The sequence below is a fragment of the Rosenbergiella collisarenosi genome (assembly GCF_018494085.1).
Lineage (GTDB): Bacteria > Pseudomonadota > Gammaproteobacteria > Enterobacterales > Enterobacteriaceae > Rosenbergiella > Rosenbergiella collisarenosi.
The window spans coordinates 56,983-113,511 of record NZ_JABBFP010000009.1; the positions used below are offsets into that span (position 1 = coordinate 56,983).

Sequence of the window (56,529 nt, forward strand, 5' to 3'; positions counted from 1 at the left end):
CAGCATCACTGGTCTCAAGTATTTGGTCGTTAATCACCACATTACCTTTTACCACTTGGATCCAGACTTTACGATTCGCAGTAAAAGAGAGTTTCCCCTCTTCTCCCGCCGCGAATATCCAGCGGGAAAGCGTCATATCCTGATAAACTTTTAGTGATCCCTCTCTCTCATCAGGAGTAAGTATATAGTGACGCCCGGGCTGGTCAGCAAACTTACGTTGCTCATAACGGGGAGTCACATTCTGTTCATTAGGCATGATCCATATTTGGTACAGATGAAGCGCCTGTTGGTTATCAGGATTATATTCAGAATGGCGAACTCCTGTACCAGCACTCATGATCTGGAACTCCCCTGCAGGAATCTGTTCCTTATTACCCATACTATCCTGGTGCTCAACGACGCCAGAGAGCACGTAAGTCAGAATTTCCATGTTTTGATGAGGATGCGTACCAAATCCTTTGCCTGGTGCGATAGTGTCTTCATTGATGACACGCAATGCAGAAAACCCCATAAAATTAGGATCGTAATACTCGGCAAATGAAAATGTATGCCAGCTATCCAGCCAACCGTGATGTGCGTGGCCGCGTTCTTGTGCTTTACGGATATAAATCATGGAAACCTCCTCAATTTTTTCTATAGTTTGAAGAGTTCCTGGGGAAAAAAATAGCTGAAAAACTTCACCGCTCTGTTCAAATTATATGAACGATAGTAAAAAAAAAGCCAGCACGCGGCTGGCTAAATACTGGAAGCAATGTGAGCAATGTCGTGTTCCGGAAGATGTCAGTCTCACCGGAACAAGATGAATGTTAATCGCAATAATTATCATTTGCAATAGCGTTATTAAAAATAAATGAGGTTTCTAATGAAAAATCTGATCGCAATATTAATCGTCCTCAATTCCATTGCAGCTTTTGCCGCTTATCCCACGAGTAACCCGACTTTAGGCCAGTCATCAACACAACAGCGTTTACAAAATGAGATGTCGACACAGCAGCAGCTACATCAGCAACAGTTACACCTCGAACAACAGAATAGTGCTCAGCAGCTTCAGCAAAGTAATCAGCAACACCAGCAACAGATGCTACGTAGAGTAGAAAGAGCTCAACCTTAGCGAGCAAAATCTGCGCCGATAAGGTCTATACGGTCAGTGCACAACATATCGACACCTTGGCCTAGTAACTGACGAGCGGTAACCGGATCATTGACGGTGTAAGCTAAAATACGAAGCCCGGCCTGTTTAATCTGTTCGATACGTGCTTGGGTAAGTAAGCGATAATTAAGATGAAGTGCGACGCACCCAAGCTCGCGAGTGGCAGATAGCCAATCATCCTGCCACTCGTGCATGAGGTATCCACGGGGTAGCTGTGGTTGCTCTAACTGCGCAGCCTTCAGGGATATTCGAGAAAATGATGACAATAAGGGATTTGGTAGGCCTTGCCAATATTCTGCAGCCGCGCGCGCGACTAAGCGACCGGTAAGATCTTCAACGCCAGCCGTCGGCTTAATTTCAATGTTTGCCATCATTTTGTAGCGCCGACAACGTTCAGCAACTTCTGCAAGAAGTGGCAATTTTTCTCCGGAAAATGACTCCGCAAACCATGCTCCAGCATCCGCGCTCTGTAGCCCGGCCCATGGTATATCTCCTGCGATCCCCTCTACGTTGGTAGTACGTTCGAGTGTGTCATCGTGTAATAGAAACACTTGCTGGTCGGCGGAGAGTTTTGCATCCACTTCGATCATCTTATGGCCATAGCGATGTCCACAGTCGATTGCCGTTAACGTATTTTCCGGCGCTAGATTACCTCCTCCGCGATGAGCAATTATTTTTGGGTAAGGCCATATTTCATTAGTCATCTAAGCGCTGTCCTGAAAGTGAATCAAAATAATGAAGAAACTGGACGGGTAGCGTCATACTTAATAAATCGCCGACCTCCGGGCATAGCGACTGGGCGACGCGCACGACCAGTGATTGCGTCCCTATTTTACCATGGATGATGTTATCTGCTCCGAGCATTTCAATCGCTTCCACCTCCACGATCAAGCCATTACTTGATGGGGTCATGGGTTCAACGTGAATATGTTCAGGGCGTATACCCAGAGTCACCGTTGACGTCAGCTGTTTTGTGACCTCCGTCGCTACTGGAATAGCATAACGCTTTGCAACTACCCAATGTCGACCATTAGGGCTTAGCTCCGCTGGCAATAAATTCATTGCGGGCGCCCCTAAGAAGCTGGCGACAAAAGTGGACTGTGGGCGCTGGTAAATCTCTGTAGGCGACCCAAATTGTTCAACCACCCCTTTATTCATGACTAACACGCGGTCGGCTAAAGTCATTGCCTCGACTTGATCATGCGTGACGTATAGGCTGGTGATTTTCAAACGATGGTGGAGGCGCTGAAGCTCTAGCCTCATCTGTCCCCGCAAGCGCGCATCAAGGTTAGATAAGGGCTCATCAAAGAGAAAGACCGCAGGCTCACGAATTATCGCTCTCCCCATTGCCACACGTTGCCGTTGGCCTCCGGATAATTCACGAGGATAGCGGGAGAGCAAGAGATCGAGCTCTAGACTTTTTGCAACAGTTATTACCCGTTGCTGGATATCTGTTTTCGCAATCCCTGCAATTTTAAGCCCATATCCCATGTTCTGTTCCACAGTCATGTGAGGGTATAACGCGTAGTTTTGAAAAACCATCGCCACTTGCCGGTCTTTTGGTTCTTTATTCGTCACACACTGTTCATCGATCCAAATATCTCCACTCGTCGCAGCCTCTAGCCCAGCAACCATTCGTAATAGTGTCGATTTACCACATCCAGAAGGCCCCACTATCACCACGAATTCACCCTGATGGATCGTGATATTGAGCGGTTTAATAATTTGATTTTTTCCATCGTAACTCTTAGTTAATGCTTGAAGTTGTACACTTGCCATTAATTATTTCTCACTCTCGATTAATCCTTGAACAAATGCACGCTGCATCACTAAGACAACAATAAGAGGCGGTAGTAGAGTTAAAAACACTGCGGTCATGACCTGATTCCAATGTGAAATACCGTCCCCACTACTGATCATGCCGCGAATTGCTGCGACAGCGGTGGCAACGTGACTATCGCTCGTAATGACCAGCGGCCACAGATATTGATTCCAACCAAAAATAAAGATAATCACGAACAGCGCAGCTAATGGTGTTTTGGAAAGTGGTAGGACGATATGTATAAAGAATTGCCAAGGGCTGGCGCCATCAATACGCGCGGCCTCCATGAGTTCCTGAGGTAAAGACATAAAATACTGCCTTAATAAAAACGTCGCCGTAGCCGACGCCAACATCGGTAAGATAAGCCCTGCAAAATTATTATCCATGCCTAGCTGGCTCACGATACTCACAGTAGGAAAGATACGAACTTCAACCGGCAACATCAGAGTAATAAAAATTAACCAGAAACAGAGGTTGCGTAGCGGAAATCTAAACCAGACCAGTGCGAAAGCTGAAAGGGTCGAAATCGTGATTTTTCCGAGCGTAATCCCCAGTGCCATCAATAAGCTATTAAAGAGTAATTTGGAAAGCGGTATATTTTGCCCGCCGACACCGTGAATGAGGAGTAAATGAATATTTTCAATAAAGTGTCGGCTTGGAAGTAAAGGGAAGGGCATCTGTGCAGCCTGTTGATCATTAAGCGTGGCCGCAACAAATACGATGTAAAGAGGAAACAGAATGATAAAGCCAGCGCCCCAGAGAATAAGATGACTGAGCGCTGTCAATTTACGATGTTGTTCTATCATTGATAACGTACCTTGCGATCAATAAACCTAAATTGGACAATCGTCAGTAAAATAACGATCGCCATCAGAATGACTGATTGTGCTGCAGAGGATCCCAGGTCTAACCCAGTAAAACCTTCACGGTAAATTTTATAAATCAACGTCGTCGTCGCTTGAACTGGCCCACCTTGTGTAATGGCGTCAATAACCGGGAAGGTATCGAAGAAGGCGTAGATGATATTAACGACTAATAAAAAAAATGAGACTGGGGTCATTAAGGGTAAAGCGATATGTATAAAGCGACGAATCGGTCCTGCCCCATCTAAGGCAGCAGCCTCGATCAGAGAACGTGGAATAGATTGCAATGCAGCGTAGAAAAAAAGGAAGTTATAACTAATTTGCTGCCACACTGACGCAACGACGACAAGAAATAAAGCCTGATGGCTATTCTGAGCGCTATTCCAATGGTATCCATGCAGCACTAGCCAATGGCTTACGATACCGGGACCGGGGCTAAAGAGAAAAAGCCACATTACCCCCGCGATGGCTGGGGCAACGGCATAAGGTAGTAAAAAGAGTGTTTGGTAACATTTTTTCCCGCGGATAACGTGATTGACTAATGCGGCTAACACTAACGCAATAGTCAGCCCCCCTCCCGCGACTAATCCGCTAAAAATAAACGTAGTTTTAAACGATTCAAGATAATAACTATCTGTGAATAAATTTTGAAAATTCAGCCAACCACTAAACTGACTCGAAAATCCGAAGGGATCGCTTGTTTGAAGCGACGACCAGAGAGCTTGAGCGGCCGGCCATAGGAAAAAGATAAAAGTGATAAGCAACTGCGGTGCAATAAATAAGTAAGGAAGAAACGATGCTTTAAAGGTCGTAGCAGGGGATGTAGCCATGGCGTAATCTCTTAAATAGTCGGAGAGGTCACCCTCTCCAATCATTATTTAACTTGTTGATGAAAGCGTTGTAGTTGCTGGTTACCGCGCTCAACTGCACTATCAAGAGCCTCTTTAGCGGTCTTTTTACCCGTCCACACCGATTCCAGTTCCTCGTCGACGATGGTTCGAATTTGCGGCATATTGCCTAACCGTAGTCCTTTGGTGTAGGGCAAGGGGTCTTTATTAAGCATCTGCTTAATAGCCGTTTGCGCACCTGGATTTTTGCTATAAAAACCTGCGTCTTTCGTCTGCTGATAAGCCGCTGTAGTGATAGGGAGATAGCCGGTTTTCTGATGCCATTCGGCAGCAATGTCTGGCTGCGCGAGGAAACGGAGAAACTCAGCAACACCTTGATAAGCTTCTGGTGTCTGACCTTTCAATACCCACAAGCTAGCACCACCGATCATCGCATTTTGTGGCGCGTCTTTAGCTCCCTGTTGATAAGGCATCGGTGCAACCCCGTAGTCGAATTTAGCAGAATGTTTAATATCGGCTAACGAGCCTGAAGAGGCGGTGATCATTGCGCACTCTCCGGAGTAAAACGCCTTTGTCGGCTCATCCGTACGCCCTAAATAGCTAAAGGTTCCGGCGTTTTTCATACGTGCTAGTTGCTCAATATGTTGCACCTGCAAGGGACCGTTAAAAAGTAGCCGCGCATCTGTACTATCGAAACCATTGTTGGCCGTTGCGACCGGTAGGCCATTCCACGCACTGAATTCTTCCAACTGAATCCATCCCTGCCACCCGCTACTGTAGCTACAGGTTTGCCCTGCTTTTTTAAGCGCTATCGCGTCTGTCTCGAGTTCTTGCCAAGTAGTGGGTGCCTTATTTGGATCGAGTCCAGCATGCTTAAACGCATCTTTGTTGAAATATAAAACCGGGGTTGAGCTATTGAAGGGTTCTGCAATCATGTGGCCAGTTTTTGCATCCGAATAATAACTGAGGATAGCAGGAACGAATTGCTTCTCATCTACAGGTGTCTTCGTCTGTCCAAATAATTGCCATGCAGGAACGATAGCATGTGAGGCCATCATCGTTGCCGTGCCCACCTCGTAAACCTGCAACAGTGCGGGAGGATGCCCCGCACGAATAGCAGCAATACCGGAAGCAAGACTCTGCGAATAATCGCCTTTGTAGACCGGGGAAATATGGTACTGGCTGTGTGTCTGATTAAACCGCTGCGCTAAGCTATTCACCTCAGTGCCAAGTTCGCCTTCCATTGAGTGCCAGAAAGGAATGTCCACTGGATCTGATGCATAAGAGCTGAGCGTTACAAGACAAAGCCCCAGTAAGGAGCGGTGTAGAGAGGTGCGTAACATAGTAATATCCCAATAAGATGCATTAAATGATTACAAATATTGGTCATTACCATGACAGTAAAAAAAGACAGAAATAGAACAGATTAATGACAGTTTCGTGACAGGTATTATTGAGACATAAAAAAAGGAGATGACTTAGCATCTCCTTTTATCACTACAGGCTTAATTACGCCTCGATGGCGACACGTAATTTTTTCATCGCGTTCTTTTCAAGCTGACGAACGCGCTCGGCTGAGACACCATATTGGTCAGCCAGTTCCTGCAGGGTGATTTTGTTATCATCATCCAACCAGCGAGCACGAATGATGTTTTGGCTACGCTCGTCAAGGGTCATCATAGCATCAGTGAGTTTGTCCGCTGCGTGCGAGTCCCAGTTATCTTCTTCGATACCATCGGCAAAGTCTGACGTTTTATCTTGAAGATAAAGAGCCGGAACCAGGGATTTACCTTCTGCGTTATCGTCGTCAGACGTTAGATCAAAGGCCATATCCTGAGCAGACATGCGGGATTCCATCTCGCGTACATCTTTACTGCTCACGCCCAACTCGCGTGCGACCATTTCAACTTCGTCTTGATTAAACCATCCTAAGCGTTGCTTAGTTTTACGCAAATTGAAGAATAACTTACGCTGTGCCTTGGTTGTCGCAACCTTAACGATTCGCCAGTTACGTAGGACGTACTCATGTATTTCAGCCTTGATCCAGTGAACGGCAAAGGATACTAGCCTTACCCCGACTTCAGGATTAAAGCGGCGAACGGCTTTCATCAAGCCTATGTTACCTTCCTGAATAAGATCGGCCTGAGGTAAGCCATAACCTGAATAGTTACGAGCAACGTGAACCACAAACCGCAGATGTGACAGGATCAGCTTTTTCGCTGCATCCAGATCAGACTGGTAATGCAGCCGTTCTGCTAATGCTTTTTCCTCTTCGGCCGACAGCATCGGGCAGCCATTGGCAGCTCGGATGTAAGCATCGAGGTTACCTAAAGGAGCAATAGCTAAAGCTTGCATTTCGTTGGTCATTCAAACCCTCTCAATTAGTTGTGCTGTTCGTCCCTAAAACAGACTTATTACCTTACGCTAGCGTTGTAGTGTTATCACAAGCAACAAGTGCTATTGGATTAGAACACAAACTTATCCACAGGTTCAATTATTGTTGTGGGTAATTTATTCTAGCGCCTTTCCTTGGTATGCCGACAGAGTCGGCCAGATATCAAATAATACTATAGCAAAAAATATTGCGATGCATTAATCCGGTGTAAAACGACGTAAATGCTGAACTGTCGCTAACCAAGCAGCAACCCAACCGATCATCGCGGAGACTAATAACAACAATAATGCTTCGTCCCAAGAAAAACCTGACAGATCGAACGAGGCACTGAATACCGATGCCACATGTGAGACGACAGACTCTAGGCGAAATACCAATATCTCAGAGAAAATCAATGATAGAAATGCGCCAGCGAGTCCAAGCATGGCCCCTCCGTACACAAAGGGCCTCAGGATAAACCCATCCGTTGCACCAATTAATTTTTGGACATTGATTGTGTCGCGACGTGAGAAAATGCTCAATCGTACGCTATTGCCAATCACAAGGAATACGGCAACGACCATGAGCATACCTATCATCAGTGCGACATGCCCGGCCAACCCTGTTAACGCAGAGAGCCGAGCGAACCAGCTGTCATCCATGCGGACTTCGTCGATACCATTTATTTTGGTAATTCGGTCGCGCAAGGTATTCATCGTGTCAGTATTCTGGAAATCTAATTTTGGGGTGACAACCGCCACTGCCGGGAGCGGATTTTGCTCAAGCATATCCATCGCGCCACCGAAGCCGGACCAATTACGGAACTCGCTTAAGCTTTCTTCGCGAGAAAGGTAGTCAACGTGCTGCACGCCTTCCAGCTGTTTAAGCTGCTGCGTCACGTTTTCGGCAGCGTTGTCATCTAAAGTTTTAGAGAGATAAACCGTTAATTGTGGTGCCGGGTACCATTGTTTGGCGGCCTGGTCAACGTTCTTCCACACAATGTAGCACACGCTCGGTAATGTTAATGAAATAGCGATAACGGTCACCGTCAGAAGCGTAGCTAGGGGCTGGCGCAGCATATCCGACAGCATTCCTCGCCATGCATAGTGTAATTGTTCTTGCCATCCGCCACGTAATGCGCGTTGCTTAGAAACTTTCTTCTGTCTCGGTGCTCCCGGTTTTTTCAGGCGCTTATTCAATTTATTAACCGCTTTCATTCCTCGCCCCTGTATAACCGACCTTGGTTGAGATTCATTACGTTGTAGTTACGCCGTTCAATGAGGGAGATGTCGTGCGTCGCCATCAATACCGTCACACCGACCCGGTTAAATTCTTCAAATAAGCGAAGGATATCTTCTGAAAGCGCATGATCTAAGTTACCCGTAGGTTCATCCGCAAGCAGTAAGGCGGGTTTGTTAACCACTGCTCGCGCTATCCCTACACGCTGTTGCTCACCGCCTGAAAGTTGAATTGGGAAATTCCTCGCTTTATCAAGCAGCCCCACTTTATCCAGTGCTGCGGAGACACGCCGCCGAATATCTTCTTCACTGGCCCCAGAAATAATGAGGGGGATCGCGATGTTGTCATAGACGGTACGATCCATTAATAGATGGTGATCTTGAAAGATCATACCGATTTGACGACGTAAGAACGGAATTTCACTGTTTTTAAGGCGAGTGATGTTATGCCCGCTAAACCAGATTTGCCCGGCGCTCGGTCTTTCAATACCGCAAATTAGCTTTAGTAATGTACTTTTACCCGCACCAGAATGCCCGGTTAGAAATGCCATTTCTCCTTGGCGTAAATGAAAATCCACGCCCTGAAGGGCCTGACGCCCTCCTAAATAAGCTTTACTGACCTCTTCAAAGCGAATCATTCCGTTATTCCTCTCGGGCGAATAGCGCCTCTATAAAATCTTCAGCCTGGAATGGCCGTAAGTCATCAATCCCTTCGCCTACACCAATGTAGCGAATCGGAATACCAAATTGGTCAGCAATACTAAAAATCACGCCGCCTTTCGCCGTACCGTCCAGTTTAGTTAAGCTAATTCCCGTCAAGCCCACTGCTTCATTAAATAATTTAGCTTGGCTGATGGCATTCTGTCCGGTGCTGGCATCCAGTGTTAGCATCACCTCGTGTGGCGCATCTTCGTCTAGACGACTCATCACACGCGTAATTTTTTTCAACTCTTCCATTAAGTGTGATTTATTCTGCAAACGTCCAGCGGTGTCAGCAATCAGTATATCCACGCCACGGGATTTTGCCGCCTGAATGGCATCAAATATTACGGATGCAGAATCAGCGCCCGTATGCTGTGCAATCACGGGAATATTATTACGCTCGCCCCATACCTGTAATTGTTCAACCGCCGCTGCACGAAACGTATCCCCTGCCGCTAACATGACTGATTTCCCTTCAGACTGGTACTGCTTAGCCAACTTACCAATTGTTGTCGTTTTACCGACACCATTGACGCCAACCATTAGAATAACAAATGGATTTTTCCCTTCAACAGACAATGGTTGCTCAACCTTATGCAAGATAGCAGCCATCTCATCCTTCAGAATGCTATACAACGCTTCGGCATCTTTTAGCTGTTTGCGGTTGGCTTGTGCCGTTAAAGAGCGAATAATTTTCTGCGTGGTATCCATACCTACATCAGCGATAAGTAATTGTTCTTCAAGCTCTTCGAATAAATCGTCGTCAATTTTTTTGCCACGAAATAGCCCTACGAATCCGCTACCTAGGTTCTGGCGGGTTCTGACTAAACTCTGTTTAAGTCGAGCGAAGAAGCCTGCCTTAGTCGGTCTTTCCTGCTCTTTAGGTGGGGTGATAGCCGCTAATTCGCTAACATCTTCCAGATTATTCTGAGGCTCAGGCGTAGCAGTACCTAGCACGTCGCTCTTATCAATCTCTTCAATATCTTGCAGAGGTTGGGGGATGTTAGCGGTCAGCTCTGGCTCTGGCTCTGGCTCTGGCTCTGGCTCTGTAGGAAGAGAGGAAGCCTCGCTACGCTCACTGTCAACAATAGACTGCTCTTCGACATTTTCAGCAGATATTTCTGCTGCAGGAGATGTCTCAGGAGATGTCTGTTGCTGAGCTGCATATTCTTGGTCTAACTCGGTTTGTGGCGCGCGCTCCTCTTGCTGGTGCTGAGCCGCCTCCTCATGAGACGAGGCAACCTGTTCCGGCTCTACTGCTTGGATATCGTCCTCAGCAGGCTGTTTTTCTTCGTCTTTACCAAAACCTAACCAGGAAAAAAAGCCACGTTTTTTTTCTTTTGCCATTGTTAGACAATGCTCCTTGCCAAGGCCGCCCAGAACGCTTGTCTGGAACAGATGCCACTGAAAATTATTTGTATCACTCAGTAATAAACTACTGCCATACTGCGACACTAATGGGATAATGGTTTATTCTACCATTTAACACGTACTGCATCACAGTTCCGATTCTGCGTTTATTCGGCGGTAAGCAGTAAAATTTAGTAATAAACCAATGTAAGTATAAACTATGAGCAAATCGGCAGGAAAAATTGGGCAAATACGGATTATTGGCGGGCAATGGCGCGGCCGTAAATTGTCTGTGCTTAACAGCGAAGGACTAAGGCCTACTACCGATCGTGTCCGTGAGACCTTGTTTAATTGGTTGGCGCCATGGCTCCCCGAGGCCAATTGCTTGGATTGTTATGCAGGGAGTGGGGCTTTAGGTATCGAGGCGCTATCGCGCTACGCAGCAGAAGTTACTTTACTAGAGAAAGATGCACATGTTGCTCGGCAACTTGAGCAAAATATACAAGTGCTTAAAACAAAGAATTTAACCCTACATCGCACAGATACTCTGCAATTCCTTGCTCAATCGACACCTAGTGCTCCGTTCAATATCGTCTTTATTGATCCCCCTTTCCGACGGGGTCTTTTAGAACACACGATAGAATTATTGGAAACTCAACAGTGGTTAGCTGATGACGCAGTGATTTATACCGAGAATGAAGTCGAGCAAGGGACGCCGAAAGTCCCGAACAACTGGACCTTGTATCGAGAGAAAGCCGCTGGCCAAGTTTGCTACCGTCTTTACCATCGCCAGTAACCAAGGGAGATTGCTATGTTAATTAATGCTGGCCGAGCTGTAATGTTATTTATTTGGGCTGTTTTATTACTTAATTTAATTCATCCTGCAACCAAACCTTTAAAATACTTTATAGATGTCGCTCTTATTTTCATGGTCGTCATGCATGGATTACAATTAGTGTTATTAAAATCTACTCAAATGGGATCTGCGCCTAAGCTATCGAGAAAGGACCAGATAAGAATATTTATTTTTGGTGTTTTCGAATTACTCTCTTGGCAAAAGAAAAATTTCCCTAAACAGTAAAACTAAAAGAGAGGTCTCCCTCTCTTTTAGTTTTTTACTTACATTTCGCGATATGATGCAATATAAGGCATCGCTTTATCGTAGCCTAATATCCCTCCATACAGAAATCCTCCAATTCCAGCACCGACTGCCGAAGCAGTTAGGCCGACCAACTGCGCAATGCCTCCAACGAGCCAACCACCCGCGCCACCATACTTACCACCTACTGCGGCGCCGGTACCGAACCCATCAATAGCACCGACAATAGATCCCCAAAAGGCGCCAGTGAAGTCACCATCGATTAAACCACCTGCACCCGATACTTTAACCAAATCATTTTGTGAAATTTCTTTCATACATTAACTCCTTAATAAGCTACAATATTGGATAAAATTATAAACTTCAAAAAAAGAATCTATGCATAGAGGTCACAACGTTATTGACGTTGTACGCTAACTCTATACTGAATCAGGTACAATTCAATAAGTTAAAAACTCATTAATTAAATAATTATTTGACAAGTATTTTGACACTTCAAATAAAAGGGAATACTACTTAAAAACTAAAAAAAAAGAACAACACCTAAGAAAGGCGTTTGATTTACTAATGGTAAATTTCTGTCTAATTTATCTTTAATTGATTATCTCTGGAAGGAAAAGCGTAATTGTGGGATGTCATATTATTCTCAAATATGAATAAAAAATAATATTAGCTATAAAATAGCCATTATTGAAAATAGACAGAGTCAATTTTCAATAATTCATAGGGCTACCCTAGGCGCCTTTTCTTACAAAGAAAGTGTAAGGCGTCTCCGTAGTGTGTGCGGTAATTAAGGTATGTTCCATAAATTCACAAAATCCTGGAATATCACGCTTAGTCGCGGGATCGTCGGCAATAATTTTGACAACCTGCCCCTCATCCATACTACGTACCATTTTTCTTACCAGCATTACCGGTTCTGGACAACGTAAGCCTTGAGTATCTAACAAGTGATCGTAATCGTCGGTTTTAATGTTCATACAACGTCTCGTACTTTGAAAATAGATGCAGTGTACTCCGCCGTACGGATGCACACAATTTTAGCCGCCGTGGCAAATTCTAGGTCAATCACGATTTGCATAATTGTCCTATATCGGTAAGATGCAGCCCGTTACCTTGCTCTTGAATAAGAGTAAGCCGTTTGGGTTCCCTCACCCCATTACACTAAAAAGGCGCATAATGTATCACTTAAATGATAAGCAGCGGAAAAACCTGCTGTTACCCTTGGCTATTTTCCATCTTCTAATCATCACTTCCAGTAATTATCTGGTGCAGCTCCCAGTCAGTATCTTCGGGTTTACGACAACATGGGGAGCCTTCAGCTTTCCTTTTATATTTTTAGCCACCGATCTTACTGTGCGTATTTTTGGAGCGATGGTAGCGCGGAGGGTTATATTTTATGCGATGCTTCCAGCGCTTGTGCTCTCTTTCATCATATCAAGTCTGTTTTATCAAGCCACTTGGCAAGGGTTCCAGGCTTTGACGACGGCTAATACTGTAGTCATGCGGATCGCTCTAGCCAGTTTCTGTGCCTACATGTTAGGGCAGTTCCTGGATATCTTCGTTTTTAATCGCCTTCGACAGGCTAGACAATGGTGGCTTGCCCCGGTTGCTGCAATGTTCTTTGGTAACCTCAGCGACACTTTAGCGTTTTTCTCGATCGCCTTTTTTAATAGTAGCGACGCTTTTATGGCTACACATTGGCAAGAAATCGCTGTCGTTGACTATAGTTACAAGGTTTTGATCTGCCTCGTCTTTTTTATTCCTGTTTATGGTGTACTCTTAAACACTATTATCAAGCGTTTACTTAGCCCGCGGCAGGTTCACTCTTTTAACCCCTAAAATGTTAGGCTGTATAAAAGAGAAATGAAATACAATATAGTTTGCAGCAACGTACTCTTACCGCTTTGATTACGACACACATTGTAAGGAACGGACTACTATGCGATATATCACACAATACTTAGGGATATTCTTAGTTGTATTAGGTTTGACAGCCTGTGATCAGAAGAAAGAAGACCCTAAACAAGATCAGCAAAGCGCTGCTCAACGTCAGCAGCAGAACATCTCATTACTTGATGGAAAGTTAACCTTTAGCCTGCCACAAGACATGAGCGATCAAACCGGTAAACTCGGAACTGAGTCTAACAATATGCACGTCTATGCTAATGGCAATGGACAACAAGCAGTGATCGTGATTATTGGTGATGAAACGCAACTGTCACTGTCGCAGCTCTCGCAAAAGCTGCAAGATCAGCAACGAAATCGTGATCCTCAACTCCAAGTCGTTGCCGATAAGTCGATAATGCTAGGCCATACTCAAGGCCAGCAATTGGACAGCGTCGTATCGACGAATAATCATAGTAACTGGTCTACAGTAGTCCTTGCTAAGCTAAACAACCAGCTTATTACTCTACAGATTTCGCTTCCGGCTGATAATCAGTCGCAGTCGCAAAGTATTGCCTCTGAGATTGTTCAATCAATCGTTATTCATTAGTCCCCATAAGGCCGTATGCGCTGCAAACGGCCTTATATCTCCCCTATCACCGGAACACACTTTACGCCCTCCTTACCTCAGTAAGAACAGTAGACTTTGTTCAGAAAATGAACCGAATGTGACTTCTATCACATAGATACAGTATACTTAGCCGCTTAATCGTGTATTTGAGCTGATAATTGATAGTTACTGATAGATGAAAAACTAACAATATTTCGTATAATTTTAGTGCCCACCGGCACAAATTTTCAAAGACCACTTAGCAAATTTCCGTCACTGTATAGGTAAATTTATGAAATTACGTAGGAAGCGTATTAAACCCATCGGTATTAATGATGTCACCATCATAGACGATGCCCGTTTACGTAAAGCTATTACTGCTGCTTCATTGGGAAATGCAATGGAGTGGTTTGATTTCGGAGTTTATGGTTTTGTGGCTTATGCATTAGGTAAGATTTTCTTCCCTTCTGCTACGCCTGGTATTCAGATGATTGCTGCGCTAGCGACCTTCTCCGTTCCCTTCTTAATTCGTCCTTTAGGTGGGCTCTTTTTCGGTATGCTGGGCGACAAATATGGCCGCCAAAAAATTCTTTCTATTACTATCGTCATTATGTCGATCAGTACCTTCTGTATCGGCTTGATCCCTTCTTATGCTTCAATAGGTATCTGGGCGCCAATACTGCTCCTCATCGCTAAGATGGCACAAGGCTTCTCCGTCGGGGGTGAATATACTGGCGCATCTATTTTTGTTGCAGAGTATTCTCCTGACCGTAAACGTGGTTTCATGGGGAGCTGGTTAGATTTTGGTTCGATCGTTGGCTTCGTCTTCGGTGCGGGGGTTGTTGTACTGATCTCAGCTATTATTGGCGAAGCTCGCTTTATGGAATGGGGTTGGCGTTTACCGTTCTTCTTAGCGTTACCCCTCGGAATGATCGGTCTTTACCTACGCCACGCTCTCGAAGAGACTCCGGCATTCCAGCAACATGTCGATAAGTTAGAACAAGGTGACCGTGAAGGCCTACAAAACGGTCCAAAGGTCTCTTTTAAAGACATTGCCACCAAACATTGGAAAAGCTTGTTATCTTGTATAGGTCTAGTGATCGCCACTAACGTTACCTATTACATGCTGTTGACCTATATGCCAAGCTACCTCTCCCATAATCTTCATTATTCGGAAGATCACGGAGTATTGATTATTATCGCTATTATGATTGGTATGCTATTTATCCAACCAATCATGGGGATGCTTAGCGATAGATTCGGACGTCGCCCCTTTGTTATCGTAGGCAGTATCGCATTGTTCTTTACCGCTATCCCAGCCTTCATGTTAATTACCAGTAATATTCTGGGGCTGATTTTCGCCGGGCTGCTAATCTTGGCCGTCGTATTGAACTGCTTTACGGGTGTCATGGCATCATCGCTACCGGCAATGTTCCCGACCAATATTCGCTATAGTGCTTTAGCTAGTGCATTCAATATTTCTATATTAATTGCCGGCCTGACACCAACCATTATTGCTTGGTTGGTCGAAGCTTCAAACAATCTCTTTATGCCAGCGTATTACTTGATGGTCGTCGCAATTATTGGACTGATCACGGGTATCTTCATGAAAGAGACCGCTAATAAACCGCTGAGTGGTGCCACACCTGCAGCATCTGATTTAAATGAAGCGCGTGAGATTTTACAAGAGCATCACGATGGCATTGGCCAAAAAATCGAAGATATTGATGAAGAGATCCAACGTCTAGAACAAAAACGTAGCCGCTTGGTTGACCAACATCCCGATATTAAAGAGTAATAAAAAAATACCCCCTCCGGGGGGTATTTCGGCACGCAAGGTAATGTTCTCCCCTCCCTGAAAGCGTAAGCTTTCTCTTTCCACAATTTTTACGAGAGTGCCCATGTCTGAATTTATTCTGCCCAACCGTCCACGAAGACTTCGTAAAACTGCGTCGATGCGTGAACTCTTTCAAGAGCAATCATTAAGCTTAAATGATCTTATCCTGCCGATCTTCGTTGAAGAGGGCGCAGAAGACTATCAGCCGATTAATGCGATGCCTGGAGTTGTCCGCATTCCTGAAAAACGACTGGCCTTCGAAATAGAACGATTCGCTAAAGCAGGTATTCGATCTGTGATGACGTTCGGGATTTCCCATCATCTTGATGAGACAGGAAGTGATTCTTGGGCAGAGAATGGTTTGGTCTCAAGAATGTCTCGTATTTGTAAAGATGCTGTTCCTGAAATGATTGTGATGTCGGATACCTGTTTTTGCGAATATACCTCACATGGTCACTGCGGTATTCTCTGTGCAAATGGTGAAGTGCATAACGATAAAACGCTCGTTAATCTCGGTAAACAAGCCGTAGCAGCAGCGCGAGCTGGCGCAGACTTTATCGCACCATCTGCGGCGATGGATGGACAAATTAAAGCAATTCGTCACGCCCTCGACCAAGCGGGTTTTGAAAATACGCCGATCATGGCTTATTCAACAAAATTTGCCTCGTCCTACTACGGTCCTTTTCGCGAAGCTGCGGGGACGGCTTTGAAGGGTGATCGCAAGACTTATCAAATGAACCCTATGAACCGTCGCGAGGCGATTCGCGAATCGTTACTCGACGAAGCAGAAGGTGCAGACGTACTGATGGTTAAACCGGCAGGGGCTTACTTAGACATTATTCGCGATATCCGCGAACGCAGTGACTTGCCATTGGCAGCCTACCAAGTAAGCGGTGAATACGCGATGATTAAGTTTGCTGCACAGGCCGGGGCTATTGATGAAACCAATGTCGTACTCGAAAGCTTGGGCGCGATTAAGCGGGCGGGAGCAGACACCATCCTCTCCTACTTTGCCCTGGAACTTGCTGAGAAGAAGATCCTGACCCCTTAACGATTATTAGCCGTCAATCAATGACGGCTGCTAAAGTCAGCCAGAGGTGTCTTAGGTCACCTCTATTATTCTTTACTGTCTGCCTCGTAATATTGTACACCGATTTGAATACGTTCACGCCCCGTTGCGACACGGTGACGATTGGTATCGCGTAGCGAATAGATACAACCACAATATTCTTGCTGATAAAAACGTTCGCGTTTACTGATATCAATCATCCGCTTCGAGCCACCGCCCTTGCGCCAGTTAAATTCCCAGTACATCATATCGGGATAGCGTGAGGCTGCTCTAACGCCGCAATCGTTAATCTGCTCCATGTTTTTCCAACGCGAGATGCCAAGACACGAGGTTATCACCGGAAAGCCATTTTCATGCGCATACAGTGCCGTACGCTCAAAACGCATATCAAAACACATCGTGCAGCGTTCACCGCGCTCCGGCTCCCACTCCATTCCCTTAGCGCGTTCAAACCAGTTATCTCGGTCGTAGTCGGCGTCAATGAAAGGAATACCGAATTTCTCAGCGAAACGAATATTCTCTTCCTTACGTAACTCATACTCTTTTAAAGGATGGATGTTGGGATTATAGAAAAAAATCGTGTATTCAATACCCGAGGCTAACATTGCTTCCATCACTTCACCTGAACATGGCGCACAACAAGAGTGCAGTAGAACTTTATTGTGTCCCCCAGGTAAGGGTATTGCTTTACGCTCTAAAGAGTCAGACATACTCATCTTCCAAATAAATCTCATCACAATGACGCCTCAAGAACGAGGCGTAGATAGACGTCACCCATGGGGTGACTTGATACCGCGTTTTATCACCTGCGATATGCTGGGAAAAAAAGGCTACATCGAGTAACCCGGTTTTTTAATCAAGTACGCTTGTTGGCCGATGATTTCAGGCTCGTAAACCGCAGATCCCCACTGTTCGGGAGAGATATGCCGTAACGAAACGCTTACCGAATCTGTTTTCGAGCCGAATCGTCTCACAATGACTTCTGTAATTTCATCAGCTAACGCTTGTTTCTCTTCCTCTGTAAACTCGCGAGGAAAACTTTTTATATCAACGTGTGGCACAATTACTCCTCATTGATCAGGGGGAACTCTCGTTAATATTAGTACTCATTACCCATAACGCGATCGCGATAGCTTTCCCAATCAAATCTTACCCATAAGCTGTTGCCGAGGCGCATACGATCCATCACCCGCTCACCGAGTAAGGAATTCATCCCCTCATGGTTCAAATTGGATAACATTCCGGTAGGCCGTTTTGACGAAGACCGACGATCGACGATTTGATTAATAATAACTTTTTCATAGCGCGATTCAGTTTGCATTCCGATTTCATCGATGACCAGAAGATCAACGGTACTTAAATCGTGCAATAAACGCTCTTCCGTCATAGTGCTACCGCCGCTAAAGGTTCCTTTCATCGTCGACATGACATCAGCAACGGTCATAATCAGAACGCTTTTCCCCTGTAATATGAGGCAATTACCGATAGCTGCCGCAAGATGGTTTTTTCCAGTTCCTGGGCGCCCTGAAAAGACGAAGCTGGCGATACTTTGGCCGAACTGATCCGCATATTCTCGTGCCGCAACCAGCGCCTTACGCTGCCCTTCGCTTTCGACGCGGTAATTATCAAATGAACAATTCAAATGGAGTTCTCTAATCCCTGAACGTCCCATGATGCGTTGCATTTTCATCGCACGATTTTCACGTACAATCGCCTCAGACCTTAGCCGCCCTTGTTCTTGGTTCCACGCGAGCAGGTCCTTACCTTCGGTAAATTTTGGGGTGATGCCTTCTGGCATGAATTTTTTCAGCCTAACAAATAAATTTTCAGGTGTTTTCATTATTCACCTCTAAAACCATTCGGGATGTTGTGGTCCGGCACTGCTACTTGGGTGATATCACGTTTAGACGTCGATTGTGGGCTACCACGACTAAGCTGTAAATGACGAGCAAGCTTTTGTTGCCATTGCACTTGATGAAAAATACGACCTTCCGCTTGCCAATAAGCAATAAATGCCGCTAATTCTTCGTCTGTCACAGGTTCGCCGAGCGCTATTCCCCAAAGGGCCGCTTGACGTAAAAAATCGGTATCAGGTTGCCATCCAGCATATAGCGCAAATTTTCCCGCAGGAACCTTTATTTTCGCAACGGGCTCGTCGAAAAACTCGGCTTCTAATGAAATAGCGCTCTGGTTTTGCAGTTGTGCTTCAGCCGCCAATAATTGACTAAGGCGAGCCGACGATAAGGCATAGAAAATAGGTTGATTATTATCAAATACCGTAACAGTTTCAGACTCCGCTTGCGCTATAGCCGTAGCGGAGTCTTGAAAGAACTGCTCTAACCCTATGATTGATGATGACAAAATCTTTACCGACATGTGATGACTCGTACCTTAGTTTTTTACGGCTGATTTCACGAAGGACATTACCTGCGCTTAACCGCTATAGTGTATCAACTTTACTACGACTGATCGCGCAAACCTGTGCTTTTCCTGATGACTATTAATTAAACAGGAGTAAACGATGACGAAATCTCGCTGTGGATGGGTCACCAACGATCCCGATTACCTCGCTTACCACGATGAAGAATGGGGTGTACCTTGTTTCGATCGCCAGCGGCTTTTCGAGATGCTCTGCTTAGAGGGACAACAAGCTGGCCTATCCTGGATCACTGTTTTGAAAAAGCGTGACGCCTACCGCCGCGCCTTCTATCAGTTCATACCAGAGAAAGTGGCGGAAATTAGCGCGGAAACAGTCGGTATGTTATTACAGTCCCCTGAGCTAATTCGTAATAAATTAAAAATTAATGCAATCATTAACAATGCACAGGCATTGCTGGCAATGGAAGCACAAGGTGAGGAGTTCGTTAATGTTATCTGGCAAACTGTTTCCCACCACCCTCTCCATCAGTCCTATACCGATTATCGGCAAGCCCCTGTGAGGAGTCCGCAATCAGAGTCACTGTCTAAAGAACTGAAAAAGAGAGGCTTTAAATTCGTGGGGCCAATTATATGCCATGCTTATATGCAAGCTTGTGGGCTCATTATTGATCATCAAGTGAACTGTTTTAAATATTTAGAGACAAATAAAAGCCTAGGCTAACCGATAATTTTAGGGCGCAATATAGCGCAAGCCTTGGTATATTTAATAAATAATTATAATGCATTGGGAGATTTGATGAGCACCAAGTCAACACGAGCAACAATTAGTGATGTTGCTAAAGCGGCTAGTACCGGTAAAACGAGCGTATCGCGCTACCTCAATGGTGAGCATCAATTGCTTTCTGATGATTTAAAGAGTCGTATTAAACAGGCAATCAGCGATCTTAATTACAGTCCAAGCCAGATGGCCCGTAGTTTGAAACACGGTCGAACCAAATTAATCGGCCTATTAATTGCTGATATTACCAATCCTTATTCGATAGAGGTCATGGGTGGAATAGAGACAGCCTGCCGAGATAATGGTTTTACGCTCTTGATGTGTAACACTAATAACAAACCGCATCTTGAACAACACTATCTCCAGTTACTCAGTAGCTATCAAGTCGAAGGAATCATTGTTAATGCGGCGAACATGCAGGAAACTGCATTCGATTGTATTCAACCTGCTTCAATACCTCTTACGCTTATCGATAGAAAAGTCAGTAACTACGATTACGACGTCGTGGGCCTAGATAATTTTCAAGGCTCGATCGAGCTCACCCAGCATCTTATTGATAACCAGTATCGCTCGCTACTCTTTATCAGTGAACCCGTTGCACAGGTGAATACACGAAAAGAACGTTTAGATGGATACCTCAGCGTTGTCACTCAGGATGAGTCGTTAACGGCAGAGCATGCCGAAGTGGCACTGGATAACCCTGAGCTTTTACAAGCAACGATTACTGACTTTGTTGCCCGCCACGGCCACCAGCCTTCCGCCATCATTACGGCGAATGGTGCATTGATGTTACTAGTAACCAAAGTATTGCATGCGTTGAAATTGGTCTGGGGACAAGATATTGGCTTGGCCAGCTTCGACGAAATGAATTGGTCTTCTATCGCAGGCTGCGGTATTACAACGTTACAACAACCGACCCATCAAATTGGTTACAGTGCGTTTCAAAACATCTTAACTAGACTTAAGCACAGTGAAAATCCTGCACAAGAAACTCGCTTTGAAGGTCGACTAATCATCCGCCCATCAAGCCAAGCACTGTCAAGCAAACAGTAATTCTTGATAATGTGAGCATTTTCGTGTTTTCTCTCTTCCTTATGGAACCGATACCATTTATTCTATAGCATGATGTGCAATGAGAGGTAGTCATGGAAAGGAAAATTATTGTGGTCACCGCCGCCTTCGGCGCTGAGTTTGTTCGCCAAGCTGGGGGGCAACAAAACCTTATTCCGATCATTGCGCAATCAGGGGCGGATGGTATTGAGATACGTCGAGAGCTATTATCATTAGACGTCAACGAAGAACTAGGCATACTGCAGCAGCAGATCGATGAGCACAATCTATTCGCTTATTACTCTGTCCCAGAATACCTATTCACCGCAGCGGGGGTCATCAATCCACGCCTAGCTCAGTTCCAACATGAAGCCTCATTACTCAATGCACGGGCAATTAAATTCGCCTTAGGCGCCGGCGCAGGTCAGTGCTCAAGGCAGCAGCTCGCCGCGCAGCTTTCTTCTTGTACCGTGCCATTACTTATCGAAAATGATCAAACACCTACCGGTAAGATACAACCTATGTGGGATTTTTTTAGTCACTCATATCCCCTAGCGCCCGTGCAGGGGATGACATTTGATATGGCTAATTGGCTATGGGTCGATGAATCCCCCCTTGCTGCCGCAGAGTTACTCGCTGATGTTGTCTCTTACTGCCACGTTAAGGCCGCGCACAGGACAGACTCCCGTTGGCAGGCCGTCAGCTTAGATCAGTCAGACGGTGAGTGGCGAACGCTACTTACTATGATGCCTGCAGGCGTACCGTTAGGAATTGAGTTCCCGCTAGAAGGCGATGATTTATCGAGTATTGTCCACTATTACGTAGGGCTACTTCGTGCTGCATGAAGTGCTTAATTTATAAATATCCTTTTTGAGAGGTTCGAATGAAACCCACTATTATTCAGTTTATGCCACTCCCTGACGACCTCGTTAGCAAACTCACAGAACACTTTGATGTTGTCGAGGTGGATAACCTGGATCAAGCAACCGTCGATCAATACCCAGAAGCCTTCCTACGTGCAGAAGGTTTGGTTGGTTCAGGGGGCAAAGTCAACGAAGCGCTTCTTAAACGGATGCCAGCGTTAAAAGTATGCTCCACGGTTTCCGCAGGCTACGACTCCTATGACGTCGATGCGTTATCGAAACATAAAGCTATTTTAACAAACACCCCGGGAGCCCTTACCGAAACGGTTGCCGATGCAATGATGGCCCTCGTCTTATGTGCGGCACGAAATATTCCCGCAATGGATCAATGGGTCAAAACTGGCGGATGGGATGCAGCACCGGAAAAACTACCATTAGCGATTGATGTCCATCATAAAAAAATGGGGATCATCGGGATGGGCCGTATCGGACTGGCGCTAGCGAAGCGTGCGCACCATGGTTTTGGAATGGATATTGTTTACAACGCGCGTAAGCCACACCGTAACGCTGAGCAAGAGGTTAATGCTCACTATGCGAGCGTTGACGAGTTATTAGCGACAGCTGATTTCGTCTGTGTCGTACTGCCATTAACCGATGAAACGCATCACTTAATCAGCCATGCACAATTCGATCAAATGAAAGAGAGTGCCATTTTAATTAATGCTGGCCGTGGACCGGTGGTCGACGAGGAAGCACTTATCGCTGCACTGAAGGCTAAGAAAATCTATGGTGCCGGCTTAGATGTTTTCGAGAAAGAACCGCTGGTAGCAAGTTCAGCGCTAACGACCCTGCCCAATGTTGTAACGCTACCTCATATCGGCTCAGCAACACACGAGACCCGCTATGCAATGAAGCGCGATGGCGTCGAAAATCTAATCTTAGGTTTACAAGGTAAATTGACCGAAAATATTATTAACCCTGAAGCATTGCAGGCATAATTTTATAGTCACTGGGCATCGTTAGGTGCCCTCTGTCCGGTTAGCGGGCTAAGGACGACGATGTCGATTAGAGATACTGGGCTGGCATTACTCGTGATCCTTATTTGGGGAATAAATTTTGTCGTCATCAAAATAGGATTACATAATTTCTCCCCGTTCTTACTTGCTGGACTCCGTTTTACCTTTGTCGCCTTTCCTGCTTGCCTAGTGATCGCTAGACCAAAAGTACCTTTGCATTTGCTGGCCGCTTATGGAATGAGTATTAGTTTCCTGCAGTTTTCTCTACTTTTTCTGGCATTGAAGCTTGGCATGCCCGCTGGCTTAGCCTCACTCCTCTTACAATCCCAAGCTTTTTTTACCCTACTCTTCGGTGCGCTCTGTTTAGGCGAAAAAATACAGCCCCACCATATTTTAGGGCTACTAATTGCTATAGTCGGAATGCTTTGCTTAGCGCAAACAAGCATCTCCTCTACGCACCCCTCGGACATGTCACTTTTTACACTATTACTGACTCTAGGAGCTGCACTGAGCTGGGGGATAGGGAATATTGTTAATAAAATCATCCTGCAACGTTATCGGGTCGAACCCTTGAGATTGGTAGTCTGGAGTGCTTTTATTCCGATCCTGCCGTTTTTTGCCTGCGCTTGGATCATTGATGGTAAAGAAGCCATCTGGCACAGCCTTGAGCATATCAATGGCGTTGATATATTAATAATATTTTACTTAGCCATCCTCTGTACGGTTGTCGGTTATGCAATCTGGGGAAGCTTGTTGGGTAAATATCCCACTCCCACCGTCGCACCACTCACGTTACTCGTTCCGGTTGTGGGCCTACTTTCTGCTACCTTTTTCTTAGACGAAAGTCTTTCCTACCCGCAAATTCTCTCGGTAGTGCTGATTATTTTTGGCCTGGTAATAAATAGCTTTGCTCCGCGGTTGATCAGTTACTTACGTTTTGCTAAGCGGTGAGGCGGATATTAAAGATACCCTAGTTGTGGGGGGGGGGGTTAACCAACGACCTACACCTTGGTATTATTGGTAACCCACGTCACAGTTTTTCTTTGAATGACAGGAATTCGAAAGGCAAATCATAAAATTTGTCATACACTGAAATACATCTATTTTTGAGTATCACGCTAAACCTGCTTACGACGTGTTGCTTGTACCCGCTTCGCCATGGATGGAATGAGGAATAACCTATGCTCAGACATAAAGCACTACCTAAACTGATGATGATCTCAAGTTGCTTAATTAGCCTTACTGCATGTTCTAGCATTATGTCGCACACTGGAGATAACCGCGGTTATTACCTTGGTACACAAGCCAACAACGAGCTGATAGGTAGTCATGAAACCTCATGGCCTATTAAGTCCCTAGCGGTACTCGATTATCCTTTTTCAGCTGTTACCGACACATTAATTTTACCCTGGGATTACTATCGTAATCACAGTGACGGTTCCTCACTGAGAGACCGTGTGGCGGCCAGCGAGAAACTCAATCACACGGATGAGGCGCTAGCTCAAGCTAACACCAATATAATTCAGTAGTCGTAACCGTAAAGAGCTGCCTGAATCCTTCGCTATCTCGCATGAAGGCAATCTTATCACCTCTCGGTGACCAGACCACCGCCTCGGCACAAGGTGCCTCTAACGTCCGCTTGGTAAGGGCCACCAGCGCTTTTTTGGTAAAGTCATAGATGACAATCTGGTTATCATAGACAAACGTTATGCCTTTACCTGTAGGATGCCAAGTGAAGGCGGACTGTACATCATATTCCCCCTCCGTCAGTTGTTCCGGTAATCCACCGTTCGGCGATATCGTCCAAAGTTGCACAACACCTCTTCGATCGGCCATCAGAAATGCGATTTTACTACCGTCCGGTGAGCTTCTTAGCCAATGGCGAGGCTGTAGGGCAATACCAGCCCCTTCACTAAAGGTTATTCTACGCTGAGTGATCCCTGCGGGCGGCGCGGGTAGATGCTCTTCTGTTCCGACGATAGGACGAGCGCCGACCACCTTATAAGCAGAAATCTCTTCAGGAAGGTCGACGATGAATATCTCTGGGACTTTACGTCCATCAAGTGCGACCGTTTCCCCAATGAACGCTAAGGCCCAACGCTGCCTTTTACCGGCTGTTGTGATATACCCATTTTCACCAATCCATCCTTCTTCAAAAGCCCGTAGAATTTGATCGCTACCAGGTTGCGGGAGTAACGTTGTTTCGGAGACTACGACACAAAAATGAGAGCCATCGTGCTCTCGGGGATGTTTGTTAGGGATCGAAACCGGTTCATGTGGCAAGGCTATCGCTACATTACGCTGATCCTCGGCGATTGAACGCTGACGCATAACATGATCGTTGTAGGTAAAGCTGATCCTATCGCCTTCATGGCTAAACATATGCACGTGGCTGCCACCACGCAATGCTCCTAGTGTATAGGGCGGCGTAATATCGCATCCATCCAACGTCTCAGCCTGACCACCTTCGAGGATCACTCCACGCCGATGATGTACATCGTAATGCCACGACTCGTCGGGGGACTCAGGGCCATGAATACAAATAAAGCGCTCGTTATCTTTCGGGTGTGCGGTAATCACCCCAACGTGAGCCCCTTGTGATGCACGATAAATCTCAGTCACCTGTCCTGTAGACACGTCCACTCTCTCAACGGTCTGACTAGTAAAAAGATGTTGCGCCGGGCGTAAGTCGTAAACGAGACTCTGTCCATCTGCACACCACACCTGTGCATTGGTGAGTTGATGGTGCTGCGGATGGGTCGTAACTTGTTTTTCGTCCATACGGGATCCCAGTGAGTCGACGGTAAAAATTAACTATGCCGTAATCCCTTAGAGGCGTCTAGGCAAAAAAAAAGCTGCCTTTCGGCAGCCATTCAGGGAATAAAACGCTCTTATTATAATTACTTATTAGACTACTTGCTCACAGTGCTAATCTTTTGCCACCACACTTTGCTGTGTAATGACTGAGTAGGTTAATAATAACCCTAGTTACTATTTAACGATTACCCAAAAATGCGATTTTATTCACTATTTAACTTTCTTCTTGAGGGCTAAAGTGCCCATTGGTGAATAGCCTTAGCTACACCATCTTCTCGATTCGAACTTGTATGATAAGCCGCCTGCTCTTTTACTGCATCAATGGCATTACCCATGGCAACACCATATCCTGCCCAGGCTAGCATAGTGAGGTCGTTCTCATGATCACCCACAGCAAGAACCTCTTCGGCACTGAAACCCAATTGTTCTGCTAAATGACGCACGCTATTTCCCTTACTCACTCTCTTATCGAGGATTTCGAGATAATGACTGGCGCTTTTCACTAAGGTATAGCGATCAAATAACTCTGCTGGAAGTTGTCTAATAGCATTATCCAATACGTCAGGCTCATCGACCATCATCAGTTTTGGAAAGCGAAGGGAAGGATCCATCGCATCAACGCTGCGAAACCTTAGAGGGATACCCGTTATTTCTGATTCGTGGACGGTGTAGCGACTAATATCTTGGTTGGGGGTATACAGGTGCTGTTTGTCTAACGCTTGGAAGTGGACGTTTAGCTCCCGAGCCAGCTGCTCAAAAAAATGGTAATCGTCCATCCCAAGCGTTGTCTCAAGGATTGGATGTCCATCTTCGGCGCGCTGCACCAAGCCGCCATTATAACTAATACAATATTGGCCTGGGATATTTAGCCCCAATTCTGCAATATACCTTTGCATACCAATATAAGGTCGGCCAGAGGCAAGTACGACGAGTATTCCTTTTGCCTTAGCCTCTTCAATAGCGGACTTAACCGCAACGGTAATTTCATGTTGCGGATTGAGTAGCGTACCGTCCATATCCAGTGCAATCATTTTTACTGTCATCGTTATCCCTCTGCCTAAATAAAAAAACACCGCTGCACTTCGCAAGCGGTGTCTTGAGAGTAGCTCAGTTATCGTATTACGACTACCGCTTACCCGCACTCACGCACGTTAACCTTAGATATCGATATTGGCCGCTTTTAGGGCATTCTCTTCGATAAAGGCGCGGCGAGGTTCCACCGCATCACCCATTAACGTGGTGAAAAGTTGGTCTGCGGCGATAGCGTCTTTAATAGTAACCCGTAACATACGACGACTCTCCGGATCCATTGTGGTTTCCCATAACTGCTCTGGATTCATCTCACCCAGTCCTTTATAGCGCTGGATCGAGAGGCCACGACGTGATTCTTTAATTAGCCAATCAACCGCTTGTGTAAAGGTGGCTACAGGTTGGCGACGCTCACCACGTTCAACATAAGCATCTTCTTCGAGCAAGCCATTGAGTGCCTCTCCAAGCTGAGAAAGCTTACGGTATTCTGGTCCCTCAATGAAATCACGATCCAACGTATAATCAGTATCGACGCCATGTGTGCGCACACGAATAACCGGCTCGTGGATATTCAACTCACGGTTCTCACGAATAATAGCAGAATAGCTACTGCCATGAGCTTCGTTATCGGTCAAATAGGTGACTAACCCGTCAATCCAGCCCTGGGTATGAGTGCTATCTGATAACTCCAATAAAGCGGGGTTATAGACTAAGCCATTTAATAAGGCACTTGGGTAATGACGCTCCATACGCTTAATCATTTTACCCGTGCTAATGAACGAAGCGACTAGTTGCTCAAGTGCCTCACCTTGTAGCGCAGGTGCGCCAGCAGTGGTGTAGAGCGCCGCACCATCTAAGGCAATTGCGATGTTGTATTGGTCCATTGCATCGCCGTCTTTAATATATTGCTCTTGCTTACCTTTTTTCACTTTAAATAAAGGGGGCTGTGCAATATAGACGTGACCACGCTCAATAAGCTCCGGCATTTGACGATAGAAAAATGTCAATAACAAGGTACGAATATGCGAGCCATCGACATCGGCATCGGTCATGATGATGATGCTGTGGTAGCGCAGTTTATCCGGGTTATATTCGTCACGGCCGATACCACAACCCAACGCAGTGATCAGGGTCGCTACTTCCTGTGAAGAGAGCATTTTATCGAAACGCGCTTTTTCAACGTTAAGAATTTTACCTTTCAGAGGAAGGATTGCTTGGTTTTTACGGTTACGCCCTTGCTTCGCCGATCCACCTGCGGAATCACCCTCCACCAGATAGATTTCAGAGTGAGCAGGATCGCGTTCTTGGCAATCCGCTAATTTACCTGGTAATCCGGCAAGGTCTAATGCACCCTTACGGCGTGTCATCTCACGCGCGCGGCGTGCCGCTTCACGAGCACGGGCTGCATCGATAATTTTCCCGACAACGATTTTTGCATCGCTTGGGTTTTCGAGTAAATATTCCGCCAACAACTCATTCATCTGCTGCTCAACGGCAGATTTTACCTCAGATGAAACAAGCTTATCTTTAGTTTGCGATGAGAATTTTGGATCGGGAACTTTTACCGAGACAACGGCGATAAGCCCTTCACGCGCATCATCGCCAGTTGCACTGACTTTAGCTTTTTTGCTGTAGCCTTCTTTATCCATGTACGCATTGAGCGTACGTGTCATTGCAGCACGAAAACCGGCGAGGTGTGTCCCGCCATCGCGCTGTGGAATGTTGTTCGTAAAACAATAGATGTTCTCTTGGAAGCCATCATTCCACTGCAGTGCCACTTCAACCCCAATACCGTCTTTCTCTGTAGAAAAGTAGAAAACATTGGAATGGATAGGTGTTTTATTCTTATTCAGATACTCAACAAAGGCTTTGATACCACCTTCGTAGTGATAATGATCTGATTTATCATCACGCTTATCTTCAAGGCGGATTGATACACCGGAATTTAGGAAAGAGAGTTCGCGCAGGCGCTTAGCTAAAATTTCGTATTCAAAGGTCGTGACATTGGTGAACGTTTCGTAGCTCGGCCAAAAACGGACTTGCGTACCCGTCGTATCAGTTTCGCCAACAACGGTTAGTGGAGCCTGTGGTACGCCATGTACATAAGTTTGCTGATGTACTTTGTTATCACGACGTATCGTCAGCTCGAGTTTCGCTGATAATGCATTGACAACTGAGACCCCTACGCCGTGCAAGCCGCCAGAGACTTTATAGGAGTTATCATCAAACTTCCCACCTGCGTGAAGAACCGTCATGATCACTTCAGCGGCAGAAATACCTTCTTCTGGGTGGATACCGGTAGGAATACCCCGTCCATCATCTTGGACAGATACGGAATTATCAGCATGAATGGTGACTGTAATCTCATTACAGTGACCCGCTAGGGCTTCGTCGATGGCGTTATCCACAACCTCGAATACCATGTGATGCAACCCAGTACCATCATCGGTATCACCAATATACATGCCTGGGCGTTTACGTACCGCATCAAGTCCTTTTAAGACTTTAATACTTGAGGAGTCATAAGAATTCGACATCAACGTTTCTCACTCATTTTTCTGAAGATTGAACGGTTATTTTACCCTTTTCTACGCTGAACATCTTGCCCTTTTCGTCATTCATATCGATTACGTGATCAAAATTAATTGCGCTAACGAAAACTTGGGCTTGCGTCGCTTTTAAGCGTTCGGCTAAAAGACACCGACGCGAGTCATCGAGTTCGGAAGCGAAATCATCGATTAAATAAATACAACGACGACCACTTTGCTGGGTAAGAAATTCACCTTGAGCTAACCGCAGTGCACACATAAGTAATTTTAACTGACCGCGTGATAAGAGATCCTCGACAGGCGTCGCCTGCGCTCGAATCCTAAAATCCGCTTTATGAGGTCCCGCTGAGGTATAAGTTAACGCGCGGTCACGTTCGAATTGGCGTTCCAGTAGATCTGCATAATCGCTTTCTCTATCCCAACCTCGCTGATAGGAGAATTGCAGCGTAAATTCAGGTAGAAATTGCTGGCAGGTCTTTTGTATCTCTTGCGCGATATGTTGGCTGTATTCAGCCCGCCATGCGCTGATTTGCTCAGCCAAGGGCACCATCATTTGGTCCCAAGGTTGTAATTGCTGATAGCGCGTAACTTGTCTAAGTGCAGCATTACGTTGTTTAATCAGTCGACGATAATCATTCCAAGCCGTAAAGAAGCCGGGATAGCGATGAAAACAGCCCCAATCAATATAAGCACGGCGAAATTTAGGTCCTCCAGTCAGCAGCGTAAAACCTTCTGGAGTGATTAATTGCATGGGTAGCAACTGGGCCAGGTCGGCAACACGATGACCGTCCGTCCCGTCGATCCTAACCTTAGTGGTACCAGCCCGGTCTTTACTCAGACCTAATGTTGGCTGGTACTGTTCGCCATCGAGACGCCCATACAGCACGAATTCTGGCTTATCGTGACGGATCACTCTTGCCGTTTGAACACTGCGAAAGGCTCTGCCGTGCCCTAGTGTATAAATGGCCTCAAGAACGCTGGTCTTACCACTCCCATTTTCACCGATCAAATAATTAAACCCCGATGACGGGGCTAACTCCGCATGATCAATATTACGGAAGTCTGTAATAATCAGACGGTTAATGGACATAGCGATCGTCGGTAATAATCAAGCAATGGCTACCCAATGCCATCTAGAGACGCATTGGCATAACAACATAAGCTGCATGCGGGCTTGCGACATCTTCGATCTGCACACTAGAGACTGAGTCGGTTAATAGGAGCCGTACGTTTTCACATTTCAGAGCATTCAATACGTCCAAAACGTAACTGACATTGAAGCCGATTTCTAGATCGCTACCCTGATAGTCAACGTCGAGGATTTCTTCAGCCTCTTCCTGTTCAGGATTGTTAGCGGTGATCCGTAACTGATTCTTCGTGATAAAAAGCCGTACGCCACGAAATTTCTCGTTGGATAAAATCGCTGCTCGGGCAAATGCTTGTTTTAGCACGTCACATCCGGATTCAAGGGTTTTGTCTGGGTTCTTTGGTAGGACCCGTCGATAATCAGGAAAGCGACCGTCTACAAGTTTTGAGGTAAAGATATAGTCACCGACATGAGCACGGATATTATTACTTCCTATCTGTACCTGCAGCGGCGTCTCGCTCCCATCCAGTAAACGCACGAGCTCGGTAACACCCTTACGAGGTACAATCACAGAATGGTGCGGTAACGACTGACCGACCGACATCGCGCACACCGCAAGTCGATGACCATCCGTCGAGACGGTACGAAGCTCTTCGCCTTCGGTTTCAAACAACATACCGTTCAGATAATAGCGAACGTCCTGATGAGCCATGGAGAACTGCGTCGCATCGATGAGGCGCTTTAAGGTAGCATGTGGCAAGGTAAACTCGACATCGCTTTGCCAATCATCGAGGTTAGGAAAATCCCCGGCCGGTAGGGTCGAAAGAGAAAATCGGCTACGTCCCGAACGCACCAAAATACGGTCACCATCAAGGATAACGTGTATTTCAGCTCCTTCGGGCAGGCCACGACAGATATCGAGAAATTTACGAGCAGGTACTGTCGTTGCACCGCTTTCATGCGCTTGCGTCAAACTTACTCGCGCAATCATCTCCATTTCGAGGTCTGTACCGGTTAGAGATAAACAGTTTTCTGTAACCTGTAATAAGATATTCCCTAAGATCGGTAGCGTTGGTCGGCCACCTAAAGGGCTGCTCACTTGCTGTAATGGTTTGAGCAGTTGCTCACGTTCTACAATAAATTTCATAGCATCAAGAGGATAAGGTTCTGATTAAATTAGAAAAGTCTTCTTTGATATCATGACTTTCTTCACGTAATTGTTCGATCTTACGGCATGCGTGTAACACAGTCGTATGATCGCGCCCGCCAAAAGCATCCCCTATTTCAGGTAAGCTATGGTTTGTTAATTCTTTTGCCATCGCCATCGCCATCTGACGAGGTCTTGCGACCGAACGAGAGCGTCGTTTAGAGAGCAGATCGGCAACTTTAATTTTATAATATTCAGCCACTGTTTTCTGAATATTATCGATAGTGACTAATTTTTCCTGCAATGCCAGTAGATCACGCAGTGCTTCACGAACAAAATCAATAGTGATCGCGCGACCAGTAAAGTTCGCATTGGCTATCACACGATTTAGTGCCCCTTCAAGTTCACGCACATTAGAACGCAGACGTTTAGCAATAAAGAAGGCAACTTCACCAGGAAGACGAATATTATTCTCGTCCGCTTTCTTCATCAAAATCGCAACGCGCGTTTCAAGTTCAGGGGGTTCGATCGCAACCGTCAATCCCCAACCAAAACGGGACTTCAAACGATCCTCAACACCGTTGATCTCTTTGGGATAACGATCCGAGGTTAAGATAATTTGCTGGTTACCTTCCAGTAATGCGTTAAAGGTATGAAAAAACTCTTCTTGAGATCGCTCTTTATTCGCAAAAAACTGAATATCATCAATAAGTAGTGCATCAACGGAGCGATAGTAGCGTTTAAACTCTTCAATCGCGTTGTTCTGCAATGCTTTGACCATATCTTGCACAAACCGCTCTGAATGCATATAGACAATTTTGGCATTGGGCTTATGTGCCATAATCCCATTGCCTACTGCATGTAAAAGGTGCGTTTTACCAAGCCCTGTGCCCCCATAAAGAAATAGTGGGTTGTAAGCGCCACCGGGGTTATCTGCGACTTGACGGGCAGCCGCGCGAGCAAGTTGGTTAGATTTACCTTCGACAAAATTATCGAAATTGTGCCGGGTATTAACGTTAGAACGATAGGCGACTTCTATAGGAGCAGGAACGCTATCCCAGCTCGGACGACGATTATCATTGGTTGCGACTGGCTGTTGTGCCGCAACTGTCGCAGCAGGTATTCTGGCCACTGCAGGGATCGAGCTTACCGTCTGTGAGCTCATCGGCTTGGAACCAACCTCAAAACGCAACTGCGGTAGGTTTGTCCCACAAAACTCATTGAGTAGGCCATTAATATTATTGATGTACTTATCGCGTACCCAATCTAAAACAAATCGGTTGGGTGCATACAGAGCCAATATATTGTCGCTTAACTCAGCTTGCAGTGGTCGGATCCACATACTGAATTCAGTGGCAGGAAGCTCATCCTGCAAACGGGTAAGGCACTGTTGCCAAAGCGTAAGTGACACGGCGGACTCCACTCATACGAAAAAGTAAGACAAGAAATGGCGCTAAGATATTGATAAATATGTTTTATATATATAAGCGTAGATACATCAGCAGCGACGACTGTCCCTAAACGTTATAGATGAACAACAAGGGATCGCTTGCGGAACCGTGGATCATAACGCAAAGTGAACAAGAGATCCTCCTTTTCTACACTGTTTCTACCCATTTTATCCACAGGGTTTTCCAATAACTGCGGGTTCTGCGGCAAAAATAAATATTGTGCTCTGATCTTGTGGGGGTAGCCGGATCCGTAACGATCCTTGCGCTTTACTGGGAAGCAAGTATAATCTTCGCGATTCTATTTAGGAGCGTTACGTTTTAGACGATAAACGTTCCTCTAATAGAGAGTAGATGCATGATAATCAGCGAAGTAAATTGACTCCGGGCTGTACAATTATTACAATCCCGCCTCTTTGATAAAATATACCGAGGCGTTGGTCGTTTTACTGACCTTATAACGCATCACCAAGTGAACATTTTCAAGTTTAGGTAGAAATCGCCATGAAACGCACTTTTCAACCATCTGTACTGAAGCGTAACCGTTCTCACGGCTTCCGTGCTCGTATGGCTACTAAAAATGGTCGTCAGGTTCTAGCACGTCGTCGTGCTAAAGGCCGTTCTCGTCTGACCGTTTCTAAGTAATAAAGCTAGCCCTCGTGGTTAAGCTCGCATTCCCTAGGGAGTTACGTTTGTTAACTCCCGCTCATTTCACTTTCGTCTTCCAGCAACCACAACGGGCTGGCACGCCGCAAATTACTATACTCGGCCGCCAAAATTCGCTGGGGCATCCCCGCATCGGTCTCACTGTCGCTAAAAAACATGTTAAACGTGCTCACGAACGTAACCGAATTAAACGCTTAACTCGGGAAAGTTTTCGTTTACGTCAGCATGAATTGCCCGCGATGGATTTTGTGATCGTTGCAAAAAAAGGGATTGCGGAGCTGGATAATCAGTTATTGACAGAAGTGTTGGAGAAATTATGGCGTCGTCATTGTCGCCTAGCACGCGGCTCCTGATTACTGCAATACGCGTTTATCAACGGATAATTAGCCCGATGTTAGGGCCTCATTGTCGTTTTACCCCGAGTTGTTCTCATTACGGCATCGAAGCATTACGGCGTTTTGGGGTGGCAAAAGGGTGTTGGTTAACAATAAAACGCGTATTAAAATGCCATCCTTTACATTCGGGTGGTGACGATCCTGTGCCGCCGAAAAACACTGAAACCAGAGAAAACTAACGATGGATTCGCAACGTAATCTTTTTTTCATCGCTTTTCTGTTCGTCTCCTTTATGGTCTGGCAGACGTGGCATACGGATCATGATCCGCAGCCCCAAGCACAACAGACTACTCAGAATACGAATACCCCCGCGGGTGATGCCGCAAATCAAGCCAGCTCCAGTGGGCAAGGCAAAACTATTACTGTCACTACTGACGTATTATCATTACAGATTAATACGCGTGGCGGTGATATTGAACAAGCTAAACTGCTGGCATACCCCGATAAGCTAGGCTCGAACACGCCATTCCAATTACTTGAAACGAGTCCAGACTTTGTCTATCAAGCCCAAAGCGGGTTGATTGGGCAAAATGCACCGGATAGTAACGCGACACGTCCACTTTTTAATGCCACTCAAGATAGCTATACTTTAGCGGATGGCCAGTCTGAGCTGCGTGTTCCGATGACGTGGACCGGTGCCGATGGCGTAGTGTATACCAAGACTTTTGTGTTCAAGCGCGGCGGATATGCGGTAAATGTTGATTACAACGTGAATAACGTTACTCAACAACCGTTGTCGTTAGCCATGTTTGGTCAACTTAAGCAAACTATCGCGTTACCTAAAGCACGTGATACCGGTAGCAGTAATTTTGCTTTACATACTTTCCGTGGTGCGGCGTATTCGACCAATGATGAAAAGTATGAAAAATATAAATTTGACACAATTGCTGAAGATAAAAACCTAAACACTACCACCAGCAATGGTTGGGTAGCGATGCTACAGCAATATTTTGCGACCGCATGGATCCCGCACACTTCAGGTAACAATACGTTCTATACCACCAAGTTAAGCGACAACTTAGCGGCAGTTGGCTATAAATCGACGCCTGTCACTGTTGCAGCAGGCCAGCAGCAAGACTTGAAAGCAACCCTGTGGGTCGGTCCGGAAATTCAAGATCAAATGGCGGCTGCGGCTCCCCATTTAGACTTAACCGTGGATTACGGCTGGTTATGGTTTATCTCACAACCGCTGTTTAAGCTGCTGAAATTCCTGCATAGCTTTATCGGTAACTGGGGCTTCTCCATCATCGTTATTACCTTCATTGTTCGCGGTATCATGTACCCGCTGACGAAAGCACAATACACGTCGATGGCTAAGATGCGTATGCTGCAACCGAAGATCCAAGCGATGCGTGAGCGTCACGGTGAAGATAAGCAACGTGTAAGCCAAGAAATGATGGCGTTATATAAAGCAGAGAAGGTCAATCCACTCGGTGGTTGTCTCCCTCTGCTAATTCAGATGCCAATCTTCTTAGCTCTCTACTACATGCTGATGGGTTCGATTGAATTACGTCACGCGCCTTTTGCACTGTGGATCCACGACTTAAGTGCACAAGACCCGTACTACATTCTGCCGATTCTAATGGGTGTAACGATGTTCTTCATTCAGAAGATGTCACCAACAACCGTTACTGACCCAATGCAGCAGAAGATCATGACATTTATGCCGGTCATCTTCACCGTCTTCTTCTTGTGGTTCCCATCTGGTCTGGTGCTGTACTATATCGTGAGTAACTTGGTTACGATTATTCAGCAGCAAATGATTTATCGTGGATTAGAGAAGCGCGGATTACATAGCCGGAAGAAAAAAGGCTAATCCCGCATTACGCTAAATCACGTTATACTTAGGCGGTCATTATGACCGCCTTTTTTATTGTTAGAGAGAATACCATGAGCCATAGCGATACGATTGTCGCCCAAGCAACCCCTCCAGGTCGTGGTGGTGTTGGGATATTGAGGATATCAGGCCCCGCAGCGGCAGATGTTGCGCTGGGCTTACTCGGAAAGTTGCCTAAACCTCGCACCGCCGAATATCTTCCCTTTAAAGATGAACAGGGTGCCGTGCTGGACCAAGGTATTGCTCTGTGGTTTCCAAATCCTCATTCCTTCACGGGCGAGGATGTACTGGAACTACAAGGTCACGGTGGTCCGGTTATTCTCGATCTGCTACTCAAACGTATCATTGCGACGGCAAACGTCCGTATTGCTAAGCCCGGTGAGTTCTCTGAACGTGCATTCTTAAACGATAAACTCGATCTTGCACAGGCAGAGGCTATCGCCGATCTTATCGACGCGAGCTCTGAACAAGCTGCCCGCTCAGCAGTGAATTCGCTGCAAGGGGTATTTTCGGCACGAGTTAACCAACTTGTTGAAGCGCTTACTCACTTACGTATCTACGTCGAGGCTGCTATTGATTTCCCCGATGAAGAGATCGATTTTCTTTCGGATGGCAAGATTGAGGCGCAATTAAATAGTGTTATCGGTGAATTAGACACCGTACGCCAAGAGGCCCGACAAGGCAGCTTACTACGCGAAGGAATGAAGGTCGTCATTGCGGGTCGACCTAATGCAGGAAAATCTAGCTTGCTCAACGCACTCGCTGGAAGGGAAGCGGCCATCGTGACCGATATTGCGGGGACGACTCGTGACGTCTTGCGCGAGCATATCCATATTGATGGAATGCCATTGCATATCATCGATACTGCCGGTTTACGCGAGGCCAGTGACGAAGTTGAACGTATTGGTATAGAGCGCGCTTGGCAAGAAATTGAGCAGGCGGACTGCGTATTATTTATGGTAGACAGTACAACTACAGATGCTACCGACGCTACAGCAATTTGGCCGGATTTTATCGCTCGGTTACCTACTTCTATCCCCGTGATTGTCGTGAGGAATAAAGCTGATATTACTGGAGAGTCCCCAGGACTATCGGAGGTGAATAATCACCTATTGATCCGTCTTTCTGCCCGAGAAGGTACCGGTATCGATGCGCTACGGGCACACCTTAAAAAGAGCATGGGCTTCGCAGGTAATACAGAGGGCGGCTTTATTGCCCGCAGGCGCCACTTAGAGGCGTTAGAGCTTGCAGGAACACATCTATTACAAGGAAAAACTCAGCTGATTGATGCACGGGCGGGAGAGCTACTCGCTGAAGAGCTTCGGGTGGCGCAAAGCGCACTGAGTGAAATTACTGGTGAGTTCACTTCCGATGACCTACTCGGACGAATTTTCTCAAGCTTCTGTATCGGGAAATGAGTGAATGGGCACAGCTCGCTGTGCCCGATTGATTAGCGTGTCTTTGTCTCTTGGCTTGCACTGAGCAGAACGCCAGCATTCAGTAATCCCCCTACCGATTGTGCTAAATCAGCAGGTATCGCAACGACTTTACTATTATCGCTTGCGGCCAACTTGGTGAATGACCCCACGTAGTTGTTGGCTAATTGAAATGTCATCGCCTTTTCTCCCCCCTCTTCGGCTATAACCTGTGCCAGTTGTAAGGCTGCCTTACGCTGACCGGCAGCCAGTGTTTCTAGGGCTTCAGCTTCCCGTCTTGACGATTCTAATTTTGCCTCAGCGTCTAAGATCATTGCCTGTTTTTTTCCTTCCGCTTCGCGTATCGCTGCATTCTTATTCCCTTCAGCTCGGGTTTCAGTAGCTTTACGCTCACGCTCAGCCGCCGCTTGCTGCTCCATAGACTTACGCATTGAGTCTGAAGGGGTGATATCTTGAATATCTACTGCTTTCAAAATAAGCCCCCAATCGCTCATCTGTTCTTCCATGTTCGCCCGCAGCGTAATGGCTAATTGGTCGCGATTCGATAGCGTATCATCTAAATTCATTCCACCCACCGCATTACGGATAGTTGTCATGACTAAGTTTTGGACGGCTGCGCTATAACTATCAACACCATAAGCCGCTTTGGCCGGATCGGCTATACGGATGAAGCAGATAGCGTTTACGCCTACCGTGGCATTATCGCGGGTAATCCCCTCAATACCTTTTACTTCGAACATCTGATCCTTAGCAGACATACGGTATGCCACGGAATCGATAAAAGGAATGAGGATATTTAAACCTGGGTTTAATGTTTTATGGTATTTACCTAAACGCTCCACAATCCATTGATCAGCCTGTGGGACGATCCGAACACACTTCAAAAAGGTAATGGCAACCAGTATGACAATAAGAATTGCGACGATAATCCCTGGAGTAATGATCATTTTGTTCCCTCTTTAGTTAATGAACTCGCTTGAACTTTTACTCTACTGCTATCCGTAACGTCAGTGACGATAACTCGCGTTTGCCTATCAAGAATGTCGTCACTAAAACACGACCACTCCTGTTTTCCTTGAATAGGTCGACTGAGCAGCAATATCCCCATTTTTCCTGGTTGTAATGCATCGGCTAAAATACCTTCAGCCCCAAGTAATGAGCTATCGATATATTCAACAGGCTTGCTACGGATCCATTTCACCCAAATAAAAGCGCAGATAAGTGAAGAAATGGCCCACGTTAACAACTGTAAAACAACGGATAGATGAGGGAATAGATAAGAGATAATCGCTGGCACCAACGCCGCAATTGCCATCCACAATCCGAAGAAGGTGATCGTACAAAATTCAATTATCGCAAATATTGCAGCAACCCCGAGCCATATCCAATAAAACCCCATCGGCAAATCCTTATCGTTGATGTTTTAGCAAATCATACCTTTAATGAGAGTACACACGCGAACACCCATACAAACTTTACATTCCGACCACTGTATTATGGACTTAATTCGATTATTCGGTCTGCACTGGCAATGGTGGATGGGCGATGTGCAATAAAGATCCGCGTAATATTTAACGAACGAATGGACGTATTAACGGCAGCTTCGTTTTCCAAATCAAGATGGCTGGTTGCTTCGTCTAAAAAAAGTATCGCGGGTCGCCGATAAAGCGCACGAGCGATAAGTAGTCGTTGTTTTTGTCCACCTGATAGGCTACCACCCAGTTCACTCACTAATGTTTCGTAACCCATCGGCATACGTATGATTTCCTCGTGTAAGTAAGCCATTTTGGCACAATCGATAATCCTCTCCCGACAATTATCTTCACCAAAACCAGTGATATTCTCGGCAATAGACCCTGCAAATAGCTTATCTTCCTGTAGGACACAGGCGATGACATCTCTGAAATTATTAACACCGACCTGCTGGATATCTAATCCATTAAAGCGAATCGTTCCACTATCTGGTGTGAGTAGCCCACACATTAATTTCATTAACGTTGTTTTACCAACCCCAGACGGACCAACGATCGCGACGCTCTCCCCCGGTTCAACCGTAAATGAGCGATGCGCAAGCACTGGCGCAGTGAGCTTATCGTACTGATACGTTAAATCATCCACTTCAAACCGTGCCGCTTGATTATGTTCACATAAGCGCTTCGAACTCAGCTGTGATTCCGGTTCTTGGTAAACAATATCAGCCACCCTTTCGTTATGTAAACTCAGCATTTTTAGATTGAGTAGCATGTCGACAATCGCGGATGCTCGGTCAGAAAACTGGCCTCGGTAAGCGTTAAAGGCCACGAACATACCTAGAGTCATATGTCCGTCAATCACCATTGATGCCCCTAACCAAAGTATTAATACCTGGTCGAGGGTACTAATCAAAGAGTTTACCCCGCCAAATAACATATCCAAGCGAGTCATTCTTATCACAGCATTGGTAGTTTCAATATTAAGGTTGAGCCAATAGCGTGAACGCGTTTTATTTAACCCGAGGACTTTGAGTGTCGCGATGCCATAGAGAGTTTCCATAAAGTGCGAATTTGCACGCGCATCTTTAACGATCTGCTCTTCTTGAGCCTGTCGATAACGGTGGTAGGTAGCCAGTCGTAATATGACATAAAGCAGGGTAAATCCCAGCACAACAAAATATAACCATCCTCCATACATAAACATCATCACTGAGACACTGACTACCATCAGTATGTCAATCGTTCCGGAGACGACGCTTGATGTTAACGTTTCGCGAATAGTGGCTAGCGAGCCGAACCGGGACTGAATATCCCCAAGTTTTCGTTTTTCAAAATAGCTTAAAGGTAGCCGTAATAGATGGTCCATCAGGCCCGTTTTCCACTGTACGTCTATCAACGACTGCATAACCAGCGTCGTCCAGCTACGCAACATACTAATAAACGTGCGGAATAATATGAACGTGACTAAGCCGAGACAGATCAGCGTGAGTAAATTCTGATCTCTTGCGATAATAACGTGGTCCATTACTAGTTGCGTACCAACCGGTATCGCGATATTGACGGCTTCGACAAGGATCGTTAGCGCAAATATCTTAGCCAAGACGCTGGGCAGGCCGGTTATATTCTTTAGCAAACTGAGAAAGCTTATTTTCGAACGCGCTTTGACGGGCTTAAATTCGCTGTCTGGCCAGAGCTCTAATGCTATGCCCGTAAAATGTTGCGACATTTCCTGTAGACTCACTACCCGCCTTCCGAATGCAGGATCGTGGATGATGAATCTATTTCTACCCGCCTTGACCAGTACTACGAAATGACTCATATCCCAATGCAGTAAGCAGGGCCGTTTAAGCTGCCTAATCTCATCAAGATCGAGTGATAGCGCTCGTGTCTGTAGATTGAGTTGGCTACCAATATGCACCAAAGTCGCCAAAGTCGCCCCTTGCGCAGATAGGCCAAACTTCTGCCGTAAATTCAGAAGATCAATATTCATTCCGAAATAGCGGCAAACCATGACGATACAGGCTAGTCCACATTCGGCAGCTTCCGTTTGCAAGACTTGTGGAACTTTCCGGAAGAAACCGAACTGAAGTTGCTGACATACCATTCTAAAAAGCTGGGAGACTTCATTCATGTACTGGCCCTCCTAGACTACGCTTAATATCGTAATAAGGTGAAAGGATCCATTGATAGAGCGGCCTCTTTTCCAGGAATAAGGTGACCTCCGCTGACATACCGTTACTTATAGGTAACGTTTTATTATCAAATTTCAGCGTTTTGTCATGGATCGCCACAATCGTCTTATAAAACGCTTCTTTCGATTGTTGCGTAGTAGCTGGGTAGCTTCCCCTATAACTCATCATTTCACTCTCCGTCGCCGGTACTTGTGATAACGACGTAATCTCACCAGAGAACTGTCCAAATTTTTCATAGGGATAAGCATCGTAACGAATATTAACTTTATCTCCTGCCCGCACGAACGGAAGACTATGGTTGGGTAGCCATAACATCAATTGGTAATACTGTTTATCACCAGGAAGAATTTGCGCCAAACTATCACCCAAACTAAACATCTGCCCTTCCGTAAAAGCCATATTCTCCACTTTGCCAGTGACTGGGGCGGTTATGACTAGTGTGCCATTAGCATCAACTTCGGCGAGCATTCGAGAGAATTCACTGAGTTTCAGCTCATATTCTGAAATACGATTATCGAAATCGGTAGAGGTACTGGTTATTTCACTTTCTAGATTGATAATCTGTAAGCCTTCCTGAATAAGCTGACTATTCATATTTTGCCAAGAAGACTGCTGTTGATAAAAAAGATAACGTTGGTTATAGGATTGTTCTTTACTAATCAATCCTCTTTTTAAGTAATCATCATAATTCTTCATACTCTGTTGCATATCTTTAACCCCATTTAAGGAGTTTTCTACTAGAGCCTTAGTATTATTATAAGACTTTTTATATTCGGTCAGTTGATGGGTTAATTTATCAATATTTATTTTTTTATTTTCTTTTAACTTACCAATAATATTATTAGTTAAAGTGACTTGTTGGTTAATACTGATCTTGGATTTTTGGCTCAGATTACCGGATTGGGTATCCCTGCTAATATCTAATTCGTAAATAGGTGCACCTTTTACCACTTTATTACCAATTTCTACGTAGCTTTTATTTATTCTTCCTTGCTGAGGTGCGAGTATGTTGACCGTCTGCTGTAGCGAAAAAATCTCTCCTCTAACATTAACTCGTCGGTTATATTCACCTTTTACTAATACGATCAGTGCTATAGCTATGAAAAAGAGAGTGAAGGTAATAATTAGCCATACCGGCATTCCTCTTAATAATAAAGCCTTACCGAGCCAATGATGGCGCTGATGATAAAGTGCTTCTTTTCTAAATAGCTCATTATCTTTCATGATTTTAATTTTTTAGTAGAGTGGAGGAGTAACGAGAAGGGATTAAAAAAAGCAAAGAGATCTATAAAAAATCTCTTTGCTTTAGTTAATTTATATTATTTTCTGAATACTAAGTTGAAGAAAGAGGTCACTGTATCGATGGTTGAATCAATGACTAAGCCTGCATTTTTAGCAACGTTGGTTGCATTGACTTTAGCATTTTTCCAACCGAATGTTTCGAGTACACCACCGAAAGTCGATGCGATACCGCTAAAAGTATTAGCAAAAACACCTGCGCCTGAAATATTTTGCATTTGAGCGCTATTCAATTCTTTCATTATATTTTCCTTAATTAATTTTTCCATTATTAGTCTGCATGGGATATACCTCAAGCGACGAGTTGGAGATTACCGGGTGTCACCCAGGAGTGCAATCTCATATCTCCGGAAAAAAAGGAAAAATCTCGGTTTTTAAAAAACCAAAAAAATTAATAGCGAAAAAATCCAATTATATATGTTAGATAAGCTTATAAAAAAATCCAGTATAGCTCACTAAACTATACTGGATTCAATATTTAAGATTATTTTTATTTTTTATGTTTATCCAGAAACTTATCTAATTTTTCACCCTCTAGGTGACGTATATCTTGCCCTTTAACAAAATAAAAAATAATTTCACAAATATTCTGACAACGGTCGCCTATGCGTTCAATAGAGCGTGCACAGAATAATGCAGTTAACACATTAGGTATCGTCCGTGGGTCTTCCATCATATAAGTCATGAGTTGACGAATAATACCTTCATATTCCTGATCAAGTTTTTTATCGGCTTGATAAATCTCTACCGCTGCTTCGAGATCCATGCGCGCAAAAGCATCGAGGACTTCATGTAGCATCTCGACAGAATGCTGACCAAAAGACTCAAGGCTTATCAGTAAGGATTGATGCTGCTGGCTGAACTTCTCCAATGCAGTACGACTAATTTTTTCAGCCACATCTCCAATACGTTCTAATTCAGAGATCGTTTTGGTAATCGCCATAACGAGACGTAAGTCGCTCGCTGTCGGTTGTCGTTTGGCGATGATTTTGACACAGTGCTCATCTATCTCCACTTCCATCCGGTTGACTTTTTGATCATCGGCAATTACCCGTCGAGCCAACTCGCTGTCCATGTTGTGCAACGCTGTAATGGCATCGGTAAGTTGTTGTTCGACTAACCCGCCCATGATCATCACTTGCGTACGAATATGTTCTAATTCAGCATTAAATTGCGCTGAAATGTGTTTATTAAGGTTCAAAGTATCCATGTCACTCTCCACGCCCTGAAATAGATTGATGAGTATTTATCCGCCGGATATCAGCCATACCTTCCCGTAATGTAGTCTTCCGTTTGTTTCTTAGCTGGTGTGGTAAATAGCGTATCGGTATCACTGAACTCAACCAGTTCTCCTAGGTACATGAAGGCGGTATGATCCGAGCAGCGCGCGGCTTGCTGCATATTATGTGTAACAATAACCAATGTGTAATCTTGTTTTAATTCTGTAATAAGTTCTTCGATTCTACCTGTGGAGATAGGATCGAGTGCCGAGCAAGGCTCATCCAAGAGAAGTATTTCTGGCCTAATCGCAATACCCCGCGCAATACATAAACGCTGCTGCTGTCCACCAGAGAGGCTGTACCCACTCTGGTGGAGTTTATCTTTAGTTTCGTTCCATAAAGCTGCTTTTGTTAATGCCCACTGAACTCTTTCATCCATATCTGAACGAGAGAGTTTTTCAAACAGACGCACCCCAAAAGCAATATTATCGTAAATTGACATCGGAAAAGGCGTGGGTTTCTGGAATACCATCCCTACTTTAGCTCTGAGTAAAGCTATATCCTGTGAAGAATGCAGGATATTCTCACCATCGAGGAGGATCTCTCCCTCGGCACGCTGTTCTGGGTAGAGCTGGAACATTTTATTAAAGGTTCTCAGTAAGGTCGATTTTCCACACCCTGAAGGCCCGATAAATGCCGTAACTTGGTTACGAGCAATCTCTAAATTGATATTTTTAAGTGCGTGAAATTTACCATAATAGAAGTTCAAATCACGTACTGCTAATTTACTCGGGGCAGGGTTTATTTTCGCCATAGTCATAATTATCTCTCTCTTACTGATCACTGACGCTTGACGAAAATCATGCGCGCTAAAATATTAAGAATAAGTACACATACGGTGATCACTAGTACCCCCGCCCACGCTAGACTTTGCCATTGTGCAAAGGGACTCATAGCAAACTTAAATATCGTCACCGGCAAATTCGCCAATGGCTGACTCATGTCAGTACTCCAGAATTGGTTCGATAAAGCGGTAAAAAGCAAAGGCGCCGTCTCACCGGCGATACGCGCGATGGCTAACAATACACCAGTCATAATCCCTGAGAGGGATGCCTTCAGTGTTATTGCCAAAATCATCCGCCACTTCGGTGTCCCTAATGCATACGCCGCTTCACGTAGACTATCAGGTACGAGCTTGATCATGTTTTCCGTTGTCCTAATCACAATAGGAATCTGTAATAGTGCTAAAGCGAGTACCCCCGCCCATCCGGAAAAGTGCTGCATTCGGCTCACCACTAAGGTGTAAACGAATAACCCGATCACAATTGAAGGGGCCGACAGTAAGATATCGTTGATAAAACGGATGATCTCCGCTAACCACGTTTTACGCCCATACTCCGCTAAATAAATGCCCGCTAAGATCCCTAACGGTGTGCCTAACACCGTTGACCAAACGATAAGTAGACCACTCCCCGCAAGTGCGTTGGCAAGCCCACCGCCATCTGTATTCGGAGCTGGAGTATCTTGAGTAAATAGGTCTAACGATAGGCCACCAATACCTTTACTTACCGTCGTCCATAGAATCCATAACAACCAAAATAGGCCAAAGGCCATCGTTAATAGGGATAATGTTAGTGCGATATAGTTTTTAACTTGGCGCCGAGTTTGACGTTTTTTACGTTCTGTTTTTTCTTGAACCGTATAGCTGGGTAAGTAATTACTCATCCACGAGCCCCCTCTTTCTTAGCAAGACGCATCACTAGTAAACGTGAAATAGCCAGTACGATAAAAGTAATAACGAAAAGTATTAATCCCAGCTCCATCAGCGCGGAAATATGTAAGCCGGATCCAGCCTCTGCAAATTCATTCGCTAATGCTGAGGTAATACTGTTCCCAGGCATGTACAACGATGCGCTATCAAGCTGATAAGTATTACCAATAATAAAGGTTACTGCCATCGTCTCTCCCAGTGCTCGGCCTAAGCCCAACATGACCCCTCCAATTACCCCATTCTTGGTAAAAGGCAGAACGATCCGCCAGATAACTTCCCAAGTAGTACAGCCAATCCCATAGGCTGACTCTTTCATCATAACGGGCGTCTGTTCAAACACATCACGCATGACCGATGCAATGTAGGGAATGATCATAATGGCGAGAATAATTCCGGCGGCTAGGATACCGATCCCGAAAGCAGGCCCAGAAAATAAGCTACCAATAATTGGGATACTTGAGACTAACTCACTGACCGGCGTTTGGAAGTATTCAGCAAATAAGGGGGCAAAAACGAATAAGCCCCACATTCCATAGACAATGCTCGGGATCGCAGCAAGTAACTCAATAGCCGTCCCCAACGGTCTTCTCAGCCACGCCGGTGACAGTTCGGTAAGAAAAAGTGCAATACCAAAACTCACGGGGACCGCGATGAGTAATGCGATTGCTGAGGTCACTAACGTCCCATAGATCGGGACTAACGCGCCAAATTGCTCATTAGGGGCATCCCACGTTTTAGTCCAGAGAAATGAAAATCCAAACTGATGAAGAGTGGGCCACGACGAAATAATTAACGAAACAATTATGCCACCTAACATGAGTAGGACAATTAAGGCGGCTATTTTGACTAAAAGGCCGAATATAATATCGCCATATTTACTAGGAGCCCTAAACGACGACCGGTGTTGTGCCATAACATTCTCGAGTAGATAGAGGACAGGGCAGCATGCTGCCCTGAAGATGAATAAGTGTAACGTGACGAACGTTAAGGATAAATCGCCTTACCCGCATCCGTCGTAATATTCTTTTTCCACGCATCACGGACTAAGGTAATGACTGACTCTGGTAGCGCCGCATAATCTAAACTATTCGCGGTTTTTGCGCCTTGTTGATAGCCATAATCAAAAAAGTGTAAAACAGCTTTCGTCTTATCTACATTAGTAGGCTTTTTATAAACAAGCACATAGGTCGTTGAAGAGATTGGCCAAGCATTATCTCCTGACTGATAAGTCAGATCTTGGGCAAAACTCTGCTGCCAGTTGGCACCCTTAGCCGCATCACTGAAAGATTGTTCGTTAGGGGCAATCGCTTTACCTGCAGCATCAACTAATTTGGTATAGGTCAAATTATTCTGTTTGGCGTAAGCATATTCAACATAGCCAATAGAGCCAGGCAGACGCTGCACAAACGCGGCTACGCCATCGTTGCCTTTTCCACCAAGACCGACAGGCCAATTTACTGTATTGCCTTTACCGATTTTGCTGTTCCACTCTTGGTTTACCTTCGCTAGGTAACTCGTGAAAACAAAAGAAGTTCCGGAGCCATCTGCACGACGCACGACATTAATATTTGTCGAAGGCAGTTTAAGACCAGGATTTAATGCCATAATTTCCGGGTCGTTCCAACGCGTGACTTTGCCTAAATAAATATCGCCCGTTGTTTTACCATCTAAGATAAGCTGTCCTGACTTAATGCCTGGTAAATTAACCGCTAACACCACGCCACCGATGACAGTTGGAAATTGGAAAAGACCATTTTTTTCCAAATCTGCATTGCTCATTGGCGCATCGGATGCTCCGAAATCGACGGTTTTAGCGATAATTTGCTTAACCCCACCGGATGAACCAATGCCCTGGTAGTTAACTTTACTCCCATTGGCCTTATAATAATCTGCCGCCCAACGTGAATATACAGGAGCTGGGAAAGTCCCACCCGCGCCAGTAAGGTCTGTCTCTGCAAAAGCCGAAACAGTAGTCAGGGCTAAGGTAACTGCTGTTAAATGAGTTGCCATCTTACGCTTCAGTTTCATACTCTCTCCAAAAGACCTATTTGATTACAACCTAAGGTGTGTTGCGGTTAAATTAGGTCAGTTCAATGACATTGATATGTCATTTTTATGACAGAAATATGACAAGCATGCGATTTGGGGAAGATACCGATTAGCCACACTGCGATGAGTCCAGCGGGTAGGGTGCTGAGTAAGGGGGTTAAGGGTAGATACCGGACAAAAAAAACCCCTCATGACTGAGGGGGAAGACAGGGATGGTGTCTATGGCAAGGAAAAAGGTATGACATACTACTGGTACTACCATACAGCGATCATCGTTGATTACTGTAATTCGTGAACATCACATAAGTTATCTATACGACGTTCGTAATTCTGTTGAACCTGCTTCTTCTGCGCGGCGGTCAAAAGCCCATATATTTGGTTACGGACATGAGCCATTTCAACTTGGAATTTGACTTGTTGGTTAGCCATCTTCTGCGCTTGTTGAAGAACTGCCTCTTCATCAAATTGCGGCGACAACGTGAGTTGTTGCATCTGCTCTAAATCGCCAACATTGGTCACTGAATGACGAAAGCGAAATTGATCAGTTAAGTCCCTCATTCTTTGCCGTTGTGCTTCAGTAAGTTCAACACCATCAAACATGTGTGATTGAATACGCTGCGTAAGGCTATCATTAGCTGTACAGGGATAATTAATTTCACCTTTAATAGGCGTTTTTGATGCTTGAGCTGATCCGGCAGAAATAATCGCTAAAGAGGATAGCGCTAAAACACACAGCTGACGCATTTTACCGTTCCTCGTGGCTGTTGTTGTTTGCTGCAATGGGGGGTAGTCTAAGCGAGTTGCTGCAAACATCCGTCAGGGGGTGTAAAGCTAAGTAAAGTGATTAATACGTCACCAAGGAACAAGGTATTTTTGCTGCCGAATAGGAGAGAACATGAATAAAATTTTACTCGTTGATGATGACCGTGAACTAACTTCACTGTTAAAAGAATTACTAGAAATGGAAGGTTTTGATGTAACGGTCGCGGGTGATGGCGAGCAAGCATTATCGGTAATGGACAGTAGTATCGATCTATTGCTTTTGGACGTGATGATGCCAAAGAAAAATGGCCTTGATACGTTAAAGGAGCTTCGCCAGCAGCATCAAACACCGGTCATTATGCTTACTGCCCGAGGCAGTGAACTTGACCGTGTTCTTGGCTTGGAACTCGGCGCTGATGACTATCTACCAAAACCTTTCAATGACCGTGAGTTAATCGCGCGTATAAGAGCAATTCTTCGTCGTTCAAATTGGAGCGAGCAGCAGCAAGTTCAAGAAAGTAATTCCCCTACCCTAAAAGTAGATGAATTACGGTTAAACCCAGGCCGTCAAGAAGCAAGTTTTGATAACGAATCGTTGGAATTAACGGGTACAGAGTTCACCTTGCTCTATTTATTGGCACAACATCTAGGACAAGTCGTTTCTCGCGAACACCTTAGCCAAGAAGTCCTAGGTAAGCGTCTAACGCCCTTTGACCGTGCTATAGATATGCATATCTCTAACCTGCGTCGGAAGCTTCCGGAACGTCGTGATGGTCATCCATGGTTTAAAACACTCCGTGGGCGTGGGTACTTGATGGTTTCTGCAACATGATTGCCAGTCTGACTACCCGTATTTTTGCAATATTCTGGCTAACATTGGCGCTTGTGCTGATGTTGGTCCTAATGGTTCCTAAGCTGGACTCGCGACAAATTACGTCGTTGTTACCCAGTGAATATCGCGAAGGAACGATGGTTGAGCAACATATTGAGGCTGAACTCCGACAAGACCCTCCTAACGATCTGATGTGGTGGCGGCGCCTTTATCGAGCGATCGATAAATGGGCTCCCCCAGGACAGCATCTTCTGCTGGTGACGTCGGAGGGTCGTGTCATTGGGGCTCGCCACAACGAAATGCAAATCATTCGGAACTTTATCGGGCAGTCAGACAACGCCGATCATCCTCAGAAGAAGAAATATGGTAGACAAGAGATGGCAGGCCCTTTCTCCATTGAAGATGGCGAAGATAATTATCAATTATATATGATCCGCCCTGCCAGTAGTTCGCAGCTCGATTTTGTTAACTTACTCTTCGATAGGCCGTGGCTGTTGCTGCTCGTGACCATGTTAATTAGTACGCCGTTACTGCTGTGGCTCGCGTGGAGTCTGGCTAAACCGGCTCGAAAACTTAAATATGCTGCTGACGAGGTGGCGAGAGGTAATCTCCGCCAACATCCTGAGCTCGAATCGGGGCCGCAGGAATTTCTTGCTGCAGGGGCGAGTTTTAACCAGATGATTAGTGCGCTTGAACGCTTAATCAAAGGGCAGCATCGCTTACTGTCTGATATCAGTCACGAATTACGCACTCCTCTTACTCGTTTACAACTTTCTACCGCTTTACTACGCCGACGATCCGGTGAGAGTAAAGAGCTGGAGCGTATTGAAACTGAGGCACAGCGTCTAGACGGTATGATCAATGACCTCTTAGACCTCTCACGGACGCAGCATAAGAATGCCCTCATCAGCGAAGTCTTACGAGCCAATCAATTATGGAAGGACGTGATCGAGGATGCACGTTTTGAAGCGGAACAGATGGGTAAAAAAATGGAGGTTCCTTATCCACCAGGGGCATGGCCACTCTATGGCAACCCACACGCCTTAGAAAGCGCCGTCGAAAACATTATTCGAAACGCCCTCAGATATTCACACTCTGCCATCAGCATCAGCTTTTCGGTGGATAGGACTGGAATGACCTTGCATGTTGACGATGATGGACCTGGCGTTGCTCCTCACGACCGCGAACAGATCTTTCGTCCCTTCTATCGTACAGACGAGGCACGTGACCGCGCTTCAGGCGGAACTGGGCTCGGTTTAGCTATTGTCGATACCGTTATCCAGCAACACCACGGGCATGTGAAGGCGGAAGAGAGTCCGCTAGGCGGGCTGCGTTTAACTATCTGGCTCCCGTTATACTCAGCGAAACAATAATTTGTTATGCTGCGGCTCTCGAAAAGGGAGCCGCCATGATTAACATTGTTTTATTCGAACCAGAAATCCCACCGAATACCGGTAATATTATCCGTCTTTGCGCAAATACAGGGTTTTCGCTGCATATCATCGAACCGTTAGGATTCACTTGGGATGATAAGCGATTGCGTCGTGCAGGGCTTGATTACCACGAATTTACTGCCGTAAAAAAGCATGCCAATTATGAGGCTTTTCTCTCCTCGGAACAGCCTGAGCGTCTCTTCGCTCTTACGACCAAAGGCACTCCAGCGCACAGTTCTGTAGCTTGGCAAGCTGGGGATTACCTTGTTTTCGGCCCAGAAAGCCGTGGGTTACCCGTCTCAATACTTGATTCACTCCCGGCGCAGCAAAAAATCCGTATTCCTATGGTAGAAAACAGCCGCAGCATGAATCTTTCAAATTCTGTGGCTGTCGTGGTATTCGAGGCATGGCGCCAGCTGGGTTACCAAGGGGCGTTATTAAGAGAATAGTGCTATATCGACGGTATTAATTAAATGCCGTCGCCATACTCGAACCCCATCGCGCCCGTAAAATGTTGATCCATTTCCATCGAGGGCTTCTGGCTGGTAGGGCGACCGACTATCCTGGCAGGTATGCCGGCTACGGTAGTATGGGGAGGAACCGACATCAATACTACCGATCCGGCACCAATTTTCGCGCCTTCACCAATCTCAATGTTACCCAAGACTTTGGCTCCCGCACCAATCAATACGCCTTCACGAATCTTGGGATGACGGTCGCCGGAGGTTTTACCGGTTCCCCCCAAGGTGACCGACTGAAGAATTGAAACGTCGTCACTCACGACCGCTGTTTCGCCTATGACTATCCCAGTAGCATGGTCAAGCATGATACCGCAGCCGATCTTCGCAGCCGGATGGATATCTACACCAAATGAAACTGAGATTTCATTTTGCAAATAAACCGCGAGCGAACGTCGGCCTTGCCGCCATAACCAATGGCCAATCCGGTAGGCTTGCAATGCATGGAAACCTTTGAGGTAAAGTAAGGGGGTCGAGTATTTATCGACTGCAGGATCGCGTTGGCTTACCGCCGTGATATCGCGCACCGCAGCCATGATCATTGCAGGATCTTGGCGATACGCCTCCTCAACGATGTCGCGGATAGCGATGGCCGGCATGTTGGCATTAGCAAGCTTATTCGCCAACATATAGCTAAGCGCACTCCCTAAATTCTCGTGCTTGAGTAGCGTGGCATGAAAGAAACTCGCGAGCATGGGTTCGCCTGACGCCAGCTCACGCGCTTCAGCTAAAATAGCTTCCCAAATTTGCTCAAGCTCTTCTGAAGACATGACACGCTCCTGATAAAAAACGCCCAAAATGGGCGTAAAAAAAGAGTAAGGTAATTGCGCTACTGACTTGTTTCGTCTTTACGTTCTCGGCCTAATAACGCTATCGCTGCCTCACTGGCAGGTTTGCCGCAATAGAGCACCTGATAAATCTGCTCGACAATCGGCATCTCAACCCCAACACTGGCAGCCAGTAGAGATACCTCTTTTGTATTACGATAACCTTCTACAACCTGGCTGATCGAGGCTTGTGCACTATCAACCGTTGCCCCTTGGCCTAGTAGCATGCCAAAGCGACGATTACGCGACTGGTTGTCGGTGCAAGTTAATACTAGATCGCCCAAACCGGCCATGCCAGTAAAGGTATTGGCTTGCGCACCTAATGCCAACCCTAAGCGTGACATTTCGGCCAAGCCACGGGTTATCAAGGCTGTGCGAGCGTTTGCGCCAAACCCCATACCATCAGAGATCCCTGCACCAATCGCAATGACATTCTTGACTGCGCCGCCAAGTTGCACTCCGGTCATATCGCTATTGCTATAGACGCGAAAGCTTTTGCCACAATGTAATTTATTCTGCAAATCAGCCGAAAACTGCGCATTATTCGAGGCTAAAGCGATGGCTGTAGGCATGCCTGCCGCAAGTTCTTTTGCAAAAGTGGGGCCTGAAATGACTGCAAGCGGGATCTCATGACCAAGAATTTCGCGAGCAACATCTTCAAGTAATCGACCGGTCTCAACCTCTAGGCCTTTTGTTGCCCAGACGATACGTGTATCAGGGCGTAACATCGGCTTCAATTGCGTGAGTACTTGGCCAAAGACGTGGCTCGGAACGACGATCAATAGATCACGGCTTCTGGCTACCGCTTCATCTAACTGAGAAGTTAATGCAAGATTATCAGGGAAGGGAACGTCGGAGAGAAACTCTGCATTACAACGCTGTTCACTTAAACGCGCAATGTGTTGTGGGTTATGTCCCCATAACGTCACGGGATAGCCGTTACGGGCTAAAGTTATCGCTAAAGCGGTGCCGTACGAGCCGGCACCGATAACGCTGACACTTGCTTCACGCATCGTGATTAAGCATCCTGCGCGACATCACCACCTTCTTGCTGCTGAAGGTAGTTCATGAAAAGTGCATCGAAGTTGACCGGCGCTAGGTTCAGTTGTGGGAAAGTTCCACGCGAGACTAGGGCAGAAATACATTCACGGGCATATGGGAACAGGATATTTGGGCAATAAGCACCCAGACAATGTGCCATTTGCGAACCTTCGATCCCAGAAATTGTAAAAATACCCGCTTGCTGAACTTCGCATAAAAATGCAGTATCTTCGCCTACAGTAGCCGTTACCGTTACACGGAGTACAACTTCGTAGATACCTTCCGATAGCTGAGTCGATGCAGTATCAAGATCCAACTTAACATCAGGCTCCCACTCTTTTTGGAAGACTTGAGGCGCATTAGGTGCTTCAAAAGAGATATCTTTTGTATAGACACGTTGGATCTGGAAAGTCATTTCGTTAGGGTTTTGTTCTGACATAGTACTTAATCCTTTAAAACAAAATAGCGCCTATTATCAGGCATTCAGTAATGGATCTAACTCTGCACGCTGTTCTAGTGCAAATAAATCGTCGCAGCCCCCAACATGATACTGATCAATGAAGATTTGGGGTACGGTGGTGCGCTGACTACGATCTATCATTTCTGCCCGTTTTTCGCTGTCGTTATCGATAGCGATTTCGTGATACTTCACACCTTTTTGATCTAACAGCGCTTTTGCGCGATGACAGAAAGGACAGGTTTGTTTGGTATAGATATCAATGGATGCCATAAACGCCTCTTTAGGATCTATTTGCCACGGACTAGCGGAAGGTTCTCACTGCTCCAGCCGCTAATACCATCTTTAAGAACAGACACTTTTTCAAACCCCGCAGCATTAAGTTGTGCCGCTGCATCGCCTGCGCTTTGTCCCGTCGCACAGACAACGATAATAGGTTGCGATTTATACTTTTCTAATTCGGTAAAATTACCTTTTTTGATCTCATCGCTACTGACTTGAAGCGCACCTGAGATATGTCCACGGCGAAAATCATCGCGGCCACGTACGTCGACCACTACGGCATTTTCTTTATTAATTAAGTGCGTCGCTTCGCCACGACTAATCATTTTTACCTTGGAAAAAAGTCCTTTAAACGTGGTAACAATCACGAGTACCAGCAATACTACCCAACCGAGGCTTAAGATAAGGTGATTATGTACAAATTCCATAATTTCTTGCATGAGAAAAACAACTCCGAGTACGATCCAATATAAATTTATCCGCGCAACAGTAATCCGCTGCGTAGTCGGGACAGCCGCGCAAAATAGGAATCATCCAGCGTAATAACCGTTGAGACCCCTTTCACACTGCCGAATTCTTACCTATTATCTGATTATGCCATTATTATAGACTGTACACTATAAAACCCGAGCGTTACTCTGGTAACCCGTGAAACATCATGGAATAATCTCAGCCTTATGACGGAAAAAAAGCGTTTCACATTCTCTTTATCAGCTCGGCATAACACGATGTTGTCTCCACAATTTCGCCTTTTACCGCTGACCTCCAGCCTGCTACTTTGTGCGGGGCTACTGACCTTGCCCATTTTAAGCCGCGCTGATGATAACCAGTCGGCGCTCCGCACCATCCAACAAGATATTGCGGCGAAAGAGCGTAGTGTTCAAGCACAAAAACAGCAACGCGACGATTTATTGAGTAAATTAAAAAGTCAGGAGAAACTGATTGCCCAAGCAAGTCGACAGCTACGTGAAACGCAATTGACTTTAAATGGTATCAACAGTGACATTGAAGAGCTGACTGATTCTATTGAAGAGCTCATCCGCTCTCAAGCACATGAGGAAAATGTTCTCGCCGCGCAACTCGATGCAGCCTTCCGTCAGGGGCAACATAGTGGCTTTGAACTTTTACTCAGTGGCGAAGATGGTCAGCGCAGCGACCGAATGCTGACCTATTTCCGTTATTTAAATACCGCACGCCAAGAAAATATCGAATCTTTGAAGCAAACGCGGGCCGATCTTGCCGATAAAAAATCACAATTAGAGATCCGCCAGCAACAACAGCAAACACTTTTCGCGCAACAAAAAGCTCAGCAAGATCAACTACAAATGGCGCAAAGCGCACGGCAAAAAACCCTGCAACAACTCAATGCCTCGCTACAGAGAGATCAAGCTGATCTCGCGGAAATGCGCCAAAACGAAAACCGTTTACAGAACCAGATCGCCCGTGCGGCGCAAGAGGCGAAAGCACGCGCTGCCCGTGAAGCTAGAGCCGCCGAGCAGGTCAAACAGCGTCAAGCTCAAGCGCAGGCTAAAGGTTCCACTTATCGCCCAACAGAAGGCGAGAAAGAGCTGATTGCACGAACGGGGGGATTAGGCCGAGCCAATGGGCAATATCCATGGCCAATTCACGGCCGCCTCATCCACCGCTTCGGTGATAATTTACAAGGTGAGCTTCGTTGGAAAGGCCTCGTGATCGGCGCTCCAGAAGGCACCGATGTACGCGCTATCGCCGATGGGCGCGTCTTAATGGCGGATTGGCTGCAAGGTTATGGTTTAGTCGTCGTTATCGAACACGGTAAAGGTGATATGAGTTTATATGGCTACAACCAGAGTGCTTTAGTGAACGTTGGTCAACAAGTTAGGGCGGGACAACCTATTGCATTGGTGGGTAGCAGTGGCGGGCAAGGAACTCCTGGGCTCTACTTTGAAATTCGACGTCAAGGGCAAGCGGTAAACCCTCTAAGCTGGTTAGGAAAATAATGTGCGAAATTTATTCCAGTCTCTCCTCACTCTTGGCTTACTCACGTTTGCTTATTCGACTTATGCAGGGCAGTTAGCGCTAGTTATTGATGACTTCGGATATCGTCCTACTGAAGAACATAAAGTTATTTCACTGCCGAACGCGATCTCCATCGCAGTACTTCCTGATGCGCCGCACTCCCGATCAATGGCGATATTGGCTCACCAAGCCGGTCACGAAGTACTGATTCATTTGCCTATGGCGCCCATGAGCAAACAGCCTCTTGAAGTGAATACGTTAACGCCAGAAATGAGTCAGAACCAAGTCCAAAGCATTATTGAACATGCTATTCGCCAAGTTCCCTACGCGGTAGGACTGAATAACCATATGGGAAGCCGGATGACGTCGAGCTTACCCGCGATGCAGAAAGTGATGAGTGTCCTCAATCACCACCAGCTCTACTTCTTAGATAGTGTCACGATCGGCAATACCCAAGCCGTTAATGCTGCTCGTGGCACATCCGTCAAAGTATTAAAAAGAAATGTTTTCCTAGACGATACGCAGAACGAAGCCGATATTCGTTACCAGTTTCAACGCGCAGTCAAGCTTGCGCAACGTAATGGTTCCGCTATTGCTATCGGCCATCCCCATCCAACAACGGTAAAGGTTTTGCAACAGCTCCTACCCACCTTACCGGCGGATGTGAAATTAGTAAGATTAAGCCAGCTATTGTCTCGCACTCCGATTTCTGCTCAGTCACCCTCGAAGCCGCAACTGAGCTTAGACGCCCGCTGCCCGCGTACTCACCCCTTGCGCCAACATAAACCTGCAGAGGGCGTTATGATTATTTATACCTCACTGCGTGACAGCCAATTTATGCGTAATATCAAAGCTCTATTCTAATTGATGCCGCTCCCCGGAGCGGCATACTGCTCTCAACCGCTTTAGGTGATATGATTTACGGTAAATAGCTCGAACGTCAATCGAGCCTCGTCTTAGTTGAAAGGTGAATTATGATTATTGTAACGGGTGGTGCCGGGATGATCGGCAGTAATATCGTTAAAGCGCT

62 protein-coding genes (2 of these 62 cut by a window edge) are annotated in these 56,529 nt (G+C 45.8%); 24 read left to right on the top strand and 38 right to left on the bottom strand.

Annotated elements, in window-relative coordinates; translation table 11 throughout:
* A protein-coding gene (locus HGT70_RS13105; protein WP_071433219.1) for a pirin family protein crosses the window boundary here: on the bottom strand, nt 1-613 show its 5' portion. It extends 83 nt beyond the left edge of the window; only the first 613 of its 696 coding nucleotides appear in the window; it begins with the start codon at nt 611-613; its stop codon lies off the left edge, out of view.
* 249 nt (nt 614-862) lie between these two features.
* Here HGT70_RS13105 and HGT70_RS13110 point away from each other — a divergent pair, with 249 nt between their 5' ends.
* Entirely contained in the window at nt 863-1,111 is a 249-nt protein-coding gene (locus tag HGT70_RS13110; protein WP_214196166.1) for a hypothetical protein, read from the top strand.
* On the opposite strand, the gene ugpQ is transcribed toward HGT70_RS13110, so the two are convergent.
* The 9 genes from ugpQ to ftsY form a co-directional block, all read right to left on the bottom strand.
* Nucleotides 1,108-1,854 carry a glycerophosphodiester phosphodiesterase gene (gene ugpQ, locus HGT70_RS13115; RefSeq protein WP_214196167.1) on the bottom strand — a complete coding sequence of 249 codons (747 nt, stop codon included), beginning with the start codon at nt 1,852-1,854 and terminating at the stop codon, nt 1,108-1,110. The two genes, HGT70_RS13110 and ugpQ, sit on opposite strands and share 4 nt — an antisense overlap.
* Nucleotides 1,847-2,929 carry a sn-glycerol-3-phosphate import ATP-binding protein UgpC gene (locus tag HGT70_RS13120; protein WP_071433213.1) on the bottom strand — a complete coding sequence of 361 codons (1,083 nt, stop codon included), beginning with the start codon at nt 2,927-2,929 and terminating at the stop codon, nt 1,847-1,849. Before HGT70_RS13120 ends, ugpQ begins: the two co-directional genes overlap by 8 nt.
* Nucleotides 2,930-2,932: 3 nt before the next feature.
* On the bottom strand, nt 2,933-3,778 hold the full coding sequence (gene ugpE / locus HGT70_RS13125; RefSeq protein WP_071433211.1) for a sn-glycerol-3-phosphate ABC transporter permease UgpE: 846 nt from the start codon (nt 3,776-3,778) through the stop codon (nt 2,933-2,935).
* On the bottom strand, nt 3,775-4,665 hold the full coding sequence (gene ugpA / locus HGT70_RS13130) for a sn-glycerol-3-phosphate ABC transporter permease UgpA (protein WP_071435189.1): 891 nt from the start codon (nt 4,663-4,665) through the stop codon (nt 3,775-3,777). The genes ugpE and ugpA overlap by 4 nt, the downstream gene beginning before the upstream one ends.
* Nucleotides 4,666-4,709: 44 nt before the next feature.
* Nucleotides 4,710-6,026: a sn-glycerol-3-phosphate ABC transporter substrate-binding protein UgpB gene (gene ugpB / locus HGT70_RS13135; RefSeq protein ID WP_214196168.1), complete on the bottom strand. Its 1,317-nt coding sequence runs from the start codon at nt 6,024-6,026 to the stop codon at nt 4,710-4,712.
* Nucleotides 6,027-6,192: 166 nt separating this feature from the next.
* Nucleotides 6,193-7,050: an RNA polymerase sigma factor RpoH gene (rpoH, locus tag HGT70_RS13140; RefSeq protein ID WP_071433207.1), complete on the bottom strand. Its 858-nt coding sequence runs from the start codon at nt 7,048-7,050 to the stop codon at nt 6,193-6,195.
* A 225-nt stretch (nt 7,051-7,275) separates the two neighbouring features.
* Nucleotides 7,276-8,274, bottom strand: coding sequence for a permease-like cell division protein FtsX (ftsX, locus tag HGT70_RS13145; protein WP_071433205.1), 999 nt, complete (start codon nt 8,272-8,274; stop codon nt 7,276-7,278).
* The gene (gene ftsE / locus HGT70_RS13150; RefSeq protein ID WP_071433203.1) at nt 8,271-8,933 is read right to left on the bottom strand and encodes a cell division ATP-binding protein FtsE; all 663 of its coding nucleotides are present in this window, start codon (nt 8,931-8,933) and stop codon (nt 8,271-8,273) included. The genes ftsX and ftsE overlap by 4 nt, the downstream gene beginning before the upstream one ends.
* Nucleotides 8,934-8,937: 4 nt before the next feature.
* Complete coding sequence (gene ftsY, locus HGT70_RS13155) at nt 8,938-10,344, bottom strand: signal recognition particle-docking protein FtsY (protein WP_214196169.1); 1,407 nt, start codon at nt 10,342-10,344, stop codon at nt 8,938-8,940.
* Nucleotides 10,345-10,567: 223 nt separating this feature from the next.
* On the opposite strand from ftsY, the gene rsmD reads away from it, so the two are divergent.
* Both rsmD and HGT70_RS13165 read left to right on the top strand, forming a co-directional pair.
* On the top strand, nt 10,568-11,143 hold the full coding sequence (gene rsmD, locus HGT70_RS13160; RefSeq protein ID WP_214196170.1) for a 16S rRNA (guanine(966)-N(2))-methyltransferase: 576 nt from the start codon (nt 10,568-10,570) through the stop codon (nt 11,141-11,143).
* 15 nt (nt 11,144-11,158) lie between these two features.
* On the top strand, nt 11,159-11,428 hold the full coding sequence (locus HGT70_RS13165; protein ID WP_071433197.1) for a DUF1145 family protein: 270 nt from the start codon (nt 11,159-11,161) through the stop codon (nt 11,426-11,428).
* A 38-nt stretch (nt 11,429-11,466) separates the two neighbouring features.
* Here the strand turns inward: HGT70_RS13165 and HGT70_RS13170 are convergent, their stop codons facing one another.
* Both HGT70_RS13170 and tusA read right to left on the bottom strand, forming a co-directional pair.
* Complete coding sequence (locus tag HGT70_RS13170; protein ID WP_071433195.1) at nt 11,467-11,763, bottom strand: DUF5862 family protein; 297 nt, start codon at nt 11,761-11,763, stop codon at nt 11,467-11,469.
* 417 nt (nt 11,764-12,180) lie between these two features.
* The gene (tusA, locus tag HGT70_RS13175) at nt 12,181-12,426 is read right to left on the bottom strand and encodes a sulfurtransferase TusA (RefSeq protein WP_071433193.1); all 246 of its coding nucleotides are present in this window, start codon (nt 12,424-12,426) and stop codon (nt 12,181-12,183) included.
* A gap of 199 nt (nt 12,427-12,625) precedes the next feature.
* On the opposite strand from tusA, the gene HGT70_RS13180 reads away from it, so the two are divergent.
* The 4 genes from HGT70_RS13180 (at nt 12,626) to hemB (ending at nt 16,831) form a co-directional block, all read left to right on the top strand.
* Nucleotides 12,626-13,288: a 7-cyano-7-deazaguanine/7-aminomethyl-7-deazaguanine transporter gene (locus HGT70_RS13180; protein ID WP_071433191.1), complete on the top strand. Its 663-nt coding sequence runs from the start codon at nt 12,626-12,628 to the stop codon at nt 13,286-13,288.
* A 100-nt stretch (nt 13,289-13,388) separates the two neighbouring features.
* The gene (locus tag HGT70_RS13185; protein ID WP_071433189.1) at nt 13,389-13,943 is read left to right on the top strand and encodes a DcrB family lipoprotein; all 555 of its coding nucleotides are present in this window, start codon (nt 13,389-13,391) and stop codon (nt 13,941-13,943) included.
* A gap of 292 nt (nt 13,944-14,235) precedes the next feature.
* Nucleotides 14,236-15,741 (top strand): glycine betaine/L-proline transporter ProP, encoded by a 1,506-nt coding sequence (gene proP, locus HGT70_RS13190; RefSeq protein ID WP_071433187.1) that lies wholly within the window; start codon nt 14,236-14,238, stop codon nt 15,739-15,741.
* Nucleotides 15,742-15,844: 103 nt separating this feature from the next.
* The gene (hemB, locus tag HGT70_RS13195) at nt 15,845-16,831 is read left to right on the top strand and encodes a porphobilinogen synthase (protein ID WP_071433185.1); all 987 of its coding nucleotides are present in this window, start codon (nt 15,845-15,847) and stop codon (nt 16,829-16,831) included.
* 65 nt (nt 16,832-16,896) lie between these two features.
* On the opposite strand, the gene HGT70_RS13200 is transcribed toward hemB, so the two are convergent.
* The 4 genes from HGT70_RS13200 to dnaT all read right to left on the bottom strand — a co-directional run bounded on the left by HGT70_RS13200 (nt 16,897) and on the right by dnaT (nt 19,225).
* Nucleotides 16,897-17,559 (bottom strand): epoxyqueuosine reductase QueH, encoded by a 663-nt coding sequence (locus HGT70_RS13200; RefSeq protein ID WP_071433183.1) that lies wholly within the window; start codon nt 17,557-17,559, stop codon nt 16,897-16,899.
* A 120-nt stretch (nt 17,560-17,679) separates the two neighbouring features.
* On the bottom strand, nt 17,680-17,910 hold the full coding sequence (gene pptA / locus HGT70_RS13205; RefSeq protein ID WP_071433181.1) for a tautomerase PptA: 231 nt from the start codon (nt 17,908-17,910) through the stop codon (nt 17,680-17,682).
* Between the two features lie 38 nt (nt 17,911-17,948).
* Complete coding sequence (dnaC, locus tag HGT70_RS13210) at nt 17,949-18,689, bottom strand: replicative helicase loader DnaC (protein WP_071433179.1); 741 nt, start codon at nt 18,687-18,689, stop codon at nt 17,949-17,951.
* Nucleotides 18,689-19,225: a primosomal protein DnaT gene (dnaT, locus tag HGT70_RS13215; RefSeq protein ID WP_071433177.1), complete on the bottom strand. Its 537-nt coding sequence runs from the start codon at nt 19,223-19,225 to the stop codon at nt 18,689-18,691. The genes dnaC and dnaT overlap by 1 nt, the downstream gene beginning before the upstream one ends.
* A gap of 145 nt (nt 19,226-19,370) precedes the next feature.
* On the opposite strand from dnaT, the gene HGT70_RS13220 reads away from it, so the two are divergent.
* The 6 genes from HGT70_RS13220 (at nt 19,371) to HGT70_RS13245 (ending at nt 24,464) form a co-directional block, all read left to right on the top strand.
* Nucleotides 19,371-19,949: a DNA-3-methyladenine glycosylase I gene (locus HGT70_RS13220; protein WP_071433175.1), complete on the top strand. Its 579-nt coding sequence runs from the start codon at nt 19,371-19,373 to the stop codon at nt 19,947-19,949.
* A 75-nt stretch (nt 19,950-20,024) separates the two neighbouring features.
* The gene (locus tag HGT70_RS13225) at nt 20,025-21,059 is read left to right on the top strand and encodes a LacI family DNA-binding transcriptional regulator (RefSeq protein ID WP_071433173.1); all 1,035 of its coding nucleotides are present in this window, start codon (nt 20,025-20,027) and stop codon (nt 21,057-21,059) included.
* Nucleotides 21,060-21,151: 92 nt separating this feature from the next.
* Entirely contained in the window at nt 21,152-21,901 is a 750-nt protein-coding gene (locus tag HGT70_RS13230; protein ID WP_214196171.1) for a sugar phosphate isomerase/epimerase, read from the top strand.
* Between the two features lie 38 nt (nt 21,902-21,939).
* A complete protein-coding gene (locus HGT70_RS13235; RefSeq protein ID WP_071433169.1) occupies nt 21,940-22,917 on the top strand; it encodes an NAD(P)-dependent oxidoreductase in 978 nt (325 codons plus the stop codon).
* Nucleotides 22,918-22,977: 60 nt separating this feature from the next.
* Nucleotides 22,978-23,886, top strand: a complete 909-nt coding sequence (locus HGT70_RS13240; protein ID WP_214196172.1) for an EamA family transporter — start codon at nt 22,978-22,980, stop codon at nt 23,884-23,886.
* Between the two features lie 230 nt (nt 23,887-24,116).
* Complete coding sequence (locus HGT70_RS13245) at nt 24,117-24,464, top strand: YceK/YidQ family lipoprotein (protein WP_071433165.1); 348 nt, start codon at nt 24,117-24,119, stop codon at nt 24,462-24,464.
* Here the strand turns inward: HGT70_RS13245 and HGT70_RS13250 are convergent.
* The 6 genes from HGT70_RS13250 to dnaA all read right to left on the bottom strand — a co-directional run bounded on the left by HGT70_RS13250 (nt 24,442) and on the right by dnaA (nt 32,975).
* A complete protein-coding gene (locus tag HGT70_RS13250) occupies nt 24,442-25,716 on the bottom strand; it encodes a YidR family protein (RefSeq protein WP_071433163.1) in 1,275 nt (424 codons plus the stop codon). The two genes, HGT70_RS13245 and HGT70_RS13250, sit on opposite strands and share 23 nt — an antisense overlap.
* A gap of 269 nt (nt 25,717-25,985) precedes the next feature.
* Nucleotides 25,986-26,795 carry a sugar-phosphatase gene (gene yidA / locus HGT70_RS13255; protein ID WP_071433161.1) on the bottom strand — a complete coding sequence of 270 codons (810 nt, stop codon included), beginning with the start codon at nt 26,793-26,795 and terminating at the stop codon, nt 25,986-25,988.
* 114 nt (nt 26,796-26,909) lie between these two features.
* A complete protein-coding gene (gene gyrB, locus HGT70_RS13260) occupies nt 26,910-29,318 on the bottom strand; it encodes a DNA topoisomerase (ATP-hydrolyzing) subunit B (RefSeq protein ID WP_071433158.1) in 2,409 nt (802 codons plus the stop codon).
* Between the two features lie 13 nt (nt 29,319-29,331).
* Entirely contained in the window at nt 29,332-30,420 is a 1,089-nt protein-coding gene (recF, locus tag HGT70_RS13265) for a DNA replication/repair protein RecF (protein ID WP_071433156.1), read from the bottom strand.
* A 43-nt stretch (nt 30,421-30,463) separates the two neighbouring features.
* Nucleotides 30,464-31,564, bottom strand: coding sequence for a DNA polymerase III subunit beta (gene dnaN, locus HGT70_RS13270; RefSeq protein ID WP_071433154.1), 1,101 nt, complete (start codon nt 31,562-31,564; stop codon nt 30,464-30,466).
* Between the two features lie 4 nt (nt 31,565-31,568).
* Nucleotides 31,569-32,975, bottom strand: coding sequence for a chromosomal replication initiator protein DnaA (gene dnaA / locus HGT70_RS13275; RefSeq protein WP_071433152.1), 1,407 nt, complete (start codon nt 32,973-32,975; stop codon nt 31,569-31,571).
* Between the two features lie 541 nt (nt 32,976-33,516).
* Between dnaA and rpmH the strand changes: the two genes are divergently transcribed.
* The 5 genes from rpmH to mnmE all read left to right on the top strand — a co-directional run bounded on the left by rpmH (nt 33,517) and on the right by mnmE (nt 37,328).
* Entirely contained in the window at nt 33,517-33,657 is a 141-nt protein-coding gene (rpmH, locus tag HGT70_RS13280) for a 50S ribosomal protein L34 (RefSeq protein ID WP_003849659.1), read from the top strand.
* A gap of 14 nt (nt 33,658-33,671) precedes the next feature.
* A complete protein-coding gene (gene rnpA, locus HGT70_RS13285) occupies nt 33,672-34,031 on the top strand; it encodes a ribonuclease P protein component (protein WP_071433150.1) in 360 nt (119 codons plus the stop codon).
* Nucleotides 33,995-34,252 (top strand): membrane protein insertion efficiency factor YidD, encoded by a 258-nt coding sequence (yidD, locus tag HGT70_RS13290; protein WP_157725415.1) that lies wholly within the window; start codon nt 33,995-33,997, stop codon nt 34,250-34,252. Before rnpA ends, yidD begins: the two co-directional genes overlap by 37 nt.
* 2 nt (nt 34,253-34,254) lie before the next feature.
* Nucleotides 34,255-35,889, top strand: a complete 1,635-nt coding sequence (yidC, locus tag HGT70_RS13295; protein ID WP_214196173.1) for a membrane protein insertase YidC — start codon at nt 34,255-34,257, stop codon at nt 35,887-35,889.
* A gap of 74 nt (nt 35,890-35,963) precedes the next feature.
* Nucleotides 35,964-37,328: a tRNA uridine-5-carboxymethylaminomethyl(34) synthesis GTPase MnmE gene (gene mnmE, locus HGT70_RS13300; protein WP_214196203.1), complete on the top strand. Its 1,365-nt coding sequence runs from the start codon at nt 35,964-35,966 to the stop codon at nt 37,326-37,328.
* Nucleotides 37,329-37,360: 32 nt separating this feature from the next.
* Here mnmE and HGT70_RS13305 read toward each other — a convergent pair whose 3' ends face one another.
* The 11 genes from HGT70_RS13305 to cpxP form a co-directional block, all read right to left on the bottom strand.
* On the bottom strand, nt 37,361-38,293 hold the full coding sequence (locus HGT70_RS13305) for an SPFH domain-containing protein (protein ID WP_198363432.1): 933 nt from the start codon (nt 38,291-38,293) through the stop codon (nt 37,361-37,363).
* Nucleotides 38,290-38,745 carry an NfeD family protein gene (locus HGT70_RS13310; protein WP_071433146.1) on the bottom strand — a complete coding sequence of 152 codons (456 nt, stop codon included), beginning with the start codon at nt 38,743-38,745 and terminating at the stop codon, nt 38,290-38,292. The genes HGT70_RS13305 and HGT70_RS13310 overlap by 4 nt, the downstream gene beginning before the upstream one ends.
* Before the next feature lie 95 nt (nt 38,746-38,840).
* A complete protein-coding gene (locus tag HGT70_RS13315; RefSeq protein WP_214196174.1) occupies nt 38,841-40,949 on the bottom strand; it encodes a peptidase domain-containing ABC transporter in 2,109 nt (702 codons plus the stop codon).
* Complete coding sequence (locus HGT70_RS13320; protein WP_214196175.1) at nt 40,942-42,234, bottom strand: HlyD family secretion protein; 1,293 nt, start codon at nt 42,232-42,234, stop codon at nt 40,942-40,944. The genes HGT70_RS13315 and HGT70_RS13320 overlap by 8 nt, the downstream gene beginning before the upstream one ends.
* Nucleotides 42,235-42,329: 95 nt before the next feature.
* Nucleotides 42,330-42,551 carry a hypothetical protein gene (locus HGT70_RS13325; protein ID WP_214196176.1) on the bottom strand — a complete coding sequence of 74 codons (222 nt, stop codon included), beginning with the start codon at nt 42,549-42,551 and terminating at the stop codon, nt 42,330-42,332.
* Nucleotides 42,552-42,799: 248 nt separating this feature from the next.
* The gene (gene phoU, locus HGT70_RS13330; RefSeq protein WP_214196177.1) at nt 42,800-43,519 is read right to left on the bottom strand and encodes a phosphate signaling complex protein PhoU; all 720 of its coding nucleotides are present in this window, start codon (nt 43,517-43,519) and stop codon (nt 42,800-42,802) included.
* 50 nt (nt 43,520-43,569) lie between these two features.
* A complete protein-coding gene (gene pstB, locus HGT70_RS13335; RefSeq protein WP_071435180.1) occupies nt 43,570-44,343 on the bottom strand; it encodes a phosphate ABC transporter ATP-binding protein PstB in 774 nt (257 codons plus the stop codon).
* A 26-nt stretch (nt 44,344-44,369) separates the two neighbouring features.
* Nucleotides 44,370-45,254: a phosphate ABC transporter permease PstA gene (pstA, locus tag HGT70_RS13340; protein WP_071433131.1), complete on the bottom strand. Its 885-nt coding sequence runs from the start codon at nt 45,252-45,254 to the stop codon at nt 44,370-44,372.
* On the bottom strand, nt 45,251-46,213 hold the full coding sequence (pstC, locus tag HGT70_RS13345) for a phosphate ABC transporter permease PstC (RefSeq protein WP_214196178.1): 963 nt from the start codon (nt 46,211-46,213) through the stop codon (nt 45,251-45,253). Before pstC ends, pstA begins: the two co-directional genes overlap by 4 nt.
* Before the next feature lie 71 nt (nt 46,214-46,284).
* Nucleotides 46,285-47,328 (bottom strand): phosphate ABC transporter substrate-binding protein PstS, encoded by a 1,044-nt coding sequence (gene pstS / locus HGT70_RS13350; RefSeq protein WP_071433127.1) that lies wholly within the window; start codon nt 47,326-47,328, stop codon nt 46,285-46,287.
* Between the two features lie 300 nt (nt 47,329-47,628).
* Complete coding sequence (gene cpxP, locus HGT70_RS13355; RefSeq protein ID WP_071433125.1) at nt 47,629-48,093, bottom strand: cell-envelope stress modulator CpxP; 465 nt, start codon at nt 48,091-48,093, stop codon at nt 47,629-47,631.
* Between the two features lie 151 nt (nt 48,094-48,244).
* Here cpxP and cpxR point away from each other — a divergent pair, with 151 nt between their 5' ends.
* Genes cpxR through trmL form a run of 3 tightly spaced genes read left to right on the top strand, consistent with a single transcriptional unit; the run spans nt 48,245 to nt 50,825 of the window.
* A complete protein-coding gene (gene cpxR / locus HGT70_RS13360; protein ID WP_071433123.1) occupies nt 48,245-48,943 on the top strand; it encodes an envelope stress response regulator transcription factor CpxR in 699 nt (232 codons plus the stop codon).
* The gene (gene cpxA / locus HGT70_RS13365; RefSeq protein WP_071433121.1) at nt 48,940-50,316 is read left to right on the top strand and encodes an envelope stress sensor histidine kinase CpxA; all 1,377 of its coding nucleotides are present in this window, start codon (nt 48,940-48,942) and stop codon (nt 50,314-50,316) included. Before cpxR ends, cpxA begins: the two co-directional genes overlap by 4 nt.
* 35 nt (nt 50,317-50,351) lie before the next feature.
* Nucleotides 50,352-50,825 (top strand): tRNA (uridine(34)/cytosine(34)/5-carboxymethylaminomethyluridine(34)-2'-O)-methyltransferase TrmL, encoded by a 474-nt coding sequence (gene trmL / locus HGT70_RS13370; RefSeq protein WP_071433119.1) that lies wholly within the window; start codon nt 50,352-50,354, stop codon nt 50,823-50,825.
* A 20-nt stretch (nt 50,826-50,845) separates the two neighbouring features.
* Here trmL and cysE read toward each other — a convergent pair whose 3' ends face one another.
* The 5 genes from cysE to HGT70_RS13395 are packed head-to-tail and all read right to left on the bottom strand — an operon-like array spanning nt 50,846 to nt 53,941.
* Nucleotides 50,846-51,664 (bottom strand): serine O-acetyltransferase, encoded by an 819-nt coding sequence (cysE, locus tag HGT70_RS13375; protein ID WP_071433117.1) that lies wholly within the window; start codon nt 51,662-51,664, stop codon nt 50,846-50,848.
* A gap of 59 nt (nt 51,665-51,723) precedes the next feature.
* On the bottom strand, nt 51,724-52,734 hold the full coding sequence (gene gpsA / locus HGT70_RS13380; protein WP_214196179.1) for an NAD(P)H-dependent glycerol-3-phosphate dehydrogenase: 1,011 nt from the start codon (nt 52,732-52,734) through the stop codon (nt 51,724-51,726).
* Between the two features lie 5 nt (nt 52,735-52,739).
* The gene (secB, locus tag HGT70_RS13385; RefSeq protein ID WP_071433112.1) at nt 52,740-53,201 is read right to left on the bottom strand and encodes a protein-export chaperone SecB; all 462 of its coding nucleotides are present in this window, start codon (nt 53,199-53,201) and stop codon (nt 52,740-52,742) included.
* A 36-nt stretch (nt 53,202-53,237) separates the two neighbouring features.
* Complete coding sequence (gene grxC / locus HGT70_RS13390; protein ID WP_071433110.1) at nt 53,238-53,492, bottom strand: glutaredoxin 3; 255 nt, start codon at nt 53,490-53,492, stop codon at nt 53,238-53,240.
* Nucleotides 53,493-53,509: 17 nt separating this feature from the next.
* The gene (locus HGT70_RS13395; RefSeq protein WP_071433108.1) at nt 53,510-53,941 is read right to left on the bottom strand and encodes a rhodanese-like domain-containing protein; all 432 of its coding nucleotides are present in this window, start codon (nt 53,939-53,941) and stop codon (nt 53,510-53,512) included.
* A 237-nt stretch (nt 53,942-54,178) separates the two neighbouring features.
* On the opposite strand from HGT70_RS13395, the gene envC reads away from it, so the two are divergent.
* The 3 genes from envC to rfaD all read left to right on the top strand — a co-directional run.
* On the top strand, nt 54,179-55,480 hold the full coding sequence (gene envC / locus HGT70_RS13400) for a murein hydrolase activator EnvC (RefSeq protein WP_214196180.1): 1,302 nt from the start codon (nt 54,179-54,181) through the stop codon (nt 55,478-55,480).
* Between the two features lies 1 nt (nt 55,481).
* Complete coding sequence (locus HGT70_RS13405) at nt 55,482-56,363, top strand: divergent polysaccharide deacetylase family protein (protein ID WP_071433106.1); 882 nt, start codon at nt 55,482-55,484, stop codon at nt 56,361-56,363.
* 110 nt (nt 56,364-56,473) lie between these two features.
* A protein-coding gene (gene rfaD, locus HGT70_RS13410; RefSeq protein WP_071433104.1) for an ADP-glyceromanno-heptose 6-epimerase crosses the window boundary here: on the top strand, nt 56,474-56,529 show its 5' portion. The gene runs 877 nt beyond the window's last position; the window shows 56 of its 933 coding nt (coding positions 1-56); the start codon lies at nt 56,474-56,476; its stop codon lies beyond the right edge, outside the window.

Excerpts from the sequence above, each read along its gene's own strand:
- secB (WP_071433112.1), bottom strand. The coding sequence starts at position 53,201 with ATGTCAGAACAAAACCCTAACGAAATGACTTTCCAGATCCAACGTGTC.
- envC (WP_214196180.1), top strand. The coding sequence starts at position 54,179 with ATGACGGAAAAAAAGCGTTTCACATTCTCTTTATCAGCTCGGCATAAC.
- HGT70_RS13110 (WP_214196166.1), top strand. The coding sequence starts at position 863 with ATGAAAAATCTGATCGCAATATTAATCGTCCTCAATTCCATTGCAGCT.
- ugpA (WP_071435189.1), bottom strand. The coding sequence starts at position 4,665 with ATGGCTACATCCCCTGCTACGACCTTTAAAGCATCGTTTCTTCCTTAC.
- ugpE (WP_071433211.1), bottom strand. The coding sequence starts at position 3,778 with ATGATAGAACAACATCGTAAATTGACAGCGCTCAGTCATCTTATTCTC.
- HGT70_RS13245 (WP_071433165.1), top strand. The coding sequence starts at position 24,117 with ATGCTCAGACATAAAGCACTACCTAAACTGATGATGATCTCAAGTTGC.
- recF (WP_071433156.1), bottom strand. The coding sequence starts at position 30,420 with ATGTCCATTAACCGTCTGATTATTACAGACTTCCGTAATATTGATCAT.
- yidC (WP_214196173.1), top strand. The coding sequence starts at position 34,255 with ATGGATTCGCAACGTAATCTTTTTTTCATCGCTTTTCTGTTCGTCTCC.
- HGT70_RS13395 (WP_071433108.1), bottom strand. The coding sequence starts at position 53,941 with ATGCAAGAAATTATGGAATTTGTACATAATCACCTTATCTTAAGCCTC.
- HGT70_RS13200 (WP_071433183.1), bottom strand. The coding sequence starts at position 17,559 with ATGTCTGACTCTTTAGAGCGTAAAGCAATACCCTTACCTGGGGGACAC.
- rsmD (WP_214196170.1), top strand. The coding sequence starts at position 10,568 with ATGAGCAAATCGGCAGGAAAAATTGGGCAAATACGGATTATTGGCGGG.
- yidD (WP_157725415.1), top strand. The coding sequence starts at position 33,995 with ATGGCGTCGTCATTGTCGCCTAGCACGCGGCTCCTGATTACTGCAATA.
- pstC (WP_214196178.1), bottom strand. The coding sequence starts at position 46,213 with ATGGCACAACACCGGTCGTCGTTTAGGGCTCCTAGTAAATATGGCGAT.
- HGT70_RS13180 (WP_071433191.1), top strand. The coding sequence starts at position 12,626 with ATGTATCACTTAAATGATAAGCAGCGGAAAAACCTGCTGTTACCCTTG.
- HGT70_RS13310 (WP_071433146.1), bottom strand. The coding sequence starts at position 38,745 with ATGGGGTTTTATTGGATATGGCTCGGGGTTGCTGCAATATTTGCGATA.
- dnaN (WP_071433154.1), bottom strand. The coding sequence starts at position 31,564 with ATGAAATTTATTGTAGAACGTGAGCAACTGCTCAAACCATTACAGCAA.
- HGT70_RS13320 (WP_214196175.1), bottom strand. The coding sequence starts at position 42,234 with ATGAAAGATAATGAGCTATTTAGAAAAGAAGCACTTTATCATCAGCGC.
- HGT70_RS13315 (WP_214196174.1), bottom strand. The coding sequence starts at position 40,949 with ATGAATGAAGTCTCCCAGCTTTTTAGAATGGTATGTCAGCAACTTCAG.
- yidA (WP_071433161.1), bottom strand. The coding sequence starts at position 26,795 with ATGACAGTAAAAATGATTGCACTGGATATGGACGGTACGCTACTCAAT.
- HGT70_RS13235 (WP_071433169.1), top strand. The coding sequence starts at position 21,940 with ATGAAACCCACTATTATTCAGTTTATGCCACTCCCTGACGACCTCGTT.
- phoU (WP_214196177.1), bottom strand. The coding sequence starts at position 43,519 with ATGGATACTTTGAACCTTAATAAACACATTTCAGCGCAATTTAATGCT.
- hemB (WP_071433185.1), top strand. The coding sequence starts at position 15,845 with ATGTCTGAATTTATTCTGCCCAACCGTCCACGAAGACTTCGTAAAACT.
- mnmE (WP_214196203.1), top strand. The coding sequence starts at position 35,964 with ATGAGCCATAGCGATACGATTGTCGCCCAAGCAACCCCTCCAGGTCGT.
- HGT70_RS13250 (WP_071433163.1), bottom strand. The coding sequence starts at position 25,716 with ATGGACGAAAAACAAGTTACGACCCATCCGCAGCACCATCAACTCACC.
- ftsE (WP_071433203.1), bottom strand. The coding sequence starts at position 8,933 with ATGATTCGCTTTGAAGAGGTCAGTAAAGCTTATTTAGGAGGGCGTCAG.
- HGT70_RS13230 (WP_214196171.1), top strand. The coding sequence starts at position 21,152 with ATGGAAAGGAAAATTATTGTGGTCACCGCCGCCTTCGGCGCTGAGTTT.
- gpsA (WP_214196179.1), bottom strand. The coding sequence starts at position 52,734 with ATGCGTGAAGCAAGTGTCAGCGTTATCGGTGCCGGCTCGTACGGCACC.
- cpxP (WP_071433125.1), bottom strand. The coding sequence starts at position 48,093 with ATGCGTCAGCTGTGTGTTTTAGCGCTATCCTCTTTAGCGATTATTTCT.
- cpxR (WP_071433123.1), top strand. The coding sequence starts at position 48,245 with ATGAATAAAATTTTACTCGTTGATGATGACCGTGAACTAACTTCACTG.
- ugpQ (WP_214196167.1), bottom strand. The coding sequence starts at position 1,854 with ATGACTAATGAAATATGGCCTTACCCAAAAATAATTGCTCATCGCGGA.
- rpmH (WP_003849659.1), top strand. The coding sequence starts at position 33,517 with ATGAAACGCACTTTTCAACCATCTGTACTGAAGCGTAACCGTTCTCAC.
- HGT70_RS13165 (WP_071433197.1), top strand. The coding sequence starts at position 11,159 with ATGTTAATTAATGCTGGCCGAGCTGTAATGTTATTTATTTGGGCTGTT.
- pstB (WP_071435180.1), bottom strand. The coding sequence starts at position 44,343 with ATGGCGAAAATAAACCCTGCCCCGAGTAAATTAGCAGTACGTGATTTG.
- HGT70_RS13305 (WP_198363432.1), bottom strand. The coding sequence starts at position 38,293 with ATGATCATTACTCCAGGGATTATCGTCGCAATTCTTATTGTCATACTG.
- pstA (WP_071433131.1), bottom strand. The coding sequence starts at position 45,254 with ATGAGTAATTACTTACCCAGCTATACGGTTCAAGAAAAAACAGAACGT.
- HGT70_RS13120 (WP_071433213.1), bottom strand. The coding sequence starts at position 2,929 with ATGGCAAGTGTACAACTTCAAGCATTAACTAAGAGTTACGATGGAAAA.
- rpoH (WP_071433207.1), bottom strand. The coding sequence starts at position 7,050 with ATGACCAACGAAATGCAAGCTTTAGCTATTGCTCCTTTAGGTAACCTC.
- HGT70_RS13240 (WP_214196172.1), top strand. The coding sequence starts at position 22,978 with ATGTCGATTAGAGATACTGGGCTGGCATTACTCGTGATCCTTATTTGG.
- cpxA (WP_071433121.1), top strand. The coding sequence starts at position 48,940 with ATGATTGCCAGTCTGACTACCCGTATTTTTGCAATATTCTGGCTAACA.
- dnaC (WP_071433179.1), bottom strand. The coding sequence starts at position 18,689 with ATGAAAACACCTGAAAATTTATTTGTTAGGCTGAAAAAATTCATGCCA.
- ugpB (WP_214196168.1), bottom strand. The coding sequence starts at position 6,026 with ATGTTACGCACCTCTCTACACCGCTCCTTACTGGGGCTTTGTCTTGTA.
- grxC (WP_071433110.1), bottom strand. The coding sequence starts at position 53,492 with ATGGCATCCATTGATATCTATACCAAACAAACCTGTCCTTTCTGTCAT.
- proP (WP_071433187.1), top strand. The coding sequence starts at position 14,236 with ATGAAATTACGTAGGAAGCGTATTAAACCCATCGGTATTAATGATGTC.
- cysE (WP_071433117.1), bottom strand. The coding sequence starts at position 51,664 with ATGTCTTCAGAAGAGCTTGAGCAAATTTGGGAAGCTATTTTAGCTGAA.
- HGT70_RS13225 (WP_071433173.1), top strand. The coding sequence starts at position 20,025 with ATGAGCACCAAGTCAACACGAGCAACAATTAGTGATGTTGCTAAAGCG.
- HGT70_RS13185 (WP_071433189.1), top strand. The coding sequence starts at position 13,389 with ATGCGATATATCACACAATACTTAGGGATATTCTTAGTTGTATTAGGT.
- gyrB (WP_071433158.1), bottom strand. The coding sequence starts at position 29,318 with ATGTCGAATTCTTATGACTCCTCAAGTATTAAAGTCTTAAAAGGACTT.
- HGT70_RS13170 (WP_071433195.1), bottom strand. The coding sequence starts at position 11,763 with ATGAAAGAAATTTCACAAAATGATTTGGTTAAAGTATCGGGTGCAGGT.
- tusA (WP_071433193.1), bottom strand. The coding sequence starts at position 12,426 with ATGAACATTAAAACCGACGATTACGATCACTTGTTAGATACTCAAGGC.
- ftsX (WP_071433205.1), bottom strand. The coding sequence starts at position 8,274 with ATGAAAGCGGTTAATAAATTGAATAAGCGCCTGAAAAAACCGGGAGCA.
- ftsY (WP_214196169.1), bottom strand. The coding sequence starts at position 10,344 with ATGGCAAAAGAAAAAAAACGTGGCTTTTTTTCCTGGTTAGGTTTTGGT.
- pstS (WP_071433127.1), bottom strand. The coding sequence starts at position 47,328 with ATGAAACTGAAGCGTAAGATGGCAACTCATTTAACAGCAGTTACCTTA.
- dnaT (WP_071433177.1), bottom strand. The coding sequence starts at position 19,225 with ATGTCGGTAAAGATTTTGTCATCATCAATCATAGGGTTAGAGCAGTTC.
- HGT70_RS13220 (WP_071433175.1), top strand. The coding sequence starts at position 19,371 with ATGACGAAATCTCGCTGTGGATGGGTCACCAACGATCCCGATTACCTC.
- trmL (WP_071433119.1), top strand. The coding sequence starts at position 50,352 with ATGATTAACATTGTTTTATTCGAACCAGAAATCCCACCGAATACCGGT.
- HGT70_RS13325 (WP_214196176.1), bottom strand. The coding sequence starts at position 42,551 with ATGAAAGAATTGAATAGCGCTCAAATGCAAAATATTTCAGGCGCAGGT.